Origin of the sequence: Streptococcus sp. oral taxon 431, assembly GCF_023110115.1 — a bacterium.
In the GTDB taxonomy this organism is placed as follows: domain Bacteria; phylum Bacillota; class Bacilli; order Lactobacillales; family Streptococcaceae; genus Streptococcus.
Window position 1 is genome coordinate 230,687 of sequence record NZ_JALDVP010000002.1, and the last position, 57,671, is coordinate 288,357.

Consider the following 57,671-nt stretch of genomic DNA (forward strand, 5'->3'; position numbering starts at 1 on the left):
CAGAAAACCAGATTGATCCTCATCAACCTTACATCCTGACCGAAGAAAACTGGACTAGTATCCCAGCTATGATTGGAATTAGTCAAGATGACCTTGATGAGTTTTTCGGAAAATAAAGCACCAAAAAACCACCGAATCCGGTGGTTTTTTATCTTTTCAAATTATTTTACTGTTGCAGTGCTTGTAATCAATTCAACAGCTTTCTTGATTGTGATATCGTGTTTCAACATGTCAGCTGAAAGCAAGCTTTGAACTTGGGCAACTTCCATGTTGTAATCTGCAGCCAATTGCTCGATTTCTTTTTGAATTTCTTCTTCAGTAGCGTCAAACCCTTCAGCTTTCGCAACTGCCTCGATAACAAGGTTAGTCTTAGTGCGTGACTCAGCTTCTGCTTCGTATTGTTTGTGAAGGTCTTCTTGAGTAGTTCCAGTGATTTGGAAGTACATGTCAGGGTTGATACCTTGACGTTGCAAGTTTCCAAGGAACTCATTTACTGAGCGGTGAACTTCTTCGTGGATCATTTCTTCTGGAAGTTCTACGATTTCAGCGTTTTCAACTGCTTTATCGATTGCTGCACCTTCAACGGCATCATTGTAAGCTTCTTCTTTAGCAGCAGCTAATTCTTTGCGGTATTTTTCTTTCAATTCGTCAAGAGTTTCAACTTCTTCGTCGATATCTTTTGCAAGTTCATCGTCAAGAGCTGGAACTTCTTTAGCTTTAACTTCGTGGATAGTTGTTACGAATTTAGCTTCTTTACCTGCAAGGTCTTCTGCTTGGTAGTCTTCTGGGAATGTTACGATAACATCAACAGTTTCACCAGCTGAATGTCCAACTAATTGGTCTTCGAAACCAGGGATGAATTGACCTGAACCAAGTCCAAGTGAGAAGTTTTCACCTTTTCCACCGTCAAATTCAACACCGTCGATAGAACCAACAAAGTCGATAACAACAGTATCGCCGTTTTCAGCAGCACCTTCTTTGATCACCAATTCAGCCAAGTTGTTGCGTTCACGTTCGATACGCTCTTCAACATCAGCGTCAGTTACTTCTTTATCTACATCAACTGATACTTCAAGGTTTTTGTATTCACCCAATTTAACTTCAGGTTTTGTAACAACTTCTGCAGTGATAACCCAGTCTTGACCTTTTTCCATAGAAGTTACGTCAATTTTTGGTTGAGCAACTACTTCAAGACCAGCTTCTTTAACAGCTGCTTCATAAGCGTCTGGTAAAAGAGCGTTCATTGCATCTTGGTAAAGTGCTTCTTCACCAAATTTTTGGTCGAAGATAGGACGTGGAAGGTGACCTTTACGGAAACCTGGAACGTTAAGAGTTTTCTTTACTGAGTTAAATACACGGTCCAATTCTGGTTTGATTTGGTCTTGAGAGATAGTGAAAGTCAAGACACCACGGTTTGTTTCTTTGTTTTCAAATGATACAGACATTCTGTCATTTCTCCTTAAAATTTTTAATACAGTCCATTATACCACATAGTAGCGAACTTTTTCAAGTAATGGATGCGCTTTTCGTCCATGCTTCAGTTACATCCTATGTCCCCTAAAATTCATCAGAACCCACCAGATGATGTTGAAAAGCATAAACCGCCGCCTGGGTGCGATCGCTGACCTCAAGCTTGGCAAGGATGTTGGACACATGGGTCTTGACCGTCTTGAGAGAGATGAAGAGTTCATCTGCAATGCGTTGATTTTCGTAGCCCTTGGCAATCAGTTGAAGCACATCTCGCTCCCGCGCAGTTAATTCTTCGTGAAGTTCCATATGATTGCGGTGGTATTCTACTTTCTTACTCACCTCTTGTTCGATCGCTAGCTCTCCAGCTGCCACCTTTTGAACAGCATGGAACAATTCATCGGCACTTGATGTCTTGAGCATATAACCCCTAGCCCCAGCATTTAAGACTGGCATGATTTTTTCATTGTCTAGATAAGAAGTCACAATCAAAATTTTAGCCTCCGGCCATTCTTTGAGAATAGCTAGAGTTGCATCAATTCCGTTGACTTCAGGCATAACAATATCCATGACGATCACATCGGGACGAAGCTCCAAGGCCATGGAAATCCCTTCGGCTCCATTAGTTGCTTCTCCGACAACTTCTACATCATCTTGTAGTTCAAAATAACTTTTTAAACCAAGACGCACCATTTGGTGGTCATCTACTAATAATAGTTTCATTTTATTTCCTTTTGTTCGTCAATCAAGCAAGGGGATCCGAATATCCACTGCCAAACCCTGCTTGGGTGCTGTTAATAGTTGTATGCTCCCTGCCATATCTTCCACTCGTTCTTTGATATTTCGCAGACCATAGCTCAGTTCGTCACTATCATCTAGCTGAAAACCACGACCGTTGTCAACTACCTTTAACTGCAATTCAGTTTCCGTTTGATAAAGATAAACATCTAGACAAGAAGCTTGGGCATGACGGAGAGTGTTACTAATCAATTCTTGGACGATACGAAAGATATGCTCCTCAATCTTTTTAGGCAGTTCGTCTACCTGATATTTAAAACTGACTTTGAGTTCACTTTTTTCTTCCAATTCTTTGAGAAGCAACTGTATCCCCTCAACCAGACTCTTTTGTTCCAGTTCTATCGGTCGCAAATGCAAGAGTAGAATACGCAAATCTCTCTGGGCTGTCTCCAAAATAGCTGTTACACTCTGGAGTTGTGTCTGCATCTTCTCTTTGTCTAATCTGGAAGCTTGTTGACTGAGTCCTGATAAAATCATATGGGCAGCAAAAATTTCTTGGCTAACCGTATCATGCAAGTCACGCGCGATTCGCTTGCGCTCCTTTTCAATAATCACCTCTTCCTTGATCAAGGCTTGATTGTCCGCTTTTTGAATGGCTTCTGTCAATAAACCAAGCTTGCCTGATAAGTTTTTAAAACTTGCGTCTAAATCAGCATCTCCAAGGCTTTTAATATCTTTACCAGCTAGCAGACGATTAAGATTTGCTTGGATTCTTCTTCTTGAAATTTCGTCAACCATTGTCCAAAACAAGACCAATAAAAAGGCTAGAGCAAGACTAAACATCAAAGCTAGAAATAAGACTTTTTCTGTTTTTTCTAAATCTTGAAAGAGAGAAGTCCATTCCAAATCTAAGACCTTAAAAATGCTTCGAAATAGAAAAGCAACAAAGAGAAATGAGGTGAGTCCAATTAAAATATAGGGTTGCTTTTTCATCCTCTCACCACCTCAACATCTCCAACCATAGTTGTCAAAAGAATCTTAACGCTCTTTGGACTCTTGAGATAATCTCTGGTTTCTTGGTGAAATTGCTCATTACGCAAAGCACGTTTAGGCTGGTCAAAAAAGGTTAAATCTCCGTACAGAGAATTAACACTAAGGCTGACTTCAACATCCACTGATACGATAATTCTAGTCGTACCGACCAGTTTTCTCAAGATGATGACATTATCATGATTGCTCAAAATCACGTGCTCTAGATGAATGGTATCCTTCCCCATAAGGCGAAAGAGATTGATATCATCAAAACGACAAGTCTGATAACTTGAAAAATGGTGGAGATTTCCAAACCAGCGATTTTTCTCCCTCTTTACCGTCACTACTTCCTCAAAAACCAGATTGGTATCTTCTCTTTCCTGGTTCATCATAGGGTAAAGCAGGAACAGGCTGTATATCAAGGCCACAAAGATGGCTAAAATGACAAAGGGATTGAGCATGATGATAAAGAAAAATAGGATGCTCACCGCTACTAAAATAAAATTATTTCCCTGTTTTCCAGTATAGTATCGAATCAGCAGTAAAAACAAGAGCAAAATCAGTAGAAAACGGGAAAAATGCTCTGATACCATCATAATCAGAGCTCCTGTCAATAAACAAGCTTCAATAAATAGAAAAATTTGAAATTTTCGCATGTATCCGTCCTCTCTATTTAATTGTATCACAAATCCCAAAAGTCACATCAGTCTGAGGAATGATAAAGAGACCGGGACTAAAATCCCGATCTCCTTACATTTGGTCTTTTGCTTCTTTTAATTTTCCATATAAGAGATAGTCGACCTCTTGCAAATCCTCAATCTTTGCACAATTAAGGGCACACATAATCAAGCGTAGGTCTTCCTTCCAACTTTCAACAATGGAAATAACAACATCAACAGAGTAATTTTCAACCAGCTCTAACATAGTACGTGATAGACCAACTGCTTTGGCTCCAAACACCAAACATTTGATGATATCTAGTGGATTGCGAACTCCTCCACTCACCAAAAGTTCCATCTTGTCTTTCCAGTCTTGGGCATTCAGAAGAGCTTGCATAGTTGATTGACCCCAGTCATTTAGGTAATCACGCTGTCCACCGCGACGGTTTTCGATATAGGCAAAACTCGTTCCCCCACGACCAGACAAATCAACGGTTCGTATTCCCATCTCATAAGCCTTAGCAATGGTTTTCACATCCATGCCAAAGCCGACTTCTTTTAAAACAAGAGGCACAGAGATTTGCTCAGCATAATCTTTCAGATTATGCTGCCATAATCTAAATTGACGTTCACCCTCTGGCATAAGTAATTCCTGCATGACATTAACATGAACTTGTAAGAGGAGAGGATTCATCTCTTTCACTGTTTGTAATCCTAGTTCTACAGGTTTGTCTAAGCCAATATTGGTTCCAAGAAGGAGGTCAGGGTAACTAGTTTTGACTGAAAAAGAATCATCTGAAGGATCCTTAAGTGCAGCGCTGTAGGAACCCGTTACAAATAAAATCCCACAGGTTTCAGCCACCTGGGCCAACTTTTGATTGATTTCTTTACCCTTTTCACTCCCACCTGTCATGGCATTGATATAAAAAGGAAAGTCCCATTTTCGCCCTGCAAATTCTGTTGAAAGGTCAATTTCATCTAAGTCATATAAGGGTAGCGAGGAGTGGATCAACTCCACTTCATCAAAACTATTATAAGTACTGTTTTGTTCAAGGGCATAGCGGATGTGTTCATCCTTCCGATTTGTCGTCATGTCCCATCCTTTCTTGATACAAGAGCTCAATTCCTAGATCAGCCCAGCGTTTTTTCAGTAATGTGGTCGAATCTTGGTCAAAGCTAAGTGCAATCCCACAGTCTCCACCACCAGCACCACTACTCTTAGCAACGGCTTTCAAGTCTCGGCTGGCATTTTTTAGTTGTCTGAGCGAAGGTGTGTAAATATCTGAACTCAAGCCTTCTAAAAGTTGGCTGGCTTGTTCCAGTAAGTCAATAATGGTTTCTTCTTGACCTACCTCCAAAGCCTTCACCAAGTTAGCTACTGTTTTTTTTGAAGCCTGTAAAAAGCTAGCGTTCATATTATCCTTGATTTGCTTGACCATGTGACTAGATACAGCCACTTCCTTGGTCCAACCAACCAGAAAATCAAATTTCAAAGCTGGTTCAACACTCCTAATAGAAAAGCCCCAGTCACGTGCTAATACAGCTTGCAGTTCTTCCTTTTCTAGCCATTGTGCCACTTTCTTGCGGTCAAATGACTGATAGAGAACGAGGTTTTCTGATACGATACAGGCAATGTCCCCCATGGAGCCATTGTCCCCACGTTTAAGAAGTACAGCACTCGCCAATTTAAACAAGAGTTCTCTTTCACATGGTCTTTCATAGAAAGCAAGCATGGCCTTTATAACCAAGACAACGACGCTACCACTAGAACCCAGGCCGAATTTCTTTCCCTCACGCTCCATTTTCCCACGAATGTCTAAAGAAAAAGGCTGCAGTTCAACTCCTTGGGCAGTTAGATACTCCTCCACCAAGGCAACTGTTTCTTGAATCAAGGCATAAGAAGAATCTGGTCGCATGTCCACACTATAGGTAAACATATCTGAGTAAAGACGATAATCATCAGAGGCTTTAATCTCAGCCGTCATATAGATGGGAATAGCCTTTATTAGCGCTAATTGACCTGGTTCTAAAATGGCATACTCACCAGCCCAATAGAGCTTCCCACAAGTTTTAACAATCGTCATCTTGGCTCAAGTCCTTTGTCTTTGATACGATCAAGCGATAGCGTTGACCTAAAAGTTCTGATAAATGTTCCAAGTCCTCTTCCAAGCAAAGAACCTTGACATTAGGGCCCGCATCCATGGTAAAGTAGCAAGATTCTCCTTGTTCTCTAAGCTGACGAACAAAATCCATAGCCTCATAACTAGCATCTGTCAGATAAGAGAAGGATGGAGTTGCAGTTTTTGTCGTAGCATGCATAGCCAACGCGTTCTTCTCTGTCAATTCTCCAACTTTCTTAAAGTCATTTTCCTTGAGGTAGACTAACATATCCTTGTAATCTTGTTCAGATTGACGAATCCACTCATCAAAAGTCGTAGAAGTTTCGACACAGAGCTTCATCCCATCTCGACTGGAAATTGGTTTTTTCTGGTCTTCCAAGACCAACATAATCATAGCGAGTTTCAAGTCAGTCTCAACTGGATAGATCTCTCCACTATCCTTGTCCCAGGCTGCCAAGGGGCCATAAAAACTACGAGATGAAGAACCCGATGCAAACTTAGCTTCCAAGGCCAATTCTCTGCGATTCAGCCCAAGTTGGAAATATGCGTTACAAGCTTTGACCAAGGCAGATAAACCACTGGAACTTGAAGAAAGGCCTGCTGCTGTTGGCATATTGTTCTTGGTATCGATACGAACAAACCCTGCTCCTTCAGGACGGTAGCGGTCAATGATTTTACTCATCTTGGCATGCTCAGCTTCGTTTTGCAAGTGACCATTGATGTAAAAGGCATCCGCCTTTGCATCTACTGGTAAAGGAGAAAGTGTCGTCTCCGTATACATATTTTCTAAAGTCAGAGAGATACTGCTAGTCGCAGGAACCATCTCTTTTTCTGCTTTCTTTCCCCAATATTTAATAATAGCAATATTGGCATAGGAACGTACTGTTACAGGCTTTCGATCCATGTCTGAACAGCTCCTTTCTCTTCTAATCTTTCAGCTAAATCTTGAGCTTGGTGATAGTCAGCTACTAAGGCTATAATACAGCCACCTAAACCACCACCACTCATCTTAGCACCTAAAGCACCGTGTTCAAGAGCAGTTTCCACCAAGGCATCAGCCTCAAGGCTACTAACTCCTATTTCTTTTAGATTTTCATGTGCTTTTGTTAAAATGTCTCCCAGCATCACGGCATCTCTTGCCTTTATTGCTTCTTCTGCTTGCTGGGTCAACTCTCCAAGTGCATACAAGAAAGGTAAAGCTTCCTTACCCTTGCTCTCTACAACTTGAATAGCTTCACGAGTGTGTCCATAGACTCCTGTGTCTGCAATGACCAGATAAGCCGACAAGTCCATAGCTAATTCTTCAAAACCAACATTCTTGATAAAACGAATAGGCTGGTCACTAAGACAGGTCTTAGCATCCAATCCACTAGGATTCATATGGGCAATCATCTCAGCGCGATTGACCAGAATTTCTAACACATCATGTGGAAGTTCTGCTTCAAAATAATCAAATACCGCGCGAATAGCCGCAATGCTAATGGCTGCCGAAGAACCCATTCCACGTTTTTCTGGAATAGCAGAGTCAATTTGGCAACGGATGTAAGCATCTGTGATATTCAGATACTCGAGGGAAGCATAAACTGCCATGGACAAGGTGTCCTCTTCAAAAAGACGCCATGGTGTCGCTGCTGGAACAACCCGACAAGTCACTTCAACCTCTAAAAGAGGCAAAGAGATGGCTGGATAGCCGTAAACGACTGCATGCTCTCCTATTAAAATAATTTTACTATGTGCCTGACCGACACCAACTTCTTTTGTCATTTAATCCTACTATCAGACAAAAAGCGTCTGTTTCTAGATAAAATTTTAGAACTTTATTCCTTTCTATTTTATTATATTTTCACAAAAAAAGCGATTGTTTCCTTCACAATCGCTTGTTTTCATTACTGTACCCATTCACCATTATAGTTGACGTAGTAGCCATCTACTTTTGTATTCACAGCTAAGGCACCTGAACTATAGGCATAGTACCATCTACCATTAACTTGGAACCAGCCTGTCTTCATATCGCCATTGCTTGCATTGAGATAGTACCAAGTTGAGCCATCTTGAAGCCAACCTGTTGCCATAGCTCCTGATGAACGGAGGTAATACCAAGTATTATCGACATAAATCCAGCCAGTTTTCATATCACCATTTTGAGAATCTAGGTAATACCAAGTTGAACCATCTAGATACCAACCTGTCGCCATTGCTCCTGATGAACGGAGATAGTACCACTTGTTACCAAGATATTGCCAACCAGTTTGCATTGCAGCAGTTGTTGGATCGAGGTAGTACCAAGCTGAACCATCATTTATCCAACCTGCACGTCTTTCACCACCAATAAAGTTTTCTCCATTAATTTCAGTTTTAGCTAGATAATACCAATTAGACTGATCATAAAGCCAACCTGTCTCTAAAGAATGATTCTGATTAAAGTAATAGTTCGTGTAATAACGCTTCTCTTCTTTGTCTTCACGTTTTTCCCCGTACTTTCTTCCAACACTGTCTTTAGTTTTAATCTCTAATGCTTTCCAACCAACAAACTCTTGTAGCACTCCATTCTGATCGAAGTAGTACCACTCTGACTTTGGAAAACCTTCTAATCTCACACCATTAGGGTAAGGACCAATTGTACTACCTTTAGATGGAAACGGGATATATTGCCAGCCGACAACCATTTCTCCTGATATATGATCAAAATAATAGTACTTCCCATCTATCACTCGCCAGGCCTTTTCTTTGATATCACCCTTCTTGTAGTAGGTTCTACCATTTTCTTGGACAAATTGCCAGCCTTCTGAATCAGCATCATCCGCAAATACTGTACTTGTTGCTAACAGACCAAAAAAGAATACTGCAAGTCCAGCTTGCATCATTTTTTTCAAAAATTTCATTCTTGTTTCCTCCAAAATGATTGTAGCAAAAATCAAATCATATGTCAACATTTCAACGACTTTAAAAAAAGCAGTTACAAAACTGCAACTGCTTTTCTATTCTTGCATGGTGTAACCAACACCACGCACGGTTTTAATGTAGCTCTTTTGACCTTTCACGTCAAGTTTGCTACGTAGATAACGGATATAAACGTCCACTATATTAGTTTCGGTCGCACTTTCATACTTCCAAACACTTTCCAGCAATTGCTCACGAGTTAAAACCTTCTTACTTCCCATAAGGGTAGCTAAGAGGTCATATTCACGACGTGTCAGAGCAATCATCTCCTCGCCACGATAGACGGTATGATGTTCTACATCCATACGCAGATTGCGATAAGCTGTCGGAACTTTCATCTGACTACAGTGTTGGTCGATGAAATCTCGACCTCGGAAGATAGCTGAAATACGACTGACCAAATCATCGATAATGATTGGTTTATAGATGTATGAAACAGCGAAACGCTGGATTGTTTCAAGTTGGTCTTGCAATTCTTCTCGATGGTCCAAGACCATGATCACCGCAGCTGGCTTGGTTCGACTCAACTTATCTGCAAAATCCTGGGCTGTCATATCCCCTAGATGAGCATTCAGTAAAATCAAGTCATAGTCTGTCTGAAGAGCCATGGAGAGGGCTTTTTGTCCCTCTTCTACCTGATCAACTCGGTATTGCTCTTTTTGGAGTTCCAGACTTAAAAAATGAGCTAGATTTCTTTCTTTCTCAAGTAATAAAATCCGTTTCCCCATGGCTGACCTACTTATTTTTCGTCATACCAAGAGTAGTGGAATGTTCCTTCTTTGTCTTTACGTTGGTATGTGTGGGCACCAAAGTAGTCACGTTGTGCTTGGATCAAGTTTGCTGGAAGGTCAGCTGAACGGTAGCTATCAAAGTAAGTGATGGCTGCTGAGAAGGTTGGTACTGGTACACCAGCTTGAACAGCAAGAGCTACGATATCACGAACTGATTGTTGGTACTTAGCTGTTACATCCAAGAAGTACTCATCCAAAAGAAGGTTAGCCAGATCTGCATCACGGTTGTATGCATCTGTAATCTTTTGCAAGAAACGAGAACGGATGATACATCCATCGCGCCAGATAGATGCGATATCTGCAAATGGCAAGTTCCAGTTATTTTCTTTAGAAGCTACACGCAATTGCGCAAAACCTTGTGCGTAAGAAATGATTTTTGAGAAGTAAAGGGCTTGACGGATCTTTTCAATCAACTCAGCCTTGTCTCCTTCAAATTTGAAAGCAGCTGGTTTTGGAAGTACCTTGCTAGCGTGTACACGTTCTTCTTTATAAGTTGAAATGTAGCGCGCAAATACTGACTCAGTAATCAGTGACAATGGCACACCAAGGTCAAGAGCTGATTGGCTAGTCCATTTACCAGTTCCTTTGTTTCCTGCAGCATCCAAGATGTAGTCTACGATTGGACCATCTTGACCTTCATCATCTTTGCGTCCAAGGATATCAGCCGTGATTTCGATCAAGTAGCTGTCCAATTCGCCCTTGTTCCACTCAGTAAAGATTTCAGCCATATCCTGAGCTGAAAGGCCAAGCAAGTGTTGCATCAAGTCATAGCTTTCTGCAATCAATTGCATATCACCGTACTCGATACCATTGTGGACCATTTTCACATAGTGACCAGCTCCATCAGGGCCGATGTAAGTCACACATGGTTTACCATCTTCTGGTGCTTTTGCAGAGATCTCTTCAAGAACATCTGCTACCAATTCATAAGCTTCTTTTTGTCCACCAGGCATGATAGAAGGACCTTCAAGGGCACCTTTTTCACCACCAGAAACACCTGTACCAATGAAGTTGATACCAGAGTTCGCCAATTCTTCGTTACGACGGATAGTATCTTTATAGAAAGTATTTCCTCCGTCAATCAAGATGTCGCCTTTATCCAAGTGTGGAAGAAGGGCTTGGATGGTTGCGTCTGTACCAGGTCCTGCTTGAACCATGAGCATGATACGACGTGGTTTTTCAATTGAGTTTACGAAGCTTTCGATATCATAGCTTGGCACAAAGTTCTTTTCAGGATGGCAAGCAACAACATCTTCTGTTTTTTCTTTACTACGGTTATAGATAGCAACTGTGTATCCACGAGATTCAATATTAAGGGCAAGGTTACGACCCATTACGGCCATACCAACAACACCAAAGTTTGCTTTTGTCATGTGACACTCCTCTTATTTAATATGTTTTATTTTATCACGTTTATCTGTGAAAAGAAAGAATTTTATAACAATTTGACTAGTAGTCTAAATCATCCGCATGGCCAGAACCATTCCCAACAAAGTATCCTGTCTTACAGTTTAGAGTGAAGAGATAAGTTCCATCTGGTTTGTAAAGATTGTAATATCCATTGCCATTCACAATATTTACACGTTCCAAGATATATTGGTTTCCAGTGATATATCCACGCGCACGGGATGTCTCAAGGATCTGTTCAAGAACACCATCTGCGAAGGTCCAGGCAGGATTACTACTATCGTTTACAGCAGATTGATTATACGGTACTCGGCTAGCGCTTCTTTGCAAATTAACACCTTCGCTTGACAAGCCACTATTAGTAGATGCCGCAGTATCACTTGTTGAAGTAGATGGACTGCTTTCTGTTGTTGGGCTTGACGCTTCCTGGCTCGCTGCTGTTGTCGAGGCTGTTGTTGAGGCCGTTGTTGTACTTGCTAGTTGGCTCTTCCCAAGGCTGATTGCTTTATCAAGCAGTTTATCAATTTCTGTATTACCAGTCTTGATTTCCGTGAATTTAGCATCCGCTTTGATTTTTGCATTTGTATCCAAGACACCATCTGTAATAGCTGGAGTTTCAAATTGAGAGTTCACTTCTTGGATAGCCTTTATTTGGGTTTCTAGACTATCATATTTTGATTTGGCTAGAGTATGTTCTCTCGCTCCTTCAAGTTTATCTAGAAGTTCCTTCAATTGATTCAGTTGACTAAACTGGCTATTTTTAAGAGCCGTTTTGTTTTCATCAGTATAAAACGTGTCGTAGAGCGTATTAAATTGTTCATAGACTGACTGATTACTTACCAAACCTGAATCCGCCGCCTTCGTTTGAAGCTCTTGAGAAGAACGCGTAATCTGACGATAAACGTAATAGCCACCTCCAAAAATCAAGAGGAATAGCAAAATAATGGCTGACAAAATTGCCCATTTCTTTTTATTTTGTGGTTCATCATCTGCTTGAGCAGAACGAGACAAGGGTTGAAGTTGATCTTCATTTTCCTCATAAACCACTGCAACTTCGGAGTTATCAACCTCAGCCATTTCCACAGCTTCCAATTCATCCTTAAAAGGTTGCTCGAGAACTCTGGTTTCTTCTTCTTCGGCTTCTTGGGCAACGATTTCAGTTGTATCTGTGGCTACTGCAAGAGCAATTGCTTCCTCTTCCGGACTTAACACATTTTCTTGTTCAGCAGTTTCTCTCACTTCTTGGATCATATCATCCAAGCTTTGAGTAGACTCCTCTTTTTTCGTTTGTAAATTTTCAAATTTGTCTGCTTCGATTTCTTCACGGTGTTGCTTGATATATTTATCTAAGATGGTATCATCTGGAGTCACACCTGCTTCAACTTCTTCGTTCTTACGAATAGCCTGACCAACCGTTAAATCTTTAGCCTCTTCAAATTCAAACTTAGATTCTTGCTCACCCTTGTGATGGCGATTGCGTCTTTTCTTACTCATTTGCATTCCTTTCTACTTTGACATCTTGTCTTTTCACTCGTTGACCAAAATATTGATATAAATCAACTTTCAAAGTACCGTTATAGAGTTTCCGTTTTTTATCTGCCTGACTACCATATTTACTTTCAAAAGCTTCATCACTGGTCAGGATAAATTTACTCCAGGTTTTAAGTGGAGCAAATACCTCTCCCATCTCAGCATAGAGCTTTGTTACTCCAGCGTCATCGGATAAGCGTTCCCCATATGGTGGATTCGAAATAATAACCCCATTAATCTTATCTGTTCGCAAATCCTGCACGCGCATCTGCTTAAAATGTATATCCTTAGAAACCCCTGCAGCCTGAGCATTTTCCTTAGCAATTTCCACCATGCGGCCATCGATATCACAGCCCATGATGTCTAGCTCAATCTCACGATTAATCTTCTTGCTAGCTTCCGTACGAATCTCCTGAATCAAACGATCACTAACCCAATTCCATTCTTCGAAAGCAAAGGAACGGCGTAAGCCTGGCGCCATATTACGAGCAATCATAGCTGCCTCAATACAGAAGGTTCCTGAACCACAGGTTGGATCAATCAAAGGTTTATCTGGATACCAGTTTGATAATTGCAGAATTGCTGCTGCCATATTCTCTTTAATAGGAGCACCACCTTTTTCAGTACGATAACCTCGTTTGAAAAGACTAGAGCCACTTGTGTCAATCATGATAGTCGCAACATCTTTAAGAATTGAAACCTCTATTTTAAACTCTGGACCATTTTCCATCAAGGGAACGCCTTCTGGTCGAGCATAATGTTTCTGCAATTTCTTGACAACTGCCTTTTTAGAAATAGCTTGAACACTAGGTTCATTATGAAGTTTTGATTTGACACACTTAGCCTTTGAAATTGGAAAACGCGCTCCAAGTGGTAAATAATTTTCCCAATCTAAGGCAAAAACTCCTTGAAAAAGTTCTTCAAATGTTTTTGCAGGAAAAGTCCCAACAACAATCTTAATCCTATCTGCAGCTCGTAGCCACAAATTAGTTTCAATAATTGTCTTTACATCTCCTTCAAAGCGAACGCGACCATTCTCAACTTGACAGTCATAGCCAAGTGCACGCACTTCCCGACCTACAACAGCCTCTAAGCCTGCTGCAGCAGTCGCGATTAAATTAAATGTTTGTTTCATGTCAGTCTTTAAAGACCTTTCTCTTGTTCACCTTTAAAAAATGAGGTTGAGAAAATTTCTCAGCCCCAACCTATATGCAATTTTCTATAAGCCATGTTTTGTTCCAGAAGTGACTAGGACCACTTCTTTCGATAATCATCTGTCTACCACTAACAGCTAAAAGCTGCTAGCAGTCAGAGTACTACGTTCGTTTCCGCGCACTCCATGCCCCGACCAAAATTTGGGTTGCTAGCTTGAGGGGTTTACCGCGTTCCACTCTCTCTGTTTCCAGAGAGACTTCGTCACTGTGGCACTTTCAGAGCTACTAAAACATATCCGAAAACTTAGTCTATTCACTCGCCGTAACGATTTCTCGTCCCTAGGCTTATGGTTTCGCCTAGCACAAACACTACAGGCATCACAGCCTGTGCTAGCATGGACTTTCCTCATGAAAAGATAAACTCTCCACGCGATTATCCAAAAATTGCACAACTGTATGATTCTTAGAAATCAGAATTTTCTACGATTTGTTTTCCAAATACTTCTTTTTCAAGACGATTCAAGCGTTTCAAGATATCAAAGTTAGTCATAGAAGTCGTACTTCCAAGCTCAGCAGGCTCAGACGTTACAGATACAGGTTCCACTTGAGGTTTGTTCGCCAATTGTTCTTTCAATTCTGCGACTTCCAAGCGCAATGATTTAACCAACGCTGCATAAGTTTCATAATCCTTGATAACGTCATCTAAGAATTCATCTACCTCTGCTTTACTGTATCCACGTACTTCTCTTCCGAAATCCTGCTCAAAAATATCCTTTGCTGTAAAAATAATACTTGCCATGTCTCTCTCCATTCTCAGTTACTAGTATTATTATATAAAAAAAGGCAAACAAAAAGCAAGGTCAAAGCCTCAATTTTCGGAAAAATTTTCGGCTATTTCGTTTAAATCCTCAAATGTTAATCTTTTTGTAATATAGTTGTCTTTCTTTTTCATCAGTTCGTAAAAAAATCTCAGTTTTGTTTCGTTTTCTTGATCATAAAAAAGATAGGCTCCATCTGTATTTTCAAGTAAAAAAATCTGGTAATCTCTCAATTGGCTTTTCTGCTCATAGGATGGATAGGCATACTTGATAAAATCGACCTGTTTAAAATCACTCAATTTGATCTGATTTGCTTCATTCCAATTCGAGCCATGTGTTTCAAAATCAAAAATAGTCGCTAGTTGGAATCCATAGTCATCTTTCATTTCCTTGGCGACTTCTAAAACCCAATGTTCAAAACCAAGAGAACCTGTAAATACTAGCCATTGCAACCCTTCCTCAACCATTCTTTCCAAATCTCTACGAATAGCTTTTTTGATAATTTTTAAGCGAATGTCCTTTTCATTAAACACTCCCAAATCAAAAGCTGAGTATCCCAAAACCAAGGCTGTATGCATTTTTTCACCCTTTCTGAAAACCTTTGTGGTATAATAGAGTGATGTTATTGTACCAATAAGGAGGACTATGGTCAACTATCCACATAAACTTTCATCTAAACCAAGCAAAACTTCTCTACCTCAAACTAAAAATTTCGCAAATCGAGGTATGAGCTTTGAAAAGATGATTAATGCTACCAATGACTACTATCTATCACATGGAATAGCAGTCATTCACAAAAAGCCAACCCCAGTTCAGATTGTTCGGGTCGACTACCCTCAACGGAGTCGCGCTAAAATTGTTGAAGCCTATTTCAGACAAGCTTCAACTACTGACTACTCGGGTGTTTATGAAGGATTTTACATTGATTTCGAAGCAAAGGAAACCAGACAAAAAAATGCGTTTCCGATGAAGAACTTCCATTCTCATCAGATACAGCATATGGAACAGGTTCTTGAACAAAAGGGAATTTGCTTCGTCCTAATCCATTTTTCTTCTTATCAGGAAACATATTTATTACCGGCGATTGACCTTATCCGTTTTTATCAACAGGATATGGGGAAAAAATCAATGCCGCTTGATTATATTCGAGAGCATGGTTATGTGATTGAACAACAAGCCTTCCCTCAAATACCTTATCTCGATATCGTCAAACAACATTTACTAGGTGGTAAAACAATATGAACAAACAACTTATCTGGCGCATTGCTAAATATCTAGGAATTGGATTTTTAGCAGCCTTTATTGCTGCAATATTGATTGGTGGAAGTGTCTTCTTCTACTATGTATCTAAAGCACCAGAACTTTCTGAAAGCAAACTTGTCGCAACAACTTCAAGTAAAATTTACGACAGTAAAAACGAATTGATTGCTGACTTAGGAGCAGAGCGCCGTGTCAATGCTCAAAGCAATGAAATTCCTATTGAACTGGTTAATGCAATTGTCTCTATCGAGGATCACCGTTTTTTTAACCATAGAGGAATCGATAGCATTCGAATAGCTGGAGCTTTCCTGCGAAACTTAACTAGTAGAGGTGGCCTCCAAGGTGGTTCAACCTTGACGCAACAGTTGATTAAGCTAACATATTTCTCAACTTCTTCATCAGACCAAACAATCGCACGTAAGGCCCAAGAAGCTTGGCTAGCTATTCAGTTAGAAAGAACTGCGACAAAACAGGAAATTTTGACATATTACATCAATAAGGTATACATGTCAAATGGTAACTATGGTATGCAAACTGCAGCTCAAAGTTACTATGGTAAAGATTTAAAAGACCTATCAATTCCACAACTTGCTCTTCTAGCCGGAATGCCACAGGCACCTAACCAATACGATCCTTATTCTCATCCAGAAGAAGCAACAGAACGTCGTAATCTAGTCCTATCAGAGATGCAAAAGCAAGGTTATTTAACAGCTGAACAATATGAAACGGCTATAAATACACCTGTCACTGATGGTTTACAAAGTCTGAAAGGAAGCAACTCCTATCCTCCATACTTAGACAATTACCTCAAAGAAGTGATTGAACAAGTTGAAACAGAGACAGGCTACAACCTTTTAACTACTGGAATGGATGTCTACACTAACGTAGACCAAGACGTTCAAAAGCGTCTTTGGGATATATACAACACAGATGAGTATGTTTATTATCCGGATGATGAACTTCAAGCAGCTTCTACTATCGTAGACGTTACAAATGGTAAAGTTATTGCTCAGTTAGGTTCAAGACACCAGTCGAGCAATGTATCCTTCGGACTCAATCAGGCCGTTGAAACAAATCGTGACTGGGGTTCTACTATGAAACCAATCACAGATTATGCACCTGCACTTGAATACGGAATTTACGACTCTACCGCAGCAATCATAAAAGATGCCCCTTATAACTATCCTGGAACAGATATTCCTGTTTATAACTGGGATAAAGCATACTATGGAAATATCACACTACAATATGCAATCCAACAATCGCGTAACGTACCTGCCGTTGAAACACTTGAAAAGGTTGGTTTAGACAAAGCCAAGACTTTCTTGAATGGTTTAGGTATTGACTACCCGGATATGCACTATGCCAACGCTATTTCAAGTAACACGACTGAGTCAAACAAAAAGTACGGAGCAAGTAGTGAGAAAATGGCTGCTGCTTACGCTGCTTTTGCTAACGGTGGTATCTACCATAAACCAATGTATATCAACAAGATTGTCTTTAGTGACGGTAGTTCAAAAGAGTACTCTGATCCTGGCTCACGTGCCATGAAGGAGACTACTGCCTATATGATGACAGAAATGATGAAAACCGTATTAACCTACGGAACTGGTCGTGGTGCCTATATGTCTTGGTTACCTCAAGCAGGTAAGACGGGTACATCTAACTATACAGATGATGAAATTGAAAATTACATTAAGAGATACGATTATGTTGCACCTGATGAAATGTTTGTAGGATATACCCGCAAATATTCAATGGCTGTTTGGACAGGTTATTCAAATCGCCTCACTCCAATCGAAGGAGATGGATTTAGAGTAGCGGCCAACATCTACCGATCAATGATGGAGTACCTTTCCGAGGATGATCACCCAGGTGATTGGACAATGCCTGAGGGCTTGTATCGTAATGGTGAGTATGTCTTCAAAGTCGGCGCTCGTAGTAACTGGATCCCTCAAACAACCCAACAAGCTACTACAGAAGCTCCTACTACAACAACCGAAAATCAAACTACAGTAGCTGAAACTACTAGCCCAAATAATGGACAAAACCAAACTGTTCCAAATACAAATCAAAACTCTCAACAAAATCAAAATCCTCAAGGACAACAATAATCTTAAAAGACCTAGGAAACATCTTCCTAGGTCTTTTATTAATGAAAAAGTGGAGTTAATTACTAACTCCACCTTCTTTTATTTTACATGGTTTGCAAGATCTTCTTGCGCTTTTTTATTAGATTCTTCTTTTTCCTTCTTCCATTTATCTTGAGCTTTTTGATATTCATCAGCAGTTACTGGTTTATCTTGAAGTTCAAGGTACTTGTACAAGAGGGCTTCGCTTGTTCCTTTGTTACCTGAGTAAGCAAATGGAAGCGTGAATGGTACCATCTTAGACAACATTGGACGTCCAGTTTGAGAAGCAGTTGGAATAATCAAAGCGCTATCTGTCAACCAAGCTTGAGCTGCAGCATATTTGTCATAACGTTTTGAAACGTCAGTGTTTTCATTTCCGGCTTCAACAACCATTTTTTCGTAATCTTCCAAACCAACTTGTTTGGCAGCAGCGTTGTTTGTACCTGCATCAAATCCTAGGTAAGTCTTAGTATTTTCACCGACTGATGGTTTAATGATATCAAGGTAAGTAGATGGGTCTGCAAAGTCTGGAGTCCAACCAACGTTATCTGAAAGATCCCAATCTTCTCCAGCAGCTGACTCAGCAAAGTAGGTAACATTGAGAACTTCATCTTTTTGAAGTTGTTGGATATCAATGACCACATTGTCAGTTCCTAAAGTTGTTTCAAGTGATTGTTTCAATGATTGAACACGTTGTACTTTTGTAGTACTTGTTTGGTCTACCGGCATATCCAGGTGGATTGGGAATTGAACACCTTCTGCTTGGAGAGCTGTCTTAGCTTTAGCAAATTCTGCTTTTGCTTTTTCTGGACTGTAAAGACCGTCTTGAGCATCGTCTAGGTTAACATCTTTCCACTCGTCACCATAAGTCACCAATTTTTCCTTAACTAACTCACCAAAGTTTTTACCATCTGCTTGAACAAATGTTGGTGGTACGAACAAGTTACGAAGAAGTTTTGTTGCTCCACTTTCTCCATTGATTTGAGAAGTATAAGCTGTTCTATCAATACCGAAGGCAATCGCTTGACGGAAGTCTTTGTTAAGGAGAGCTTTCTTAGTTGAAGTTTTTTGCTCATCTGTAGTCTTAGAAGTATATTTATAAGACTGACGATCAATATTGGTACCAATTAAGTAAGTTGAAGAATCTTGTGGTGTATAAACGATATTGTCTTTAAACTCTTTTTCAGTTTCAGGATAACTTGCACTTGTTGGGAATAGACGAGCCGTTGAGAAACCACCAGCCTTAAAGGTTTCTGCAGGTTTGTTTGTATCTTGACCATCCCAGAATGATAGTTTTACTTTATCAATATGAACATTGTCCTTATCCCAATAATTTGGATTCTTTTCAAATTCTACTGAAGATTTAGCTACCAATGATTTCAACAAGTAAGGACCGTTATAAAGGATACTACTTGGATCTGTTGCTTTGGCAAAGTCACTTCCTTTTGAAGTAAGGAATTCTTCATTGACCGGTGCAAGAACACCCATAGTTGTTTTAGAGTTCCAGAAGCTTTCAGGTTTGTTCAAAGTATATTGAACAGTCTGATCATCAATTGCTTTAATTCCAACTTCTGAGAAGTCTTTAACTTCACCTTTCACATATGCATCCAGACCCTTAATAGAATCTTGAACGAGATAAAGTGCTTCTGACTTGTTGTCAGCTGCATATTTAAGACCCGTTACAAAGTCTTGAGCTTTCACAGCTGCGTACTCTTCACCTTCAGAAGTATACCATTTAGCATCTTTACGGATTGTATAAGTGTATGTCAAACCATCTTGAGATACAGACCAATCTTCTGCAATTGATGGCACAAAGTTTCCGTAGCGGTCATTTTCCATCAAACCGTCAATGACGTTACTAGTGATATTAGAAGTTGCTGCTTTACCAGTTGTCAAATAGTTGAGGTTGTCTGGGTCGGTTTCATACGTGTAAGAAAAAGTTTTCTCACCTTTTGCGCTCGAACCTGAACAAGCCGCCAAAACACCTGACGCTAACAGAGTCACTCCTGCTAGGGCCATTACTTTTGAAAATTTCATAATAAACTCCTTTATGACTTTTTATACATTATAATCCCTTTTTAGCTAAGTGTCAATACAATTTTCAGAATTTTTCAAATTGATTTGAAAATATTTTCTTCCTCTATTTCTAATTTGAAAATCTTTTTAGGAAAATTTCAATCATTGACATTTATCAACTATATCTTTATGATATAATGAAAGAAGAAAGTTGAAAGGAAATACCATGTCAAAAGAAGTTATTGTTGAAAGTTTTGAACTAGATCATACGATTGTAAAAGCTCCTTATGTCCGCTTGATTGGAGAAGAGACTGGACCGAAAGGAGATATCATTTCTAACTTTGATATCCGCTTGGTTCAACCAAATGAGGACTCTATCCCTACTGCTGGACTTCATACTATTGAGCACCTCTTGGCTAAGCTAATCCGTACTCGCATCGACGGTATGATCGATTGTTCACCATTTGGTTGTCGTACAGGGTTCCATATGATTATGTGGGGACGTCATTCTAGCGCTGAAATCGCAGCTGTCATCAAGGATTCATTGAAGGAAATCGCTGAAACAACAACTTGGGAAGATGTCCCAGGAACAACTATTGAATCTTGCGGAAACTACAAGGATCACAGCCTCTTTTCTGCTAAGGAATGGGCAAAATTGATTCTCCAACAAGGAATCTCAGACGATGCCTTTGAACGTCATGTCATCTAATAATAAAAAAAGAAACCAGCTTTTGAACTGGTTCCTTTTTTTATTTTCTAAATCTTGATTTAGGCTTTTTCACGAATGACCAAAACACCATCTTCCATATCAGCTTCTAGGTGTTTAGCATCAAGGTTATCCAAGTGGAAGTCTGTGACTTTGTCACGGATTTGTTGTTCAACCACACGTCGGAGTGGACGAACACCCATGACTTCATCGTAGCCTTCTTCAGTCATGTATTCTTTAGCAGCTTCGCTCACTACCAAGTCAATGTCTTTCTTAGAAAGCGTCTTGTTAACTTCAACCAACATAAGGTCTACAATCTTAGAAAGATCTTCTTTGCTCAAGTGTGAGAATTCGATGACAGCATTGAAACGGTTCAAGAATTCTGGACGGAAGTAAGGTTTCAAACGATCCATAAGTTCTGGTTTATCAGCATCTTCTGTCAAGTTAGCTTCGTAACCAAAGCCTGCGTTTGAAGTTGCGATAATCACCGTATTCTTGAAGTTGACAGTGTTACCTTGACCATCTGTCAAACGACCATCGTCCAAAACTTGGAGAAGAAGAGTGATGACTTGAGGGTCAGCCTTTTCAATCTCATCCAAAAGTACGATTGAGTATGGATTGCGGCGAACACGTTCTGTCAAGGTATTGTTGTTGTCATCGTATCCAACATAACCTGCAGTTGTACCAATCAATTTAGATACGGCTGTACGGTCGCTATATTCTGACATATCTAAACGGATGATGGCATCTTTAGTACCGAACATATCAAGAGCTAATTGTTTAGCCAACTCAGTTTTACCAACACCAGTAGGTCCTACAAAGAGGAAGCTACCGATTGGACGGTTACCTTCATCAAAACCAGCACGGTTACGACGGATCGCTTTTGCTACTGCCTCAACAGCCTTGTCTTGACCGATAACTTTGGTTTGCAAACGATGACCCATATCTTTCAATCGTTCGATATCGGTTGCACCCATTTGTGATACTGGGATTCCAGTCATCCGTTCGACAGACTCAGCTACATCATTTACAGTAGCTGTAACCTTGTGATCTTCTGTATGATTAGCAATTTGCTTTTCAAGCTCTTCGATACGGACTTTTGCATTTAGAGCTGCTTCGTAATCTTCTTTAGCAGCTGCAGCTTCTTGTTTAGCTTTTTCTTCTTCAATTTCATGTTCAACTGCATGCACATCTGTTACCGGATGTTGAGCCGCCAAGTGAGCAGCTGTTACATCGACCAAGTCAATAGCCTTATCAGGCAAGCTACGTTGTGGAATATATTGAACAGAGTAATCAACGGCAGCTTTCAAGACTTCATCTGGCAAAATAACATTGTGGTGTTGTTGATAAAGATCTCGAATACCTTGAAGAATCTTGAAGGTATCTTCAGCAGATGGAGCATTAACCTTCACTTCGTTGAAACGACGAGCAAGGGCTGCGTTTTTCAAGATGGTATTACGGTATTCATCTTGAGTAGTTGCACCAATCACTGTCAATTCACCACGTGAAAGAGCTGGTTTCAAGATATCAGCAAGACCTTTAGACCCTTGACCATCACCTGTGCTACCAGCACCAAGGATTTGGTGAATTTCGTCGAAGAAAAGGATAATATTTCCAGCTTCTTTGACTTCGTTTACCAAGTTTTGAATGTTTTCTTCAAAGCTACCACGGTATTGAGTACCAGCTTCAAGTCCAGAAATATCAATAGAAATAATCTCTTTGTTCTTGATTGCTGCTGGAACATCACCATTTACAATTGCTTGTGCAAGCCCTTCAACTACAGCCGTTTTACCGACACCAGCATCACCGACGAGAACTGGATTATTCTTTGTGCGACGAGAAAGAATTTCAGAAGTTTCTTGGATTTCTTTATTACGTCCAATCACTGGGTCCAACTTCCCTTCACGAGCTTCTGCTGTTAAGTTACGTCCAAGTTTTGCAAGAATCCCATCTTGTTTCATACCTTTACCTTGAACGTACTGAGCTTGTTCACTTCCTTCGCTTGGAAGTTGACCGGTTTGACGGTAAATAGCGAATTCTTCAGGTGTTACTTCACGGCCGTTAATCAAGTAACGACGATTTTCTGAACTGTATCCACGCATACCGCCCATCAATTGGTTAAATAAATCATCCATGTTGTTAAAGTTATTAAAGTTGTTATTCATATTTCATACCTCGTTTGTTTTCAAATTTATTTAGTCAAAATAATTTGACTTTCTCTGACCTTTGTTTCAAAAAATTTAGACTAGCTATTTGCTACTCTACGTATAATTTCAGGTTTTTCTTTATCCAATACAGGTTTTTCGATTGGACTTCTAAAAATACTAATGTTAACCATAGGTTGTACCTCTTTTCTAGGTTTTACCCATACTTTGATCTTAAGATACTATATACAATCACCTTAAAATCAAGGTTTTCTAAGGACTTTCATTATCCTTATGTTCTTAGTATATCACTTTGGTCAGTTTTAGTCAATATATTTGACCAAATTTGACTAATTTTTTTTAAAAAATTTTTATAACAAAAAACCAGTCAGAATGACTGGTTTTTGATTTACTATTTATAAATCTTAGCTCAATGCATCATCCATTGAAAGAACTTCGTGGAAGACACGTTGTGTCAATTCAGTTTTTTGTTCTGGAGTGAGGTATTTAGTGTTTACACAGTATCCAGAGATACGTACGATTACGTCTTCACCTGACATGATCTTTTCGTAAACATCGTTCAAGTCCATAACGTTCAAGTTAACGTGTTGTCCACCGTTTTCGAAGTAACCATCAAGGATTGTTACCAAGTTATCAACTTGTTCGTCACGAGTTTTACCAAGAGCACGTGGTGAAACTTGAGTTGTCAATGAGATACCATCAGCTGCATAACCAAAGTCAAGGCTAGCAAGTGAGTTCAAGTTTTGCAACCATCCACCTTTAGCTTTGTTAGATGGGTTAGCACCTGGTGAGAAGAATTCAAGTTTAGACAAGTTCACAGAACCATCTTCGTTGAGGTATACACCTTTGTGGACTGGTGAGTTACCAGTTTGTTTAGAGTAAGCAACGTTAGATGTGATTGTCAAAAGTGATACAGTAGCTTCTGCGTCTTTGTAAAGTTTGTGGCTACGTAGACGAGTTGTGTAAGCTTCGATCAACCATTCTGCCAATTCGTTTGAACGTGGGTCATCTTCACCCCAACGTGGGTATTCACCGATTGTTTCGTAATCGTAGATGTAGCCATTTTCGTCACGGATTGGTTTAACTGTAGCGTACTTGATAGCTGACAATGTATCAACAGTGTTAGCAAATCCACAGATACCGAATCCCATGTTAGCACGTTGTTTAGTTGGCAAGAAGGCCATTTGAACAGCTTCGTAGTTGTACTTATCAGTCATGTAGTGGATGATGTTCAAAGCATCTACGTAAGTGTCAGTCAACCAGTCAAGAGATTTTTCAAAGTTTGCTTTAACTGATTCGAATTCAAGAACTTCGTCACGGATTGGTTCAATGTCAAATACTTTATAGTCTTTATGAACATCGTCGTAACCACCGTTCAAACCAGTAAGAAGAGCTTTAAGAACGTTAACGCGAGCACCGAAGTACTGGATGTTGTGACGTTGTTCTTCGTTTTCTGGGTCAAGTGGAGACACACAACATGAGATACAGCTCATTTCACCGTATCCATCTTTAGCCATTGTTGTAACACCTTCGTATTGGATTGAAGAGTGTTTGTGGCTCATGTGCATACAGTAGCGACGGAAGTTGTATGGCAATTTGTCAGTCCAAAGAACTGTCAAGTTTGGTTCTGGAGAGTTACCGATGTTGTCAAGAGTGTTCAAGAAACGGTAATCCATTTTAGTAACACGGTGACGACCGTCGTTACCCATACCAGCCATAGAAGTTGTGATGAAGGTTGGGTCACCTGAGTACAATTGGTCATAAGCTTTTGTACGAGCAAATTTAACTGTACGAAGTTTCATAACGAAATCATCAATAAATTCTTGGATTTCTGATTCAGTAAATGTACCACGAGCAAGGTCACGTTCTGCGTAGATATCCAATACGATTGGCACACGTCCTAGAGATGTAGCAGCACCGTTGATAACACGGCAGACAGCCATGAAGGCAATGTTTACCCATTGGATAGCTTCTTTAACGTTCATCGCTGGTTTGCGAACGTCAACTCCGTAAAGATCACCCAAGCGTACAACTTGTTGCAATGCTTGATACTGAAGGTTGATTTCTTCACGAAGACGGATTGTTTCTTCATCGATTTCTTCGATTGAGTTCCAATCGTTTACTTTTTCTTGCATCAAGTAGTCTGCACCGTAAAGAGCAAGACGCGCATAAACACCGATGATACGTCCACGTGAGTATGCATCTGGAAGACCAGTTACAGTGTGAGCGTGGCGAGCACGACGGATGTTTGAAGTGTAAGCACGGAAGATACCGTCGTTAACAGTTGTTACATATTTTGTGAAAATTTCGTGAACAGCTGGGTCTGGCTCGTATCCATTTTCTTTCAAAGTAGTTTCAGCCATACGGATACCACCTTTTGGCATGAAGTTCAATTTGAAGAGTTCGTCATTTTGGATACCAAAGATAACTTCGTTTTCTTTGTCGATGAATCCTGCAGGGATGTCAGCGATAGACGTTGGACGAGTGTCCATTGGGAAACGAGTTTCTTCGTAGTGTGCTTTAGTTTCTTCTACGATTTTTTTGATGTGAAGTGAACGCTCTGTTGGTCCTGCAAGGAAGCTTTCGTCTCCATCATAAGGTGTGTAGTTAGCTTGTACAAAGCGTGATACACTTGCTTTTTCTTTCCAGTCAACACCTTTAAAGCCTTCCCAGGCTTTGTCAAAAATGTCCTGTGCTTCAACAACTGTCTTAACAACCATGTTAATGTCCTCTTTTATCTTTCTAGTAACAGTAATCTGTTACATTCATGTATTCAGTATAACACACAGTAAACGATTTCAACAAGTGAAATTACTATTTTTCAACACTTTCTTTTATAATACAGTTGTTATTTTAGTACAAACTGTAGTATATTTTTGAAAAATAATTAGCTATTTCCTATTTTTTCAGAAAAAAGGTATAATAAGGCTAGAAAAACTACCAAAGAAAGGCCATTTCATGCTGATATTTCCACTGATGAATGATTTATCCCGTAAAATTATCCATATTGACATGGATGCCTTTTTTGCTGCTGTAGAAATTCGTGACAATCCTAAACTTAAAGGCAAACCCGTTATTATTGGTAGCGACCCTAGGAAAACAGGTGGTCGGGGTGTTGTTTCAACCTGTAGTTATGAAGCCAGAGAATTCGGCATTCACTCAGCCATGAGTTCAAAAGAGGCTTATGAACGCTGTCCTCAAGCTATTTTTATTTCTGGGAACTACGAAAAATATACTACTGTTGGCCAACAGATTCGAGCTATTTTTAAACGATATACGGATAAAATTGAACCTATGAGTATCGATGAAGCTTATCTAGATGTAACTGAAAACAAGCTTGGTATCAAATCTGCTGTTAAAATTGCTCGTTTAATTCAGCAGGATATCTGGAATGAATTACAATTAACAGCTTCTGCTGGTGTATCATACAATAAATTTTTAGCTAAAATGGCAAGTGACTATCAAAAGCCTCGTGGTTTGACAGTCATTCTTCCTGATGAAGCTGAAGATTTTCTCAAACAAATGGATATCGCTAAATTCCACGGTGTGGGCAAGAAAACAGTTGAAAAACTCCATCAAATGGGTGTATATACAGGTACTGACCTTTTAGAGGTTTCTGAAATCACTCTCATTGATCGTTTCGGAAGACTCGGTTTTGATCTATATCGTAAAGCTCGAGGTATAGATAACTCTCCTGTCAAATCAAATCGTATCCGTAAGTCTATTGGTAAAGAAAAAACTTACAGTAAGATTCTAAGTCTAGATGAAGATATTAAAAAAGAGCTAACTCTCCTTTCGGAAAAAGTTGCTCTTAGTCTTCAAAAATATGAAAAAAGTGGTAAGATCGTCATTTTGAAAATCCGCTATGCTGACTTTTCTACTTTGACAAAACGAAAAACACTGAATCAACAAACACAAGACTCTGAAGAAATTGCTCAAAGCATTATCCAACTCTATGAAACACTGAGTGATAAAGACAAGGGAGTCCGTTTATTAGGAGTCACTGTGACTGGATTTTAAAAACCTTGAAGGAATCTACCCTCAAGGTTTTTTCTTATACAAATAATCGAACAAAGCTATAAAGTAGTAACACACTACCGAGTACAATACGGTATTTACCAAACACTGTAAAGTCGTGTTTTTTGACATAGCTGGTCAAGAAACGAATGGCAACCATGCTGACTGCAAAAGCCACTACCATGGCTACCAAGAGCAAGAAGAATTGGCCAAAACTCAAGACTTCTCCCGCCTTGATGAATTTAAAAATCTTCAAAGCGCTGGCTCCAAACATAACTGGAATTCCAAGATAGAAGGTAAATTCTGTTACCACTGAACGACTAGTCCCATTCAACAAACCACCTACGATAGTTGCTCCGGAACGGCTAGTCCCTGGTAGAAGGGCCAAGACTTGGAAAAGACCGATATACAATGCTGTTTTGTAAGGTAATTTGTCTAACTCAGTAACTGTTGGCTCAATCGCTTGCGCTTTGTTACGTTTTTCAAGATAGATAAAGGCAACCCCATAAACAATCAACATGATGGCTACTGAAACCATATTATGGAAGTGAGTATCAAACCAATCATCAAACTTAAAGACTAGGAGAAGAGGTAGGGTCGCAACAAAAACTTTGGACCATAATTGCCAGGTTCTACGAACTTGAACTTTATCCTTACCTGGTTTGAAGGGATTAAGCTTGTTAAAGTAGATAACCATAACGGCTAAGATTGCACCCAGCTGAATGACTACGTTAAACATAGACATGAAGGCTTCATTTTGATCTTTATACTGGATAAACTCTTCTGCTAAAATCAAGTGACCAGTACTTGAAATCGGCAACCATTCCGTAATTCCTTCAACAATACCAAAAAAGATTGATTTTAAAATTTCAAAAAAATACATAGATTACTCCTTTTACTATCCTCCATTATATCATACTTTTAAAGCATGTGTTGAGTTTTCTTTAGAAAGCACCAACACTTCCACCACCGCCACCGCCTGAGAAACCACCACCAGAGCTACCGCTTCCGGATGATACAGAAAAGGTACTTGCTGTATTTGCGACTGAGGTATATAGATTGATTTGAGTAGCAGATGTGTGAAATTGTTTATCCCACCCACAAGATACATAAAGATTCATAGCAACATTTTCAAGTTGAATATTGTGTAGCTTCATGATTTTATTTACCTTCTTAGCGTATCCATAGAGAGTTGCATAGACCAAAAGGCGATTCCAAACAACAATACTCTCAAGTTCAGCCTTATCAAGATGAGCAATATCCCGAAGCATATTTTCAAAACTTGTCCAGAGATAAACAACTTCTGCCCCTTCTTCATTTAAGACTCCATCACGAGAAGGTCCTCGAGTTACTAAATGAATCAAACCGCTCGCTAGTAAACCGATTAAACCTAAGGAAAGTAAAGGAAGCGAGAAATAGCCATGTGTTCGAAAGCTATAGTAGAAAATGATAAGTCCGACAACACCTGTTACAGCCGAGCAGACTTTCATTTTTTTCACAAGATTATTTTCTTTTTCCGTTAAAGGTCGATAATAACTTGGAATTCGTAAAATTTTCACCTTGTCTCGAACACAACTTTGCATGCGTTCAAGTCGTCTCTCAAAGGAACGCTTGAGGTGCATGCCGAATTCTCGAATATGCTTCTCATCAGCTTCCTTAGCTCCATGGAACAGACCTGAAGAAACTTGATACTCTGGAAATAGGTCAGAAAGAGCCAATTCTTTATTTGTAGAAAGAGTCATCCGCAGGCACTCCTTCTCAAAATTAGACAAACCTTTTTCACTGTTAATTTTTATCCAAGGCTCTTCTTCACCTTGAAAAATAGATAAATGCCCTCGATCGACTAAATCTAACAAGGTTGCTTGAATGAGTTGTTCAAAGGTGAACTTACCAAACTTCTGCTTATTTAGAGGGCTAACTTCCTCTAAGGATGTTGAATAGATTGCTTCTGCCAAAACCATTGGAGGTAGATCCATTGGGGGTTCGTAGAGACGATGATTCTTTGGATATACCTTTTTAAGAGTCGTATGCTGACGAAATTCTCTATAATAGTAGAACGTTACTAGTAAGAGAGTCATAAAGAAGATTGGAAAAATCCATTTTATCATGACCTTGGCGTGCACTTTATCGGCTTTTATCTCTATCTCAACTCTTTTGAAGTTACTTAAATCATCTTCATTCAACCCTTGACTTGGAGCACTCGAGAAAGCTTCTCTCGGCCAATAGGCATGTAGTTCAACTTGACGTTTTTTAGGAAGATCCTTCATCTTCACCCAGTAGATATCATTGACTTTTTCGACACTTCCCTCATTGAGGAGTTCACCAGTATGGAAAAAGAGTTTCTCTGCCGGACTATCTGAAGTTACTCGAAATTCCAGATCTTTGATATCCCCTGAACTATCTGTCAATGGTTGCCAATTCAGCTCAGCAATATCCTGATATAAGAAAAGAAGATTTTTAAGTTGCCAAGTAACAGTCACACGAACAGTATCTCCTGCATTTCCCGGATTAAAAATGGTGACCTTGTAGCCATCCTCTTCTTCCTTAGTATATGAGAGGACGTCTTGAACAATCTGGCCATTTTTGGATACTAAAACAGTTGGATCATCATCAATTTCAAATCCCTTCGGCATTTTCCCTGCTTTTCCGAGTCCAATCAATTGACCATTAAAATCATCTTTAAAGTGGTAGGTGATTGTTTCTTTGAAAACCGCTGTATTATCTGCATGAATATTCAAATCACCCTTATAGGATAGAATATCGAAGTCTACTGCAAAAACTAGACGAGGCACAAATAGCAAACAGGTAAATACCAGAACAAGAAGCCATCTCTTTTTCATTTTACACTCCCTTTCATGTTTTTTCACTATTATATCATTTTTTAGAAGTTAAGGTTTACTTGTATTGAAAATCTTACCATTTTTAGATACAATAGAGGGAGCCATTTTTAGACTAGAAATAGGAGAAAACATGAAAAAAATATGCTTATCTATCCTTGCTAGCTTAGCCCTTACTCTAGGACTAGTTAGCCAGGTCCAAGCCGATGAATATTTACGCATCGGAATGGAGGCAGCTTACGCACCATTTAACTGGACTCAAGATGACGACAGTAACGGCGCTGTCAAGATTGATGGAACAAACCAATATGCTAACGGTTACGATGTTCAAATTGCAAAAAAAATTGCTAAGGACCTAGGTAAAGAACCACTCATTGTAAAAACAAAATGGGAGGGACTTGTTCCAGCTCTGACCTCTGGCAAGATCGATATGATTATTGCAGGTATGAGTCCAACCGCTGAACGTAAGCAAGAAATTGCCTTCTCAAGCAGTTACTATACCAGCGAACCAGTACTTTTAGTCAAAAAAGATTCTGCCTATGCAAACGCCAAAACACTAGATGATTTTAAAGATGCAAAAATCACTTCTCAACAAGGGGTTTACCTTTACGACTTGATTTCTCAAATTCCAGGCGCTAAAAAAGAAACTGCCATGGGTGATTTCGCTCAAATGCGTCAAGCTCTTGAAGCTGGTGTCATTGACGCTTATGTTTCTGAACGACCAGAAGCCCTAACTGCTGAATCAGCAAATGCAAAGTTCAAAATGATTCAGCCTGAACCTGGTTTTAAAACCGGGGAGGAAGATACCTCTATCGCTATCGGTCTTCGTAAGGATGACGAACGTATCAGCCAAATCAATGCTAGCATTGAAACCATCTCTAAAGATGAACAAGTTGCCCTAATGGATCGTATGATTAAAGAGCAACCTGTAGAAGCTACAACTACTGAAGAAAACAGCAGTAATTTCTTTAGCCAAGTTGCTAAAATTCTAACCGAAAACTGGCAACAACTCTTGCGTGGTGCTGGAATCACACTTTTAATTTCAATTATCGGTACCATCGTTGGTCTCGTTATTGGTCTTGCTATCGGTGTTTTCCGTACTGCGCCTCAATCTGAAAATCAATTTTTCTACGTCATTCAAAATATAGTTGGTTGGATTCTTAATATCTATATTGAAATTTTCCGTGGAACTCCTATGATTGTACAATCTATGGTTATCTACTATGGAACTGCCCAGGCTTTCGGAATCAACCTAGACCGTACTCTGGCTGCTATCTTTATCGTTTCTATCAATACCGGTGCCTACATGACAGAAATCGTTCGTGGTGGTATCCTAGCTGTTGACAAGGGACAATTTGAAGCAGCTACTGCACTTGGTATGACTCATAATCAAACCATGCGTAAGATTGTTTTACCTCAGGTAGTTCGAAATATCCTACCTGCTACTGGTAATGAGTTCGTCATCAACATCAAGGATACTTCTGTATTGAATGTTATCTCTGTTGTAGAACTTTACTTCTCAGGAAATACAGTAGCAACACAGACTTACCAGTACTTCCAAACCTTTACTATTATCGCAGTTATCTACTTTGTCCTCACCTTTACAGTAACACGTATCCTACGCTACATCGAAAAACGGATGGATATGGATACTTACACTACAGGTGCTAACCAAATGCAAACGGAGGATTTGAAATAATGAATCAACCCATTCTTGAAATCAAACACCTCAAGAAATCCTATGGACAAAACGAGGTTCTAAAAGATATCTCTCTCACTATCCATAAAGGAGAAGTTATTTCAATTATCGGTAGTTCTGGTAGTGGTAAATCAACCTTCCTACGTTCTATCAACTTACTTGAAACACCCACTGAAGGTAAAATCCTTTATCACGGTGAAAATGTCCTCGAAAAAGGATATAACCTCACACACTATCGAGAAAAACTAGGAATGGTCTTCCAGTCCTTCAACCTTTTTGAAAATCTAAACGTGCTTGAAAATACAATCGTTGCCCAAACAACTGTACTCAAACGTGATCGCTCAGAAGCAGAGAAAGTTGCTAAAGAGAACCTTGAAAAAGTTGGCATGGGAGAACGTTACTGGCAAGCCAAACCTAAACAACTTTCTGGTGGGCAAAAGCAGCGTGTCGCTATTGCTCGTGCACTTTCCATGAATCCTGATGCCATTCTCTTTGATGAGCCTACATCAGCCCTTGACCCTGAAATGGTTGGTGAGGTTCTCAAAATCATGCAAGATTTAGCTCAAGAAGGCTTGACCATGATCGTCGTAACCCACGAAATGGAATTTGCTCGCGATGTATCACACCGTGTCATCTTTATGGATAAGGGTGTCATTGCAGAAGAAGGCAAACCAGAAGATCTATTTACTAATCCCAAAGAAGAACGTACAAGAGAATTTTTACAACGCTATCTTCGATAAGAAAAAAGACTGCCATGGCAGTCTTTTTTTATATTCCAAAAAATTAAAAGGCAGATTCTTTTCGAATCTGCCTATATCCAAAGACTAATCTTCAAATTTTTCATGATTTTTATTGTAGAAATCAATTAAGCCGAGGGCTGTTTCAAAGGAAATGTTTTTAACTTTTGCACGTCCTTGAGCCAAAGCAATGATAGACATCTCACGCGCATTCGTTTCCTTAGAAATACGATACCCTGTGATTTTCTTATCACGAACCCAGCTAACAACTGCTTCTACTTTTTCAAAGTTAGACTTAGCCATGTTATTCTCCTATTTTTTTCTTTACGCAACTTCATTCTATATGTTTTCATAGTATTTGTCAATTAAAACACATATATTAATAAAGTTATTGCGTTAAGATTATAATTATTTAGCTTTCAAAGCTGATAATATATGGGTTCGAATATCTTCAACTCCATTAGGATTTGCTGGCAAGAATATTGTATTATTTCCTTGTTTATCTGCAAAATTATTCAATGTATCCAAATACTGATTGGTTAATAGGATTGACATAATTTGTTCTTCAGTTAATTCGACATTGGCTCCTTTTAACTCTTTTATAGAATCAGCAAGTCCATCAACAATTGCTTTCCGCTGCTCTGCGATCCCCACACCATGGAGGCGATCTTTTTCTGCCTCTGCTTCTGCCGCTGTAACGATCTTAATTTTATCTGCTTCAGCCAATTCTTGAGCTGCCACTCTCTTACGTTGGGCAGCATTAATTTCGTTCATTGATTGTTTGACTTCTGCATCCGGCTCAACTTTGGTAATGAGCGTCTTAACGATAATATACCCATACGTTGACATTTCTTCCGCTACTTGCTTTTGAACTTCTAATGCAATTTCATCTTTTTTCTCAAACAATTCATCCAAAGTTAACTTAGGAACAGATGAGCGCAATGCATCTTCAATATAAGATTTGATTTGAGCTTCAGGTCTCATCAATTTATAGTAAGCGTCTGTAACGTTTAACTCATTTACACGATACTGAGTTGCGACATTCATAGTCACAAAAACGTTATCTTGGGTTTTGGTTTCAACCACGATCTCACTTTGTAAAAGGCGTAGCTGCACACGAGCTGCAATTTTGTCAATGCCAAATGGTGCCCGTAGATGAATACCACTATTACTTAACTTTTGATACTTACCAAATCGTTCGATAATTGCAACAGACTGTTGACGAACGACATAAACAGAGCTCACTAACATAGCTCCTACAATAAGCATTAGAATCACTAGAACAAGTAAAACTTGTAAAACCATGGGAATCTCCCCCTTTCTTCACTTACATTATAGCACTCGTATATAGGTTAGGCAAATGATATGATAAAAATTTTATAGGATATTAAACAAGCATATTATATAGAGTTTCATTCCCATTCAAGTTAATATAAGACGGATCAAATTTCTCCATTCGGTGAATCAAGCCCGCATAATCATGCTTGTTAGCAAGAGCAATCCCGATTAAGACTGGTCCTGTTCCCTTGCTAGCACGTTTAATATACTCAAAACGAGTGATGTCGTCATTCGGTCCTAAAATATCATTTACAAACTCGCGAAGTGCACCTGGACGTTGTGGGAAGTTCACCACAAAGTAATGCTTGATTCCATCGTAAATCAAGGCACGCTCTTCCATCTCTGGCATACGGTTGATATCGTTATTTCCTCCAGAGATGATACAACAAATAGTCTTTCCTTTTATATAGTCTGACAGTACTTCCAAGGCCGCCACACTAGCAGCACCTGCAGGCTCAGCTACAATCCCCTGTTTAGAGTAAAGATCTATCAAGGTCTCAGAGATTAAACCTTCATCCACTCCGATAAGCGTTTCAACATTTTTACGGGTTGCTTCATAGGTCAATTGTCCAACCTTCTGCACAGCAATCCCATCTGCAAACTTATCAATTTCTTTAAGTTTAACCGGACCTCCAGCCTCAAATGCTGCCTTCATGGAACGAGCTCCGTTGGCTTCTACACCCAGAACTTCAATAGCCGGATTCGTTTCCTTTATATAAGTAGAAACTCCTGCAATGAGTCCTCCACCTCCTACAGGCACCAAGACAGTATCAAAATCAATGGATTCTTTTCGCGCTTCTTCTAAAATTTCATAAGCTACTGTTCCCTGACCAGCTTGAACATAGGGATCATCAAAGGGATCAATAAACGTACGATTTTCAACAACTGTATAGTCTTGAGCTGCCTTGGCCGAAGCATCAAAGGTATCTCCTACCAATTTGATAGTTACAAAATCTCCACCAAAGAAACGAACCTGACCAATTTTCTGTTGAGGCGTTGTAATTGGCATAAAGATTGTTGCAGGAATTTTCATCTCGTTACAAGTGTAGGCAACACCTTGAGCGTGATTTCCCGCTGATGCGCACACTACACCACGTTCACGTTCTTCCTTAGTCAATTGTGAGATGGCATAATAAGCTCCACGAATTTTAAAAGAGCGGACTCGTTGAGCATTTTCTTTTTTGAGATAAATTTTAGCTCCGTATTTTTCGGATAAATAATGATCGTAGTCAAGTGGTGTATTGGCTACGACACCACTCAGAACCTTGTGGGCCTTCACCACATCTTTTGCACTAAGCATAATCTTCTCCTTGATTCTTTTTCAAGATAAAAAGCGGGTTAGGTTCCCCCCAACTCGCCTTCTATTTTTATTCTCAAAAATTAGTTGTAGATTTTGAATGCGTCATCGTCGTTTTTACCAACAAATGGCATTGCTTTACGCAATTCTGCACCAACCTTTTCAATTTCAAGGTTAGCTGCTTGTTCACGGTAAGCAGTCAATTTTGGACGTCCAGCTTTGTAGTCGTTGACAAAGTCGTTGGCAAATGTACCATTTTGGATATCAGCAAGAACTGCTTTCATATTTTCTTTCACTTGTTCAGTGATGACACGTGGGCCTGAAACGTAGTCACCGTATTCAGCTGTGTTAGAAATTGATTGACGCATTTTCTTGAATCCACCCTCGTAGATCAAGTCAACGATGAGTTTCATTTCGTGAAGCACTTCGAAGTAAGCCAATTCTGGAGCATATCCAGCTTCAGTCAAGACTTCAAAACCAGCTTCGATAAGGGCAGTCAAACCACCACAAAGAACTGCTTGTTCACCAAACAAATCTTCTTCAGTTTCTTCTTTGTATGTTGTTTCAAGAAGACCTACACGTGCTGCTCCAACACCTTTACACCAGTCCATAGCGATGTTTTTCGCATTTCCTGTAGCATCTTGGTATACAGCGTAAAGTGCTGGAACACCAAATCCTTCTTCGTAAGTACGACGTACCAAGTGTCCTGGTCCTTTAGGAGCACACATGAAGACATCTACATCTGCAGGAACTTTGATGAATTCGAAGTGGATATTGAAACCATGGGCAAATCCAACTGCATTCCCAGCTTCCAAGTTTGGAGCAATTTCTGCTTCGTACAATTCTTGTTGGATTTCGTCTGGTGCCAAAATCATGATAACATCAGCCAATTTAGTTGCTTCTGCTACTGTATAAGTATCAAAACCATCTTCTTTTGCCTTATCAAAAGATTTACCTGGACGAACACCGATGATCACATCGTGACCTGAATCACGCAAGTTTTGAGCGTGAGCATGACCTTGTGAACCATAACCGATAACAGCGATTTTTTTACCATCAAGTGCTGCTACTTTTACATCTTTTTCGTATTCCATTTGAACTGCCATAGTTTTTCTCTCTTTTCTATATTTATTGCCTGATAGGCTAGATTAACAAATTTAGGTTGGATTTTTAATCGCGGGTAAATCCAGTTGCACCCGTCCGAGCGATATTCTTGATACCGTATGGTCGAATAACCCGAATCAAAGCTTCACTCTTTTCCGCATTTCCAGTCATCTGAACAGTAATGGAGCTCGGAGCCACATCAACAACAGTTGCACGGAAAGGCTGGATAATAGCTAAAATTTCTGCTCGCTTCTCCGCAGGCGCTGAGACCTTTATCAAGATCACTTCGCGCTCGAGGTGCGGTTTATCTGTGATATCGCGGACACGAATCACGTCGACCTGACGGTTGAGTTGTTTGATGATTTGCTCCACCTCATCATTCGATGCAACATCAATGATAATGGTAATCCGTGACACATTAGGATTTTCTGTCGCCCCTACCGAGATACTCTCAATATTGACTTGGCGTCTAGACAAGACACCGGTAAAGCGATTGAGAACTCCTGACCGGTTTTGAAGTTTGGCTGTTAACATTCTACGCATTAAACTTCACCCCCAACATCTCATGATTACTCTTACCAGCTGGTACCATCGGTAAAACATGCTCTTTACGAGAAATATCTACCTCGATAAACATTGGTACATCTTCCAAGATGACTTCTAAATCCTTCTCTAAGGTTTCAGGATTATCAAATTTATAATTCTTAATTCCATAGGCTTGAGCCATCAATTGGAAATCAGGAAGGCTATCAAAAACTGACTCAGATGTTCGTCCATCATAGAAAGCTTCTTGCCATTGACGAACCATACCCAGCGAGTGATTGTTAAGCATGATGACCTTAATTGGAATCTTATAGATATTTAAGATTGCCAATTCCTGATTGGTCATTTGGAAACCACCATCACCGACAAAGAGCACGACCTCCTTATCTGGATTAGCAATTTTTGCTCCAATAGCTGCAGGAACTCCAAATCCCATGGTTCCTAGTCCACCCGATGTTACCAGTTGACGCTCGTTTTGGTATGGATAGTACTGAGCTGTCCACATTTGGTGTTGTCCGACGTCAGTTACAACAATAGCATCACCCTTAGTCAATTCGCCTATACGTTCAATAACCGCTTGTGGTTGGACGACACGTTCCTTCTTATCATAAGAACGAACACGATTCTTATCTTTGGTAACTTTTTCAATCCATTTTTCAGTATTGTTACGAACGATTGGCTCCGCCAGCAACTGTTGCAAGGCCTTTTTCGCATCTCCAACAACTGGGATATCAACAGCGATAATCTTACCAATCTCTGCTGGATCGATATCAATATGCGCTACTTTTGCATTCTTTGCAAATGTCTTAGGATTACCAGTCAAACGGTCATCAAAACGACACCCAATCGAAATCATAAAATCAGCTTCTGTCATAGCAATATTAGCTGCAAAGGAACCATGCATCCCACCCATTCCCAAAAACAGTGGATGGCTAGTTGCAATTGTTCCCTGTCCCAAAAGACTGGTCACAACCGGAATTTGATAACGCTCTGCAAATTCATTTAACTCCGCAGCAGCCTCTGCATAGCTAATACCACCACCAGCTAACAAAACTGGCTTCTTAGCCTTAGAGAGTTGCTTCAAGATCTTCTTGATTTGCATCTCATTTGGCTCTAAAGTTGGTTGATAACTTGGTAAATCTATCTCTGAAGAATAGACAAAGTCCGTTTCAAGAGCAGAAACATCTTTTGGCAAGTCAATAACAACTGGCCCTGGGCGACCCGTAGTCGCAATGTGTACAGCCTCTGTAATCACACGTGGAATATCTGCTGTCTCACGAACCTGATAGTTGTACTTGGTAATCGGCATGGTAATTCCGACAATATCTGCTTCTTGGAAAGCATCCTTACCGATTCCCGCTCTTGCCACCTGACCTGTGAAGACCAAAAGGGGAACACTGTCACTCATGGCATCTGCAATACCAGTAATAGCATTCGTAGCTCCTGGTCCACTTGTGACGACTGCGACACCAAGTTTCCCTGTTGACTTAGCATAACCTTCTGCTTCATGAAGACAACCTTGTTCATGGCGACCTAGAATATGGCGAATGCCTTTAAAATTATAAATAGCATCATATAAAGGCAATACCGCCCCGCCTGGATAACCAAAAATCGTATCGATTCCTAGGTCACGGAGCGTTTCCAAAACGAGTTCTGAACCTGACTTTGGTGAGTCTAAAATGATTTTCTCCATCGTTCCCCTTTCTCTTCTCAATAAAATGACTTGTTTCTATAATACCATTTTTTCAAAAATTTTCAAGACAAAAGAAACAATTTTCTGAATTTTCTATCTAGATACTTTATAATATCAAATAGATTAGAAAGTTTATACGTATTTTTACCTTTTAATAGAAAAAAGGTTGAGACAAAATGTCCCAACCTTTCGATTATTTACTGATTAAAGTGAGTTAACGTCAACCTTGATACCAACACCTTGAGTAGTTGTGATTGTCAAACTTGTTACGTAAGTTCCTTTTGCTGTAGCTGGTTTAGCTTTTTGAATTGTTTCGTTGAATGCTTTGAAGTTTTCAACTAACTTGTCAGCTTCAAATGAAACTTTACCGATGATAGCTTGTACGATACCTGCACGGTCAGCACGGTAAGTGATTTTACCACCTTTAGACTCTTCAACTGCTTTAGCAACATCCATTGTTACAGTACCAGTTTTAGGGTTTGGCATCAAGTTACGTGGTCCAAGGACACGTCCAAGACGTCCAACAAGAGCCATCATATCAGGTGTAGCGATAACTACGTCGAAGTCCAACCAACCGTCGTTGATTTTAGCAACAAGGTCGTCTTCACCAACGAAGTCTGCACCAGCAGCTTTAGCTTCTTCAGCTTTTGCACCACGTGCAAATACAAGAACGCGAGCTGTTTTACCAGTACCGTTTGGCAATACCATTGCTCCACGGATTTGTTGGTCAGCTTTTTTCACGTCGATGTTCAAGTTGTATGCAACTTCTACAGTTGCGTCAAATTTTGCAAAGTTAGTTTCTTTTGCAAGAGCTACAGCTTCTTCTACGCTGTATGCTTTTGTGCTGTCGATTTTCTCAAGAGCAGCACGAAGTTGTTTGCTTTTTTTAGCCATTTTCTATTCTCCTTGTAAGTGGTTCAATCGATTTTCATCTCCCACGTCACTTCTCGAAATGATGAAGTCTTGCGGGTTATATAGGGAAGTTATTGATTAGTCAACAACAGTGAATCCCATAGAACGAGCAGTACCTTCGATCATACGCATTGCAGACTCAATGTTTGCAGCGTTCAAATCTGGCATCTTAGTTTCTGCAATTTCTTGTACTTGTGCACGAGTAACTGTAGCAACTTTAGTTTTGTTAGGTGTACCTGATCCTTTTTCAACACCTGCAGCTTTTTTCAAAAGAACAGCAGCTGGTGGTGTTTTAGTAACGAAAGTAAATGATTTATCTTCGTATACTGAGATAACAACTGGAATGATCATACCAGCTTGATCAGCTGTACGAGCGTTGAACTCTTTTGTGAATCCCATGATGTTGATACCAGCTTGACCAAGAGCAGGTCCAACCGGTGGAGCTGGTGTAGCTTTACCAGCAGGGATTTGCAATTTTACAAGTTTTTCGACTTTTTTAGCCATTTTTAAATCCTCCTTTGTGGTTTTGGCGGTAATTTAGAGATTTTTACCTCCCACAAGTATGTTTTACACATACCCTACTATTATACACTAATCTATCTCAAATGCAAGAGAAAAATTCTATTTTTAGAGAAATTTTATTACTGAATTTGGCTATTATTTCTTTCGTGAAAGAGTTCTGAACTACAAACAAAAAACCGCTCTGTTTTGAGCGATTATAAGAAATAATAAAGTTTAGTAGGAATCCAGTTTTAAGAGCAGGCTTGTCCCTTTTTCAGTACTTCCACTTTCCACAAATCCAAGGGACTCAAAACATCTTCTAGAAATCCGATTAAAAGTGTAGATTTCCTGAACTTTCAACTGTTTCCACCCCTTTTGCTGGGATAGATCAATTAAAGCCCTTAAAACCTTGCGTCCAATACCTTGATGCTGATAAGCTGGATTGCCAATCACAATAGGAAGATTCTCCTGAGATAAGGCTACATCACCAATTGGAAGCCACTCTCCCTTTTCTCGAAACTCAATCCAGAACAAATCCCCGTGTTCCTCTAAATAGGAATACATGGCATTTAATTTTTCCAAACTATAGGGAATTCTAATGCCATCTACCAGTTCCACCAAATCCACATCTTGATACCAGGATAAAGCTGCATCACGATGATCTGCTAAAAAATAGGGAACTAGACGTAGGGAATCATCTATCTGAATAATCTTTGGCATCTTTTTTTACTCCTAACAACTGCTTCGCTGCCTGATTAAAACCATCACACCAGTTGTACCATTTTGCTTCATACTCATCTTGGGATAAGGTACGATTTTTTAAATCCAGAATAGAATAAATCTTTCTTTCCTCGCAAGCTTGCATATAGAGATGATATAGTTCATCACCACCATCTTTATCCCACTCAGCAGAAATCGTATCCTGACCTAGCAACAATGCCTGATAAGCTCTGTGATGCCCGTCTGTAATTAGCAAGCAATCTCCAAATGCAAGAACACTGATTGGATTTATATTTTGCCTCTCTACCGACTGATAAAGCATCTGGATATCTTGCAACTTCTTTTCTGATAAGTATAGTTGAGTCGGATGAAGATCTGTAATATTGACTTTCATTTCTTTCTCCTCAAGAAGAGTTAATATCTACTTTTGTTTGCCTGTAAAGCGCCATTGAAAGCGAAGTTTGTCATAAAATGGAAATTCAATGAATAGAATTCCAAGACCCAGACAGAGACTGGCAAGAACATCTGATGGGTAATGAACTCCCAGATAGACTCTGGAAATGATTACACTTACTAGATAGATTCCCAGTAAAATCTGGAGAATGAGCTTTACAGTCCTATCTTTCACTCTCTGTCCCACAATGATAATTAGAGAACCGATTAAAACAGTTACTGCTAGTGAATGACCACTAGGGAAAGAAAATCCTTTTTCTTCAACCAAGTGTAAAATTTCAGGTCGCGGACGTTGATAGAGGTGTTTTAAGGACACAATTAAAATTCCAGCCAAACTAAGATTGCCAGCTACTAAAAGGCTTTCTGACTTCCATTTTTTCAGATAAAAAATAACAGTCAATAAAATTGCCCAAGAAATAACGATTGGTAAGTCAATCAGACGAGTAAGCCCTCGAAAGATAGTTGTCAATATAGCTGGTAAATCTCCACGGATTGCTGTCTGGATAGACGAATCAAATGGTATCAATTGTTCTGGATAAAACTTAACGACATAACCCAGAATTACAAATAGTAAAAGGGCAAAAGAGCCCTTTGTTAAATATGTTTGTTTATCTTTCATAGTATTTCAAAGTTGGTTTCAAGAGGACAAATAATAACCAGAATGAGATGGCAAAGATGACTCCTTCAATCAAATTAAATGGTAAGACCATTGTCATCAAGTAATTACTAAGTCCTAGAATATTCTCTATATCAAAGTTAGCAAATTTTGCGTACAAAGGTACAGCATAAACGTAGTTTAGAACTAACATGGCTAAAGTAAGACCAATCGTCCCTGCTAATGAAGCTAGGACAAAACGTATGGCTGTACGCTCTTTTTTCCAAATCAGACCAAAAGCAAGAACAAAGACTCCTAAGGCTACGATATTCATCGGCAAACCAATGTAGGTACTAACTCCTTGGTTGTTCAGAAGGATTTTCAACAAAGACCGAAGGAATAGTACTCCTAAAGTCGCTGGTAAATCCAAGACTACCAAACCTACAAGAACTGGTAAGATACTGAACTCAATCCTTAAAAAGGGTGCCGCCGGTAGAAGCGGAAAGTCAAGGTACATCAACACAAATGAAAGTGCTGATAAAATTGCAATGGTCGAAAGTCGACGTGTGTTTGTCATAACAGGTTCCTCCAATTTTCTATAAAATCAGAAGAAGTTGGAAAGTTTCTCTCTATCTACTCTCTTAACTATCTCAAAAAACAACCTAAGCTTACAAAGAAACTGGTTTTATTTCTATTATAATGAAGCAGAATAGACAAAGCTATCCTTTCGTCTTCTCCCATCCAGACTATACTGTCGGTTGTGGAATCTCACCACATCAGCTTGCGCTCGCGGACTTATTTGGCTAAGATATTTTAGATTTATCTAGACGTCGCAGTCGAAGATAATACTTAAAGTATATCGAGACAAGACAACGAAGAGAAATCTAAAATAGCTAGTCAAATTTACCGCCGGTCGGGAATCACACCCTGCCCTGAAGACCCTCTAATGATAACAAAAAAAGCTTGCAAGCGCAAGCATTTTATCTCTTATCAGTGTTTATTTCAACTTATCCGTTTCGTAAGTATGAACCAGTTCGAGACCCGCAAAATTTTGTTGACGAAGGGCCTCATAGACAATCATACATACCGTATTGGATACATTGAGACTACGGACATGTTCATCATTCATAGGAATTCTGAGAGCTTTTTCAGGATGTTCCCGCATAAATTCCTCAGGCAAACCTTTATCTTCACGTCCAAAAAGAAAATAATGGTTTCCTTCTATCGTGAATTCAGCATCTGAATAGACCTTTTCTGCAAACTTGGAAATCAAGTAGAGTTGACCATCCATTTTTTTCATAAATTCATCTAAACTATCATAAAAATAGATCTCAAGTTTGTCCCAATAATCTAGCCCGGCTCGCTTCATTTTACGATCATCAATCGGAAAGCCCATCGGTTTGATAATATGAAGGGGCGCATTCGTCGCCGCACAGGTTCGTGCAATATTCCCCGTATTTTGTGGAATTTGTGGTTCAAACAATACAATATGATTGGCCATGCCTTGCTTCCTCTCACTAGTGCAAAAAAATAGCCACACTGCCCGGAGTCAAGCTCAGCAAACAGCGTGGTTAAGGCGTCGTTAACTTACCTCACAACAGGTTTGAAGTAAATCAGCGAAACTACTTTTTTAGTATAACACTTTCAGCCTGATTGTCAATAGAAATGACTTGATTTTTTTCATTTTTTTTACAAGCATATTTACAAAAGTTAAAATTTTAACTTTTAGCAAGCAATATCATAGAATTTACATAGATTAAGAATTTTCGGAACAAGTATTTTCATAAACATATGATGTTTAAAGCAAAATATTTGTTCGAATTCCCCTAATCCCTTTATTAAAGAAGGAAGCAGTCGGTTGTTAAGTGCATTTTTTTCTAAAAAAAGGTATGATAGAGACATATTGAAAAAGTAGGTTAACTAACTATGAAGATTATTCTTGTCGGAGGGGGAAAAGTAGGTTCTGCCCTCTGTCGTTCACTGGTTGCTGACAACCATGATGTTGTCTTAATTGAACAGAACGAAACAGTTCTAAAATACTTGACTAGCCGTTTTGATATTATGGGAATCGCAGGTAACGGAGCTGACTTTGCTATGTTAGAAGCAGCCAATGTTCAAGATTGTGATATTTTCATTGCCATGACTCAATACGACGAGGTCAACATGGTTTCGGCTGTTTTAGCCAAAAAAATGGGAGCAAAGGAAACCATTGTTCGTGTACGAAATCCTGAATATTCCAACCCTTACTTTAAAGAAAAAAATATTCTTGGATTTTCACTCATTGTAAACCCTGAACTCCTAGCAGCTCGTGCTATCGCTAATATTATAGACTTCCCCAATGCTCTTTCTGTTGAGCGTTTTGCAGGTGGATTAGTCAGCTTAATGGAATTCAAGGTACGAAATTTCAGTAATATTTGTCAGATGTCTATTGCTGATTTCCGTAAAAAGTTTGGTAATGTTATTGTCTGTGCTATCGAACGCGACCACAAACTCATGATTCCTAGTGGAGATATGATTTTAGAAGATAAAGACCGTATCTTTGTGACAGGACATCGTGTCGATATGATGCTCTTCCACAACTATATTAAGTCCAGAGTTGTTAAGAGTTTACTCATCATAGGAGCTGGGAAAATTGCTTACTATCTCTTAGGTATGTTAAAAGACAGTCGTATCGATACCAAGGTTATTGAGGTCAATCCTGAAAGAGCTGCCTTTTTCAGCGAAAAATTCCCTAAACTCTATATAGTCCAAGGTGATGGAACAACTAAGGACACCCTCTTAGAAGAAAGTGCACAAAACTATGATGCTGTTGCCACTTTGACAGGAGTCGACGAGGAAAATATCATTACCTCTATGTTTTTGGATAACATAGGTGTTCAGAAAAATATTACCAAAGTAAACCGCACTAGCTTATTAGAAATTATCCACGCAACAGATTTCTCAAGTATCATCACCCCTAAAACAATCGCTGTTGATACCATTATGCACTTTATCCATGGTCGTGTAAATGCGCAATATTCTGACCTTCAAGCTATGCATCATCTAGCAAATGGGCAGGTAGAAACTCTTCAATTCCTGATCAAGGAAGCCAATAAAATGACTGGCAAGCCTTTATCTCAATTGAAGCTCAAAAAGGATATCTTGATTGCTGCTATTATCCGCAATGGAAAAACGATTTTCCCAACAGGAGAAGATACCCTCCAGGTCGGTGATAAGCTAGTGGTTATCACTTTGCTTTCAAATATCACCAAGATTTACGATTTGTTAGAGAGGTAAGCTATGAATAGAAGTATGGTACGCTTTCTTCTTGCAAAGCTACTCTTGATTGAAGCTGGGCTACTTTTAGTTCCGGTTGGTATTGCTCTTTACTATCGAGAATCTAATCAAGTTTTTACAGCTCTTTTCTCTACCATTGGAATTCTTATTGTCCTAGGTCTTCTCGGAATCATCAGTAAACCTAAAAAACAACGTATCTATGCCAAAGAAGGAGTCTTGATCGTTGCTCTTTGTTGGATTCTCTGGTCTTTCTTTGGCTCCCTTCCCTTTGTCTTTTCAGGTCAAATCCCCAATTTTATCGATGCCTTCTTCGAAACTAGTTCCGGCTTCACTACTACGGGAGCAACTATCTTAAATGACGTTTCTGTCTTAAGCCGTTCTCTTCTATTTTGGCGGAGCTTTACCCACCTCATTGGAGGGATGGGGGTGCTAGTTTTTGCCCTAGCTATTATGGACAATGCAAAAAACAGCCACTTAGAGGTTATGAAGGCCGAGGTCCCTGGACCAGTATTTGGTAAGGTTGTGTCTAAGCTAAAAAATACAGCACAAATCCTCTACATCCTGTATCTGGCAATGTTCGCCCTCTTTGTAGTGATTTATTATCTTGCCGGTATGCCACTCTACGATAGTTTTGTCATCGCTATGGGAACTGCTGGGACTGGTGGTTTCACTGTTTACAATGATGGAATCGCCCACTATAATAGTTCTCTTATTACCTATCTGACGAGTGTTGGGGTCTTGATGTTTGGTGTCAATTTCAACCTCTACTACTATCTCATGCTTCGTCGAGTCAAGGAATTCTTTTTCGATGAGGAGCTTCGTGCTTATCTCTTGATTGTCGTCGTTTCTACCGGCTTAATTACTCTCAATACACTCCACCTTTATAGTGGCGTTTCACAAAGTTTTGAGATGGCCTTCTTCCAAGTCTCTAATATCATCACGACAACTGGTTTCGGTTACGGAAACATAACCAATTGGCCTTTGTTTTCTCAGTATATCCTACTGATGTTGATGGCCATTGGTGGTTCTGCTGGATCTACTGCTGGTGGTCTCAAAGTGATGCGTGGAGTTATTCTAGCTAAAATTGCTAAAAATCAATTTTTGTCTACCATATCCCCTCACCGTGTTTTAACTCTCCATGTTAATCAAACGGTAGTCGACAAGGACACCCAACACAAGATTCTCAAGTACTTTGTAGTTTACGTCATGATTCTACTCAACTTAATTTTCATTATCAGTTTAGATGCTGACAATTTAATGATTGTTACGAGTGCCGTTTTCAGTTGCTTTAACAATATCGGCCCAATTCTCGGAACAACTGCAAGTTTCTCCATTTTTAGTCCATTTTCAAAACTCCTCCTATCCTTTGCAATGATTGCAGGACGTCTTGAAATTTATCCAATCATCCTACTCTTTATGAAGCGAACCTGGTCTAAGCGTTAGCAATGTTATTATCAAAAATCACATCCTTCAAAAAATGAGGGATGTTTTTTTCTGTTGATAAGATTTTTAAAAGACAGTTGAGAGTCAAAAAATAACACTTGGGAAAAAGATGATTTTTCATGAATCATTTTAGTTATAATTTTTAAAAAACGTGGGGGGTTTATATGGAAAAAATGAACAAATCAATCCAACTTCTTTTATTGATTTCCTTGGTCTACTTAGGCTGCTGTAGTTGCTTAGTTTGGCCTGGTATTTCTTTAACACTCAAACAATCCTGCTTTTACTTTTTACTCCTCTTAATGTTATTAGCAGGTATCTGTACATTTATCCACTATCTTTCAGGACATGATCATGTGAATAGTCAGCTACACAATCGTAGTCGATCCTTCTTTTTATTGTATAGCAGCATGGTTATCATTAACGTTGTTGGAGTATGTTTTATTTTATTTGAAAGCATAAGCACTGACACTCTACTACAAAAAGAAATCGTTGACTTGTTACTCATCTCTTTCTTTTTCCTTTTCGGACTTGATATTGCTACCTTTCTACCGTTAAACAAATGGAGAAAATTACCAACTCATAAAAAGACAGGCCGGCTAACAACCCTTATCTTTCTTAGTTTATTTTTTCTGCACAATCCTTTAACCATACTTTCTGTCAGTTTTTATATCCTTTTGGGAGTCAGCTTTCTAAACTTTTTATTTCCTAAAACCTTAAGACAAGATTTATCCTTCTATAGTCATTTAATTCGAAACATCTTACTTGTTTTATCTACGCTTATGTTCTGGTAATTAATAGAATTCCTATCCAAAGTATGCTATAATGAAATAAATTTTTTAGGAGATATATGAATGAATTTTTTTAAAGATTATCGTAAACGATTGATTTGGCTAGGAATCTTTCTTGTGGCAATGGCCCTATCGCAAGTTCCTATCGTGACTTTAATGCTACTTCAAAAAACGCAACTTGGATCTATCTGGTCATCTCTAATAGTGGGGCTTGTCTCTACCGCTATTGTTACACTCTTTTTATATGGTGCTCACAAAAGTAAGTTATTAAATCTAAAATCAAAACTCTTTACTATTAATGACGCCCCTCGAATTGCTCTTAGTTATGTAGCCATTGTCACAGGAAATCTGATTGGTGCGATTTGGTTACAACTTCTGAAGCAAACAACTACTTCGAATCAAGAGGCTATCAATAGCATCATGTCAGAAAGCTCTCTAATTTCCAGCATTTTCGTGGTTGCAATAGTGGCACCTATTTGTGAGGAAATTATCTGTAGAGGTATCATCCCTACTAAACTCTTCGAAGGATACGAGAAAATTGGATATATTTTCGGTTGGTTTCTCTTCACTATAGCCCATATCCCAAATAATCTTCCTTCTTTCTTGATCTATGGCTGGATGTCTGCAGTCCTAACTTGGACTGCTTATCGCACCAAACGACTAGAGATGTCTATCTTACTGCACCTAGTGAATAATGGAGTCAGCATTCTATTGCTTATCCTCCTTACATTCCTTATCAAGGTTGTTGGTATAGATGTTATTCACTAACTGAAGGTGTACCACTACTAAAAAAAGACTAGGAATTCAATAGTTTCCTAGTCTTTTTGTTTATTCTTTGAGTGATTCCAAACTAAGTTAATGAGGCAGGTAGCTAGACTACTTTCTAACTATTACGACACGAAGAGGCGAAAATGATTATTTTTCGCCGATGAGTTAGTGAGGCAGTTAGACAAGTCTTATAGGACTTGCCGTAGTCTACTTAGATTGTTTTGCAATCAAGTAGACTTACTGAATCACATCTTTTCTTCCAACTCCACATCTGGATACTTGTCCGCAAACCAGCGGAGGGCAAAGTCATTTTCGAAAAGGAAGACAGGTTGGTCAAAGCGGTCTTTGGCCAAGATGTTTCGACTTGAAGACATACGTTCATCTAAATCTTCTGGTTTAATCCAACGAACTGTCTTTTTACCCATTGGAGTCATGACAACTTCAGCGTTATACTCGCCTTCCATACGGTGCTTGAACACTTCGAACTGGAGTTGTCCAACAGCACCCAACATGTACTCGCCTGTTTGGTAATTCTTATAAAGCTGGATGGCTCCTTCTTGTACCAACTGTTCCATTCCCTTGTGGAATGATTTCTGTTTCATAACGTTCTTAGGTGAAACCTTCATGAAAATCTCAGGCGTGAAGGTTGGTAGTGGTTCAAACTCAAACTTGTTTTTCCCAACAGTCAGAGTATCTCCAACCTGGTAGGTCCCTGTATCATAAACTCCGATGATATCTCCTGCTACGGCATTGGTCACATTTTCACGACTTTCCGCCATAAATTGGGTGACATTAGAAAGTTTAGCTCCCTTACCAGTACGAGGCAAATTGACACTCATACCACGCTCAAATTCACCCGATACAATACGGACAAAGGCAATGCGGTCACGATGTCGAGGGTCCATGTTGGCTTGAATTTTAAAGACAAAACCTGAGAAATCCTTATCATAAGGATCAACAATTTCTCCGTCTGTTTTCTTGTGTCCATGAGGTTCTGGAGCAAACTTGAGGAAAGTTTCAAGGAAGGTCTGCACCCCAAAATTAGTCAAGGCCGAGCCAAAGAAGACTGGTGTCAAATCACCTGCAAGAATGGCTTCCTCTGAGAATTCATTTCCTGCTTCATTCAAGAGTTCGATATCCTCTTTCACTTGTTCGTAGAATGGGTTGCTGGCAAAGAGTTTATCGCCATCTTCTAGGCTGGCAAAACGTTCATCCCCTTTGTAGAGTTCCAAACGTTGGTTATAGAGATTGTAGAGCCCCTCAAAGGCTTTCCCCATACCGATTGGCCAGTTCATTGGATAACTTGCAATACCCAAGACTTCTTCCAATTCTTGCAAGAGATCTAGTGGTTCACGACCGTCACGGTCTAGCTTGTTCATAAAGGTAAAAACTGGGATCCCGCGGTGTTTGACAACCTCAAACAATTTCTTGGTTTGGGCCTCGATACCCTTGGCAGAGTCCACTACCATGACCGCAGCATCCACCGCCATCAAGGTACGATAGGTATCTTCTGAAAAGTCCTCGTGTCCTGGAGTGTCTAGGATGTTTACCCGTTTCCCATCGTAGTCAAACTGCATGACAGATGAGGTTACCGAAATCCCACGTTGTTTCTCGATATCCATCCAGTCTGACTTAGCAAAGTTTCCTGTTTTCTTCCCTTTTACAGTACCTGCCTCACGAATCTCTCCCCCAAAATAGAGCAATTGCTCAGTAATGGTTGTTTTCCCCGCGTCCGGGTGAGAGATGATGGCAAAGGTACGGCGTTTCTTAATTTCTTCTTGAATACTCATAAGTTCTCTTTCTTTCTACTTTTTTAATGATTTCAATTTATAATCACTCTTTATTACATCGGACCCTAACATTCCTTTCAACACTCCATTATATCGGATTTTAGAGAGTTTTTCAATTGCTTACACAAGAAAAAGCAGGTCAAGATACTAGACCTGCTCTTCAGATTCTTTTGTTCAATATTTATTTTGTATCGCTGGTTACAATCTCTTCAAAATTTTATTTTTTCTAGAGCAATTTTCTTTTGCCAGCGTTTCTTAAACAAGATATCAAAGAGAACTAAAGCCGAAGAAAGAATGATTGAAACCAGAAGATACTTTATCCATATAGGAGCATCTGGAATAAAAGGCGTGGTATTCAAAAGCCCATAGTTTCCACCTGTCACTTGATTGACTCCAACTAGAAAAAGATTAAGAACAAAAGTGTAAGCGATGATTCGATACTTTTTCAGCAAGGTCTTATCGTAGTGATTCATGAGATAGACCAGGGAATTGACTAAGAGGGCATAATGACCAATGAGAAAAGAAAAACTGGTAATATGCGGAAAATCATAGGGGTCAAAAACAGGATAGCCTAAAGCAAATACTGCTCCACTGGCTCCCATAAGGGCAAAATACTGCTTGGTTTTCCATTTGTCAGGTAAGAATACTACAGCGAACATGGCCAAACGGCAATGGTACAGAGGCAGGCTGTTCGAAATTGGAATGCTAAAACCTATATACCAGGTATAAAGAGCTAGCAGTTGCGCTATTTGAATCCACTTAAACAATCGAACAAATTTGGGATTTTTGTAGTAAGTAAGAGAAGCATAAATAGAGAAAGCAAGAAGTCCTATCATAACTCCATACCAAAAAATCGGAATAGGCGGTGGCGTCGTTTGGGTTCTTGTAAAAAAATGATGCATAAAGTCTCCTTAAGGTAACGAATTCAGTTGTATATTAACTATTCTTATGTTTATATTTAACGAGTTGATTGATAAGGATGAGAATACCTGTCATCAAACTGGTCACTATCAAATAGTTAAGCAAACTACCATGATCCCCAATCACAGGTGGCTTGCTCATAAAGCCATAATTTCCTCCTGTCAAGAGGTTGGCAAAAAAGATAATGGCATTAACCCCAAAAGTCATCTGGCATATTTTCCAAGTATCCCCTTTTTCAACTTTATAATATCTAACAAGATAAATCAAGCAGTTAGCCAAGAGGGCCCAGTGTCCGAAAACATTGTTCACAGACGAAACATGAGGGAAAGGAAAAGGATAAAAGACTGGATAAACCAAGGCCATGATAGAACCAAAAACTCCCACTAAGGCAAAATATTGCTTGAAAAAGGTCTTATTAGGGGCAAAAAGAATCATCCACATAGCCATGCGACTATGGTAAAAAGGGAGAGCCTCAGATAGGGGCAGACGTGCAGCAATATACCAAGCGTTGATAATGAGCAACTGAATCAATTGTCCCCAATACCAAAAGTTTCTGTAACCTTTAGATGATGCGAAACGAATCGATAAAACAGCTATGATTACCAAAGAAGTAGGTAATAAAAAGTACCAGGCTCCCAAATGAGGAGGAACTGTCTTTTTACTAGTAAAAAGTAACTCCCAAAGCGTCATATGTCATCCTTAACGTGTTCTAGTTGAGTCAATTCCACATCCTTTTTACCAACTAAAAACGACTGTTATTCTTTCTTCTAATTTCAACCATTATATCGAAATAAAAAGTATTTTTCAATTTCTGTTTCTTTTTAGCTTGGCTTGCCTTATTTATAGGAAAATATGGTAAAATAGAACAGATAAAGAATCATCATTTCACGAAAGGATATCCGATGAAAATTACGCAAGAAGAGGTAACTCACGTTGCCAATCTTTCAAAATTAAAATTCTCAGAAGAAGAAACTGCTTCATTTGCGACAACACTCTCAAAAATTGTTGATATGGTCGAATTGCTCAGTGAAGTCGACACTACTGGTGTTGCACCTACTACAACGATGGCTGACCGTAAAACTGTTCTCCGACCTGATGTGGCCGAAGAAGGAACAGACCGTGACCGCTTGTTTAAAAATGTACCTGAAAAAGATAACTACTATATCAAGGTGCCAGCTATCCTAGATGATGGAGGAGATGCCTAATGACTTTTAATCATAAAACCATTGAAGAGTTGCACAATCTCCTTGTTTCTAAGGAAATTTCAGCAACTGAACTAACTCAAGCAACGCTTGAAGATATCAAATCTCGTGAGACAGCTATCAATGCTTTCGTCACTATCGCTGAGGACCAAGCTCTTGCTCAAGCCAAGGCCATTGACCAAGCTGGTATTGATGCTGACAATGTTCTTTCAGGAATTCCACTTGCGGTTAAGGATAATATCTCTACAGACGGCATCCTAACAACTGCAGCCTCAAAAATGCTCTATAACTACGAGCCAATCTTTGATGCGACAGCTGTTGCCAATGCAAAAGCTAAGGGCATGATTGTTGTTGGGAAAACTAACATGGACGAATTTGCCATGGGTGGATCAGGTGAGACTTCTTACTACGGTGCTACCAAAAATGCTTGGGACCACAGCAAGGTTCCTGGTGGATCATCAAGTGGTTCTGCTGCCGCTGTAGCTTCTGGACAAGTCCGTTTATCACTTGGTTCCGATACTGGTGGTTCTATCCGCCAACCTGCTGCCTTTAACGGGATTGTTGGTCTCAAGCCAACCTACGGAACAGTTTCACGTTTCGGTCTCATTGCTTTTGGTAGCTCATTAGACCAAATTGGTCCTTTTGCACCAACTGTTAAGGAAAACGCCCACTTGCTCAATGCTATTGCTAGCGAAGATGCCAAAGACTCTACTTCTGCCCCTGTTCGCATTGCTGACTTTACTTCAAAAATCGGTCAAGACATAAAGGGCATGAAAATCGCTTTGCCTAAAGAATACCTTGATGAAGGAATTGACCCCGAAGTCAAAGAAACCATCCTTAACGCCGCTAAGCACTTTGAAAAGCTAGGTGCTATCGTCGAAGAAGTTAGCCTTCCACACTCTAAATACGGAGTTGCCGTTTACTACATCATCGCTTCTTCAGAAGCTTCATCAAACTTGCAACGTTTTGATGGTATTCGCTATGGTTTCCGTGCTGAAGACGCTAAGAACTTGGATGATATCTATGTAAACAGCCGCAGTCAAGGTTTCGGTGAAGAAGTTAAACGTCGTATCATGCTTGGTACTTTCAGTCTTTCATCAGGTTACTACGATGCCTACTACAAGAAGGCCGGACAAGTTCGTACCCTCATCATCCAAGATTTCGAAAACGTCTTTGAGGATTATGACTTGATTTTGGGACCAACTGCTCCTAGCGTTGCCTACGACTTGGATTCGCTCAACCATGATCCAGTTGCTATGTACTTGGCTGACCTTTTGACTATCCCTGTCAACTTGGCTGGTCTGCCAGGAATTTCTATTCCTGCTGGATTTGTTCAAGGTCTACCAGTAGGACTCCAATTGATTGGTCCTAAATATTCAGAAAAGACTATTTACCAAGCTGCTGCTGCTTTTGAAGCAACAACAGATTACCACAAACAACAACCCGTGATTTTTGGAGGTGATAACTAATGAACTTTGAAACAGTCATTGGACTTGAAGTCCACGTAGAGCTCAACACCAATTCAAAAATCTTCTCACCTACTTCTGCCCACTTTGGAAATGACCAAAATGCCAACACCAACGTGATTGACTGGTCTTTCCCAGGTGTTCTCCCAGTTCTCAATAAAGGTGTTGTTGATGCCGGTATCAAGGCCGCTCTTGCCCTCAATATGGACATCCACAAGAAAATGCACTTTGACCGTAAGAACTACTTCTATCCAGATAATCCTAAAGCCTATCAAATTTCTCAATTTGATGAGCCAATCGGTTACAATGGTTGGATTGAAGTAGAACTTGAGGATGGTACAACTAAGAAAATCGGTATCGAACGTGCCCACTTGGAAGAAGATGCCGGTAAGAACACCCACGGAACAGATGGTTTCTCTTATGTTGACCTCAACCGTCAAGGGGTGCCATTGATTGAGATTGTATCTGAAGCCGACATGCGCTCACCAGAAGAAGCCTACGCTTATCTAACAGCCCTGAAGGAAGTTATCCAATATGCTGGTATTTCCGACGTTAAGATGGAAGAAGGTTCCATGCGTGTAGATGCTAACATTTCCCTTCGTCCTTATGGTCAAGAGAAATTTGGTACCAAGACTGAGTTGAAAAACTTGAACTCCTTCTCAAATGTCCGCAAGGGTCTTGAGTACGAAGTGCAACGTCAGGCTGAAATTCTTCGCTCAGGTGGTCAAATTCGCCAAGAAACACGTCGTTACGATGAAGCGAACAAGGCAACTATCCTCATGCGTGTTAAAGAAGGTGCTGCAGACTATCGCTACTTCCCAGAACCAGACCTACCACTCTTTGAAATCTCAGATGAGTGGATCGAGGAAATGCGCACTGAATTGCCAGAGTTTCCAAAAGAGCGCCGTGCTCGCTATGTCTCTCAACTCGGATTATCAGACTACGATGCTAGTCAGTTGACTGCCAATAAAGTCACTTCTGACTTCTTTGAAAAAGCTGTCGCCCTCGGTGGTGATGCCAAACAAGTTTCTAACTGGCTCCAAGGTGAAGTGGCACAATTCTTGAATGCTGAAGGCAAGACACTAGAACAAATCGCATTGACACCTGAAAACTTGGTGGAAATGATTGCCATCATCGAAGACGGCACTATTTCATCTAAGATTGCCAAGAAAGTATTCGTTCACCTTGCTAAAAACGGTGGCGGTGCTCGTGAATACGTGGAAAAAGCTGGTTTGGTTCAAATCTCAGATCCTGAAGTCTTGATTCCAATTATCCACCAAGTCTTTGCGGATAATGAAGCAGCTGTTGCCGACTTCAAGTCAGGAAAACGTAACGCTGATAAAGCCTTCACCGGCTTCCTCATGAAGGCAACCAAAGGACAAGCCAACCCACAAGTTGCCCTTAAACTGCTTGCCCAAGAATTGGCTAAGTTGAAAAATGATTAATCAATAAATCTAAATATAACTGTCACAAGCTGATATAAAATTCTAGCTTGCTGCCTTGCACTCTGTACTCACATAGTTAGGAGACATATGAAAAAGTTATATACTCTTATCGCTACCTTCTTGCTTCTTCTATTTGTGACACCTCTACAATCAATCGATGCGGGTGTTGGACATTCTCGAAGTGGTAGCTCTAGCCGTAGCAGTTCACGAAGTAGTAGTTCTAGTCGCAGTAGTTCACGAAGTAGTAGTTCTAGTCGTTCAAGTGGTAGTTCTTCTTCTAGAAGCAGCTATCGTTCTGGCGGTAGTTACTCAAGTTCAGGTGGATCTTTAGGTACCGGGATGACTATTCTTATCATGTTTGGTGTCGGGGCTTTCCTACTCTTCATGCTCATCAAGTACCTTAACGATCAGAACACTCCATCTGAAACACCGTATAGAAGACATACTACTAACTACGAACCAGAGCCAATTAGCCATCGTAGAGTTGAAAATAATAACCAAGCTATCGACCGACTCAGATACTACGATCCAAACTTTGATGCGGATGCTTTCACTACATGGGTTAGAGAAGTCTACATCCAGTTACAATCAGCTTGGACTAAAAAAGATTGGAATTTGGTGCGCTCACTTGAAAGTGCTAGCCTCTATACTCAACACAGTGCTCAACTGGAAGAACATATTCAGGCACAAACAACAAATGTCTTGGAACGAGTTTATGTTGATAATGTACGAATCAAAGATTTCAAGAGTAATCCAGATGGAAATGATACTTTAGTGGTTATCCTTTCATCTACTTTGAGAGACTATGTCATCGACGACAAGACTCGTAAGGTTATCGAAGGAGATCCTAAACAAGATCTATTTACAGTTTATCAAATGAACTTCATCCGCAAACATGGTAGCCAAACTGAAAACAATGTTCAAGATGAAGCTGTTAGCGACCACTGTCCAAACTGTGGTGCTCCACTTAAAATCTCAGCTATTAGCCAATGTGAATACTGCGGAGCTGAGCTCACACGTAGTCCAAATCAATGGGTTCTTGATACCTATGAAGTTGTGGATGAAGACGAACTTTATAATTAGGAGGAAATTATGGGATTTATCCGTGCTGCCCTTTCAGCTGGGCTAAATAGTTTTAATGATAGCAAATTCAAGGAAGCCGTTGTACTTCCAGACCAAGTCTCTGCAGACGTCATGGCCATCAAGGGACAATTGCTTACAAAAGATCCTGACGGTGGTTCAAGACAAAGCAATCAAAATACAGGACTATTAACAGACGGTTCTGTTGTCATTGTCCCTCAAGGATATGTTGCTGTTCTTGTCAATAATGGTACCTTCCTAGGGGATGTACTTGAAGCTGGAAGCCATGAATGGCGTGCAGGTGATAACGCTTGGCTCCTTGAAAAAGGTGGAATCAAGGGTACTTGGGAAAACTTCAAAAACCGCTTCTCTTTTGGTGGACAAGTTATTACTCGACAAGAAATCATCTTTATCCGTATGCAACCAATCGCAGGGAATAAATTTGGTACCCAAAATGCTGTAGAGTATTTCAGTGAACGTTACCAACAAATGCTCAATATCCGTTTTTACGGTTTGTTTGACATCAAAGTTGCGGATCCAGTTCTTTTCTATGTTAGCTCTATCAGTCAACAAATTGAGGAACATAAACCATTTACACTCCAAGATATTGCTCAAGGAACACTTCGACAAAATATCTCTCCTAAAATCGCAATTGCTATCGCTAAGTATACCAATGAAAACAGAGTTGATATCTATAGCCTCAATGCCAACCAAGATACTTTCAATGAACTTGCTAAACAAGAAGTCAACAAGGTATGGACAGGACTTTACGGTATTGAAGCAACCAATATCCTTCTTGAGGATTTGAGCTACGACCAAGAAAGCATGGAGATTGTACGTAAACTTGACAGCGAACTCGTTGCTATGAAATACAATACCATCGAGATTGAAGAACGTCGTGCTCGTAACGAAGCTCTTATTGCTGCAGCTAATAACGAAGGTAATGGCAATGGTATGAATATGTTTATGGGTATGAATCTCGGTCAAACTCTCGGTGGTCAACTCACCCAACAAGCTCAACCTGTTAGCCCAAATCAAACCGTTCCTCCAGTACAACCCGCTGATCCAAACCAAGCTTTTACTCCGGTACAAACGGCAAGTCCTGAGCAAGTTGCTAGCCCAGTAGAGACTGTTAGCCCTGAACAAACCGCTAACTCAGTAGAAACTACTACTCAAGAAGTAACAACTTCTGCAGAAGAATCTACTAGTCCTGAGCAAACTACCAACTCTAAACAAACCGCTAATAAAAACTTCTACATCGAAGTCGATGGCAAGTACGTATTGGTAACCAAAGACGAAGAAGGAAACATTGTTCCTGTCAACTAATCTCACTTTCCTGATATTTGAGAAATCTTACGACTTATGATACAATAAAGAGTAAATTATTTTATTAAAGAGGTAAAAACATGATCGAAGCAAGTAAATTAAAGGCTGGTATGACCTTTGAAACAGCTGACGGAAAATTGATCCGCGTTTTGGAAGCTAGCCACCACAAACCAGGTAAAGGAAACACTATCATGCGTATGAAATTGCGTGATGTCCGTACTGGTTCAACATTTGAAACTAGCTACCGTCCAGAGGAAAAATTTGAACAAGCGATTATCGAAACTGTTCCAGCACAATACTTGTACAAAATGGACGATACAGCTTATTTCATGAACACTGAAACTTACGACCAATACGAAATTCCTGTTGTAAATGTTGAAAATGAATTGCTTTACATCCTTGAAAATTCTGAAGTTAAAATTCAATTTTACGGAACTGAAGTAATCGGTGTAACAGTACCTACAACTGTTGAATTGACAGTTGCTGAAACTCAACCATCTATTAAAGGTGCAACTGTTACCGGTTCTGGTAAACCAGCTACAATGGAAACTGGACTTGTCGTTAACGTTCCAGACTTCATCGAAGCAGGACAAAAACTCGTTATCAACACTGCAGAAGGAACTTACGTTTCTCGTGCCTAATCTCTAGAAAGAGGTCATTCTATGGGAATTGAAGAACAATTAGGCGAAATCGTTATCGCCCCACGTGTACTTGAAAAAATCATTGCAATCGCTACAGCTAAAGTTGATGGTGTCCACTCTTTTTCAAATAAATCAGTATCTGAC

The 57,671-nt window shown here is 39.7% G+C and carries 53 protein-coding genes, 1 other RNA gene and 1 riboswitch (2 of these 55 running past the window's edge); of the genes, 17 read left to right on the top strand and 37 right to left on the bottom strand.

What is annotated here, in order from left to right:
* Positions 1–116 carry the final stretch of an ATP-dependent RecD-like DNA helicase gene (locus M1F91_RS03985; protein WP_247912736.1) on the top strand. Its footprint begins 2,251 nt before the window's first position, so 116 of the gene's 2,367 nt are visible here — the last part of the coding sequence; the start codon falls outside the window, past its left edge; it ends in the stop codon at positions 114–116.
* A gap of 45 nt (positions 117–161) precedes the next feature.
* On the opposite strand, the gene tig is transcribed toward M1F91_RS03985, so the two are convergent.
* The 16 genes from tig to M1F91_RS04065 form a co-directional block, all read right to left on the bottom strand.
* The gene (gene tig, locus M1F91_RS03990; protein WP_247912737.1) at positions 162–1,445 is read right to left on the bottom strand and encodes a trigger factor; all 1,284 of its coding nucleotides are present in this window, start codon (positions 1,443–1,445) and stop codon (positions 162–164) included.
* A 112-nt stretch (positions 1,446–1,557) separates the two neighbouring features.
* Positions 1,558–2,190 (bottom strand): response regulator transcription factor, encoded by a 633-nt coding sequence (locus M1F91_RS03995; protein ID WP_006147986.1) that lies wholly within the window; start codon positions 2,188–2,190, stop codon positions 1,558–1,560.
* Between the two features lie 18 nt (positions 2,191–2,208).
* Entirely contained in the window at positions 2,209–3,198 is a 990-nt protein-coding gene (locus M1F91_RS04000) for a sensor histidine kinase (protein ID WP_247912738.1), read from the bottom strand.
* Positions 3,195–3,893, bottom strand: coding sequence for a cell wall-active antibiotics response protein LiaF (liaF, locus tag M1F91_RS04005; RefSeq protein WP_247912739.1), 699 nt, complete (start codon positions 3,891–3,893; stop codon positions 3,195–3,197). Before liaF ends, M1F91_RS04000 begins: the two co-directional genes overlap by 4 nt.
* Before the next feature lie 94 nt (positions 3,894–3,987).
* Positions 3,988–4,989 (bottom strand): type 2 isopentenyl-diphosphate Delta-isomerase, encoded by a 1,002-nt coding sequence (gene fni, locus M1F91_RS04010; RefSeq protein ID WP_247912740.1) that lies wholly within the window; start codon positions 4,987–4,989, stop codon positions 3,988–3,990.
* Positions 4,967–5,980, bottom strand: coding sequence for a phosphomevalonate kinase (locus tag M1F91_RS04015; RefSeq protein ID WP_247912741.1), 1,014 nt, complete (start codon positions 5,978–5,980; stop codon positions 4,967–4,969). The genes fni and M1F91_RS04015 overlap by 23 nt, the downstream gene beginning before the upstream one ends.
* Positions 5,967–6,920: a diphosphomevalonate decarboxylase gene (gene mvaD, locus M1F91_RS04020; protein WP_247912742.1), complete on the bottom strand. Its 954-nt coding sequence runs from the start codon at positions 6,918–6,920 to the stop codon at positions 5,967–5,969. Before mvaD ends, M1F91_RS04015 begins: the two co-directional genes overlap by 14 nt.
* Positions 6,902–7,780: a mevalonate kinase gene (gene mvk / locus M1F91_RS04025; protein WP_247912743.1), complete on the bottom strand. Its 879-nt coding sequence runs from the start codon at positions 7,778–7,780 to the stop codon at positions 6,902–6,904. Before mvk ends, mvaD begins: the two co-directional genes overlap by 19 nt.
* 122 nt (positions 7,781–7,902) lie before the next feature.
* Entirely contained in the window at positions 7,903–8,898 is a 996-nt protein-coding gene (gene cbpJ / locus M1F91_RS04030; protein ID WP_247912744.1) for an N-acetylmuramoyl-L-alanine amidase family protein, read from the bottom strand.
* 96 nt (positions 8,899–8,994) lie between these two features.
* Positions 8,995–9,684 carry a response regulator transcription factor gene (locus M1F91_RS04035; protein ID WP_049510160.1) on the bottom strand — a complete coding sequence of 230 codons (690 nt, stop codon included), beginning with the start codon at positions 9,682–9,684 and terminating at the stop codon, positions 8,995–8,997.
* Positions 9,685–9,695: 11 nt separating this feature from the next.
* Complete coding sequence (gene gndA / locus M1F91_RS04040) at positions 9,696–11,120, bottom strand: NADP-dependent phosphogluconate dehydrogenase (protein ID WP_006151777.1); 1,425 nt, start codon at positions 11,118–11,120, stop codon at positions 9,696–9,698.
* Positions 11,121–11,196: 76 nt separating this feature from the next.
* Complete coding sequence (locus tag M1F91_RS04045; protein WP_247912745.1) at positions 11,197–12,648, bottom strand: cell division site-positioning protein MapZ family protein; 1,452 nt, start codon at positions 12,646–12,648, stop codon at positions 11,197–11,199.
* A complete protein-coding gene (locus M1F91_RS04050; protein WP_247912746.1) occupies positions 12,641–13,819 on the bottom strand; it encodes a class I SAM-dependent RNA methyltransferase in 1,179 nt (392 codons plus the stop codon). Before M1F91_RS04050 ends, M1F91_RS04045 begins: the two co-directional genes overlap by 8 nt.
* Positions 13,820–13,901: 82 nt before the next feature.
* Positions 13,902–14,283: RNase P RNA component class B (rnpB, locus tag M1F91_RS04055), an RNA gene on the bottom strand.
* 18 nt (positions 14,284–14,301) lie between these two features.
* Complete coding sequence (gene gpsB / locus M1F91_RS04060) at positions 14,302–14,637, bottom strand: cell division regulator GpsB (protein ID WP_006152068.1); 336 nt, start codon at positions 14,635–14,637, stop codon at positions 14,302–14,304.
* A 69-nt stretch (positions 14,638–14,706) separates the two neighbouring features.
* Positions 14,707–15,234, bottom strand: coding sequence for a DUF1273 domain-containing protein (locus M1F91_RS04065; RefSeq protein WP_247912747.1), 528 nt, complete (start codon positions 15,232–15,234; stop codon positions 14,707–14,709).
* A 67-nt stretch (positions 15,235–15,301) separates the two neighbouring features.
* On the opposite strand from M1F91_RS04065, the gene recU reads away from it, so the two are divergent.
* Complete coding sequence (gene recU, locus M1F91_RS04070) at positions 15,302–15,898, top strand: Holliday junction resolvase RecU (protein WP_006150093.1); 597 nt, start codon at positions 15,302–15,304, stop codon at positions 15,896–15,898.
* Positions 15,895–18,030 (top strand): penicillin-binding protein PBP1A, encoded by a 2,136-nt coding sequence (pbp1a, locus tag M1F91_RS04075; protein WP_247912748.1) that lies wholly within the window; start codon positions 15,895–15,897, stop codon positions 18,028–18,030. The genes recU and pbp1a overlap by 4 nt, the downstream gene beginning before the upstream one ends.
* A 78-nt stretch (positions 18,031–18,108) precedes the next feature.
* Here pbp1a and M1F91_RS04080 read toward each other — a convergent pair whose 3' ends face one another.
* Positions 18,109–20,085 carry a peptide ABC transporter substrate-binding protein gene (locus tag M1F91_RS04080; protein WP_247912749.1) on the bottom strand — a complete coding sequence of 659 codons (1,977 nt, stop codon included), beginning with the start codon at positions 20,083–20,085 and terminating at the stop codon, positions 18,109–18,111.
* Positions 20,086–20,290: 205 nt separating this feature from the next.
* Between M1F91_RS04080 and M1F91_RS04085 the strand changes: the two genes are divergently transcribed.
* Positions 20,291–20,773, top strand: coding sequence for an S-ribosylhomocysteine lyase (locus M1F91_RS04085; protein ID WP_004251981.1), 483 nt, complete (start codon positions 20,291–20,293; stop codon positions 20,771–20,773).
* Between the two features lie 59 nt (positions 20,774–20,832).
* Here M1F91_RS04085 and M1F91_RS04090 read toward each other — a convergent pair whose 3' ends face one another.
* Entirely contained in the window at positions 20,833–22,935 is a 2,103-nt protein-coding gene (locus M1F91_RS04090) for an ATP-dependent Clp protease ATP-binding subunit (protein ID WP_247912750.1), read from the bottom strand.
* A gap of 404 nt (positions 22,936–23,339) precedes the next feature.
* On the bottom strand, positions 23,340–25,655 hold the full coding sequence (gene pflB, locus M1F91_RS04095) for a formate C-acetyltransferase (protein WP_004251975.1): 2,316 nt from the start codon (positions 25,653–25,655) through the stop codon (positions 23,340–23,342).
* A gap of 238 nt (positions 25,656–25,893) precedes the next feature.
* On the opposite strand from pflB, the gene dinB reads away from it, so the two are divergent.
* Complete coding sequence (dinB, locus tag M1F91_RS04100; RefSeq protein WP_247912751.1) at positions 25,894–26,955, top strand: DNA polymerase IV; 1,062 nt, start codon at positions 25,894–25,896, stop codon at positions 26,953–26,955.
* Between the two features lie 34 nt (positions 26,956–26,989).
* Here dinB and M1F91_RS04105 read toward each other — a convergent pair whose 3' ends face one another.
* Together M1F91_RS04105 and M1F91_RS04110 are read right to left on the bottom strand one after the other, a co-directional pair.
* Entirely contained in the window at positions 26,990–27,835 is an 846-nt protein-coding gene (locus M1F91_RS04105) for an undecaprenyl-diphosphate phosphatase (RefSeq protein WP_247912752.1), read from the bottom strand.
* A gap of 61 nt (positions 27,836–27,896) precedes the next feature.
* Positions 27,897–29,792, bottom strand: coding sequence for a DUF2207 domain-containing protein (locus M1F91_RS04110; RefSeq protein ID WP_247912753.1), 1,896 nt, complete (start codon positions 29,790–29,792; stop codon positions 27,897–27,899).
* Between the two features lie 130 nt (positions 29,793–29,922).
* Here M1F91_RS04110 and M1F91_RS04115 point away from each other — a divergent pair, with 130 nt between their 5' ends.
* Both M1F91_RS04115 and M1F91_RS04120 read left to right on the top strand, forming a co-directional pair.
* Positions 29,923–31,488, top strand: a complete 1,566-nt coding sequence (locus M1F91_RS04115; protein ID WP_247912754.1) for an ABC transporter substrate-binding protein/permease — start codon at positions 29,923–29,925, stop codon at positions 31,486–31,488.
* Complete coding sequence (locus tag M1F91_RS04120) at positions 31,488–32,228, top strand: amino acid ABC transporter ATP-binding protein (protein ID WP_004251965.1); 741 nt, start codon at positions 31,488–31,490, stop codon at positions 32,226–32,228. The genes M1F91_RS04115 and M1F91_RS04120 overlap by 1 nt, the downstream gene beginning before the upstream one ends.
* A gap of 84 nt (positions 32,229–32,312) precedes the next feature.
* On the opposite strand, the gene M1F91_RS04125 is transcribed toward M1F91_RS04120, so the two are convergent.
* The 13 genes from M1F91_RS04125 to M1F91_RS04185 all read right to left on the bottom strand — a co-directional run bounded on the left by M1F91_RS04125 (position 32,313) and on the right by M1F91_RS04185 (position 42,882).
* The gene (locus tag M1F91_RS04125; protein ID WP_004251963.1) at positions 32,313–32,528 is read right to left on the bottom strand and encodes a hypothetical protein; all 216 of its coding nucleotides are present in this window, start codon (positions 32,526–32,528) and stop codon (positions 32,313–32,315) included.
* 105 nt (positions 32,529–32,633) lie between these two features.
* The gene (locus M1F91_RS04130) at positions 32,634–33,530 is read right to left on the bottom strand and encodes an SPFH domain-containing protein (protein WP_004251962.1); all 897 of its coding nucleotides are present in this window, start codon (positions 33,528–33,530) and stop codon (positions 32,634–32,636) included.
* A gap of 82 nt (positions 33,531–33,612) precedes the next feature.
* A complete protein-coding gene (gene ilvA / locus M1F91_RS04135; RefSeq protein WP_247912755.1) occupies positions 33,613–34,863 on the bottom strand; it encodes a threonine ammonia-lyase IlvA in 1,251 nt (416 codons plus the stop codon).
* Positions 34,864–34,943: 80 nt separating this feature from the next.
* A complete protein-coding gene (gene ilvC / locus M1F91_RS04140; RefSeq protein ID WP_006147961.1) occupies positions 34,944–35,966 on the bottom strand; it encodes a ketol-acid reductoisomerase in 1,023 nt (340 codons plus the stop codon).
* Positions 35,967–36,030: 64 nt separating this feature from the next.
* On the bottom strand, positions 36,031–36,507 hold the full coding sequence (ilvN, locus tag M1F91_RS04145) for an acetolactate synthase small subunit (RefSeq protein WP_223333610.1): 477 nt from the start codon (positions 36,505–36,507) through the stop codon (positions 36,031–36,033).
* Complete coding sequence (locus M1F91_RS04150; protein WP_006152123.1) at positions 36,500–38,200, bottom strand: acetolactate synthase large subunit; 1,701 nt, start codon at positions 38,198–38,200, stop codon at positions 36,500–36,502. The genes ilvN and M1F91_RS04150 overlap by 8 nt, the downstream gene beginning before the upstream one ends.
* Positions 38,201–38,404: 204 nt before the next feature.
* A complete protein-coding gene (rplA, locus tag M1F91_RS04155; RefSeq protein ID WP_001085672.1) occupies positions 38,405–39,094 on the bottom strand; it encodes a 50S ribosomal protein L1 in 690 nt (229 codons plus the stop codon).
* Between the two features lie 96 nt (positions 39,095–39,190).
* A complete protein-coding gene (rplK, locus tag M1F91_RS04160) occupies positions 39,191–39,616 on the bottom strand; it encodes a 50S ribosomal protein L11 (protein ID WP_001085808.1) in 426 nt (141 codons plus the stop codon).
* 231 nt (positions 39,617–39,847) lie between these two features.
* Positions 39,848–40,333, bottom strand: coding sequence for a GNAT family N-acetyltransferase (locus M1F91_RS04165; RefSeq protein WP_247912756.1), 486 nt, complete (start codon positions 40,331–40,333; stop codon positions 39,848–39,850).
* A complete protein-coding gene (locus tag M1F91_RS04170) occupies positions 40,308–40,727 on the bottom strand; it encodes a chromosome partitioning protein ParB (protein ID WP_247912757.1) in 420 nt (139 codons plus the stop codon). Before M1F91_RS04170 ends, M1F91_RS04165 begins: the two co-directional genes overlap by 26 nt.
* A 27-nt stretch (positions 40,728–40,754) precedes the next feature.
* Positions 40,755–41,405 (bottom strand): phosphatase PAP2 family protein, encoded by a 651-nt coding sequence (locus tag M1F91_RS04175; RefSeq protein WP_247912758.1) that lies wholly within the window; start codon positions 41,403–41,405, stop codon positions 40,755–40,757.
* Complete coding sequence (locus M1F91_RS04180; protein WP_247912759.1) at positions 41,395–41,958, bottom strand: ECF transporter S component; 564 nt, start codon at positions 41,956–41,958, stop codon at positions 41,395–41,397. The genes M1F91_RS04175 and M1F91_RS04180 overlap by 11 nt, the downstream gene beginning before the upstream one ends.
* 148 nt (positions 41,959–42,106) lie before the next feature.
* Positions 42,107–42,325, bottom strand: a riboswitch (FMN riboswitch).
* Positions 42,326–42,378: 53 nt separating this feature from the next.
* Positions 42,379–42,882, bottom strand: a complete 504-nt coding sequence (locus M1F91_RS04185; RefSeq protein WP_223333618.1) for a tRNA (cytidine(34)-2'-O)-methyltransferase — start codon at positions 42,880–42,882, stop codon at positions 42,379–42,381.
* Between the two features lie 425 nt (positions 42,883–43,307).
* On the opposite strand from M1F91_RS04185, the gene trkA reads away from it, so the two are divergent.
* The 3 genes from trkA to M1F91_RS04200 all read left to right on the top strand — a co-directional run bounded on the left by trkA (position 43,308) and on the right by M1F91_RS04200 (position 47,656).
* On the top strand, positions 43,308–44,657 hold the full coding sequence (trkA, locus tag M1F91_RS04190) for a Trk system potassium transporter TrkA (RefSeq protein WP_225750678.1): 1,350 nt from the start codon (positions 43,308–43,310) through the stop codon (positions 44,655–44,657).
* 3 nt (positions 44,658–44,660) lie between these two features.
* Positions 44,661–46,100 (top strand): TrkH family potassium uptake protein, encoded by a 1,440-nt coding sequence (locus M1F91_RS04195; RefSeq protein WP_247912760.1) that lies wholly within the window; start codon positions 44,661–44,663, stop codon positions 46,098–46,100.
* Positions 46,101–46,951: 851 nt separating this feature from the next.
* Positions 46,952–47,656 carry a type II CAAX endopeptidase family protein gene (locus M1F91_RS04200; protein ID WP_247912761.1) on the top strand — a complete coding sequence of 235 codons (705 nt, stop codon included), beginning with the start codon at positions 46,952–46,954 and terminating at the stop codon, positions 47,654–47,656.
* A 245-nt stretch (positions 47,657–47,901) separates the two neighbouring features.
* On the opposite strand, the gene M1F91_RS04205 is transcribed toward M1F91_RS04200, so the two are convergent.
* From M1F91_RS04205 to M1F91_RS04215, 3 genes are all read right to left on the bottom strand, one after another.
* A complete protein-coding gene (locus M1F91_RS04205) occupies positions 47,902–49,446 on the bottom strand; it encodes a peptide chain release factor 3 (protein WP_247912762.1) in 1,545 nt (514 codons plus the stop codon).
* A gap of 209 nt (positions 49,447–49,655) precedes the next feature.
* Positions 49,656–50,348: a TIGR02206 family membrane protein gene (locus tag M1F91_RS04210; RefSeq protein ID WP_247912763.1), complete on the bottom strand. Its 693-nt coding sequence runs from the start codon at positions 50,346–50,348 to the stop codon at positions 49,656–49,658.
* 34 nt (positions 50,349–50,382) lie between these two features.
* Entirely contained in the window at positions 50,383–51,057 is a 675-nt protein-coding gene (locus M1F91_RS04215) for a TIGR02206 family membrane protein (RefSeq protein ID WP_247912764.1), read from the bottom strand.
* A gap of 212 nt (positions 51,058–51,269) precedes the next feature.
* On the opposite strand from M1F91_RS04215, the gene gatC reads away from it, so the two are divergent.
* The 7 genes from gatC to M1F91_RS04250 all read left to right on the top strand — a co-directional run.
* Entirely contained in the window at positions 51,270–51,572 is a 303-nt protein-coding gene (gene gatC, locus M1F91_RS04220; RefSeq protein WP_247912765.1) for an Asp-tRNA(Asn)/Glu-tRNA(Gln) amidotransferase subunit GatC, read from the top strand.
* Complete coding sequence (gene gatA / locus M1F91_RS04225; RefSeq protein WP_247912766.1) at positions 51,572–53,038, top strand: Asp-tRNA(Asn)/Glu-tRNA(Gln) amidotransferase subunit GatA; 1,467 nt, start codon at positions 51,572–51,574, stop codon at positions 53,036–53,038. The genes gatC and gatA overlap by 1 nt, the downstream gene beginning before the upstream one ends.
* Complete coding sequence (gene gatB / locus M1F91_RS04230) at positions 53,038–54,480, top strand: Asp-tRNA(Asn)/Glu-tRNA(Gln) amidotransferase subunit GatB (protein ID WP_247912767.1); 1,443 nt, start codon at positions 53,038–53,040, stop codon at positions 54,478–54,480. The genes gatA and gatB overlap by 1 nt, the downstream gene beginning before the upstream one ends.
* Positions 54,481–54,567: 87 nt before the next feature.
* The gene (locus M1F91_RS04235; RefSeq protein WP_247912768.1) at positions 54,568–55,563 is read left to right on the top strand and encodes a zinc-ribbon domain-containing transport protein; all 996 of its coding nucleotides are present in this window, start codon (positions 54,568–54,570) and stop codon (positions 55,561–55,563) included.
* Between the two features lie 9 nt (positions 55,564–55,572).
* Positions 55,573–56,886 carry an SPFH domain-containing protein gene (locus M1F91_RS04240; RefSeq protein WP_247912769.1) on the top strand — a complete coding sequence of 438 codons (1,314 nt, stop codon included), beginning with the start codon at positions 55,573–55,575 and terminating at the stop codon, positions 56,884–56,886.
* An 80-nt stretch (positions 56,887–56,966) separates the two neighbouring features.
* A complete protein-coding gene (gene efp / locus M1F91_RS04245; RefSeq protein WP_004251910.1) occupies positions 56,967–57,527 on the top strand; it encodes an elongation factor P in 561 nt (186 codons plus the stop codon).
* Positions 57,528–57,548: 21 nt separating this feature from the next.
* A protein-coding gene (locus M1F91_RS04250) for an Asp23/Gls24 family envelope stress response protein (protein WP_247912770.1) crosses the window boundary here: on the top strand, positions 57,549–57,671 show its beginning. Its footprint extends 267 nt past the window's final position; the window shows 123 of its 390 coding nt (coding positions 1–123); its start codon is at positions 57,549–57,551; the stop codon falls past the right edge of the window.

Excerpts from the sequence above, each read along its gene's own strand:
- tig (WP_247912737.1), bottom strand. The coding sequence starts at position 1,445 with ATGTCTGTATCATTTGAAAACAAAGAAACAAACCGTGGTGTCTTGACT.
- M1F91_RS03995 (WP_006147986.1), bottom strand. The coding sequence starts at position 2,190 with ATGAAACTATTATTAGTAGATGACCACCAAATGGTGCGTCTTGGTTTA.
- M1F91_RS04000 (WP_247912738.1), bottom strand. The coding sequence starts at position 3,198 with ATGAAAAAGCAACCCTATATTTTAATTGGACTCACCTCATTTCTCTTT.
- liaF (WP_247912739.1), bottom strand. The coding sequence starts at position 3,893 with ATGCGAAAATTTCAAATTTTTCTATTTATTGAAGCTTGTTTATTGACA.
- fni (WP_247912740.1), bottom strand. The coding sequence starts at position 4,989 with ATGACGACAAATCGGAAGGATGAACACATCCGCTATGCCCTTGAACAA.
- M1F91_RS04015 (WP_247912741.1), bottom strand. The coding sequence starts at position 5,980 with ATGACGATTGTTAAAACTTGTGGGAAGCTCTATTGGGCTGGTGAGTAT.
- mvaD (WP_247912742.1), bottom strand. The coding sequence starts at position 6,920 with ATGGATCGAAAGCCTGTAACAGTACGTTCCTATGCCAATATTGCTATT.
- mvk (WP_247912743.1), bottom strand. The coding sequence starts at position 7,780 with ATGACAAAAGAAGTTGGTGTCGGTCAGGCACATAGTAAAATTATTTTA.
- cbpJ (WP_247912744.1), bottom strand. The coding sequence starts at position 8,898 with ATGAAATTTTTGAAAAAAATGATGCAAGCTGGACTTGCAGTATTCTTT.
- M1F91_RS04035 (WP_049510160.1), bottom strand. The coding sequence starts at position 9,684 with ATGGGGAAACGGATTTTATTACTTGAGAAAGAAAGAAATCTAGCTCAT.
- gndA (WP_006151777.1), bottom strand. The coding sequence starts at position 11,120 with ATGACAAAAGCAAACTTTGGTGTTGTTGGTATGGCCGTAATGGGTCGT.
- M1F91_RS04045 (WP_247912745.1), bottom strand. The coding sequence starts at position 12,648 with ATGAGTAAGAAAAGACGCAATCGCCATCACAAGGGTGAGCAAGAATCT.
- M1F91_RS04050 (WP_247912746.1), bottom strand. The coding sequence starts at position 13,819 with ATGAAACAAACATTTAATTTAATCGCGACTGCTGCAGCAGGCTTAGAG.
- gpsB (WP_006152068.1), bottom strand. The coding sequence starts at position 14,637 with ATGGCAAGTATTATTTTTACAGCAAAGGATATTTTTGAGCAGGATTTC.
- M1F91_RS04065 (WP_247912747.1), bottom strand. The coding sequence starts at position 15,234 with ATGCATACAGCCTTGGTTTTGGGATACTCAGCTTTTGATTTGGGAGTG.
- recU (WP_006150093.1), top strand. The coding sequence starts at position 15,302 with ATGGTCAACTATCCACATAAACTTTCATCTAAACCAAGCAAAACTTCT.
- pbp1a (WP_247912748.1), top strand. The coding sequence starts at position 15,895 with ATGAACAAACAACTTATCTGGCGCATTGCTAAATATCTAGGAATTGGA.
- M1F91_RS04080 (WP_247912749.1), bottom strand. The coding sequence starts at position 20,085 with ATGAAATTTTCAAAAGTAATGGCCCTAGCAGGAGTGACTCTGTTAGCG.
- M1F91_RS04085 (WP_004251981.1), top strand. The coding sequence starts at position 20,291 with ATGTCAAAAGAAGTTATTGTTGAAAGTTTTGAACTAGATCATACGATT.
- M1F91_RS04090 (WP_247912750.1), bottom strand. The coding sequence starts at position 22,935 with ATGAATAACAACTTTAATAACTTTAACAACATGGATGATTTATTTAAC.
- pflB (WP_004251975.1), bottom strand. The coding sequence starts at position 25,655 with ATGGTTGTTAAGACAGTTGTTGAAGCACAGGACATTTTTGACAAAGCC.
- dinB (WP_247912751.1), top strand. The coding sequence starts at position 25,894 with ATGCTGATATTTCCACTGATGAATGATTTATCCCGTAAAATTATCCAT.
- M1F91_RS04105 (WP_247912752.1), bottom strand. The coding sequence starts at position 27,835 with ATGTATTTTTTTGAAATTTTAAAATCAATCTTTTTTGGTATTGTTGAA.
- M1F91_RS04110 (WP_247912753.1), bottom strand. The coding sequence starts at position 29,792 with ATGAAAAAGAGATGGCTTCTTGTTCTGGTATTTACCTGTTTGCTATTT.
- M1F91_RS04115 (WP_247912754.1), top strand. The coding sequence starts at position 29,923 with ATGAAAAAAATATGCTTATCTATCCTTGCTAGCTTAGCCCTTACTCTA.
- M1F91_RS04120 (WP_004251965.1), top strand. The coding sequence starts at position 31,488 with ATGAATCAACCCATTCTTGAAATCAAACACCTCAAGAAATCCTATGGA.
- M1F91_RS04125 (WP_004251963.1), bottom strand. The coding sequence starts at position 32,528 with ATGGCTAAGTCTAACTTTGAAAAAGTAGAAGCAGTTGTTAGCTGGGTT.
- M1F91_RS04130 (WP_004251962.1), bottom strand. The coding sequence starts at position 33,530 with ATGGTTTTACAAGTTTTACTTGTTCTAGTGATTCTAATGCTTATTGTA.
- ilvA (WP_247912755.1), bottom strand. The coding sequence starts at position 34,863 with ATGCTTAGTGCAAAAGATGTGGTGAAGGCCCACAAGGTTCTGAGTGGT.
- ilvC (WP_006147961.1), bottom strand. The coding sequence starts at position 35,966 with ATGGCAGTTCAAATGGAATACGAAAAAGATGTAAAAGTAGCAGCACTT.
- ilvN (WP_223333610.1), bottom strand. The coding sequence starts at position 36,507 with ATGCGTAGAATGTTAACAGCCAAACTTCAAAACCGGTCAGGAGTTCTC.
- M1F91_RS04150 (WP_006152123.1), bottom strand. The coding sequence starts at position 38,200 with ATGGAGAAAATCATTTTAGACTCACCAAAGTCAGGTTCAGAACTCGTT.
- rplA (WP_001085672.1), bottom strand. The coding sequence starts at position 39,094 with ATGGCTAAAAAAAGCAAACAACTTCGTGCTGCTCTTGAGAAAATCGAC.
- rplK (WP_001085808.1), bottom strand. The coding sequence starts at position 39,616 with ATGGCTAAAAAAGTCGAAAAACTTGTAAAATTGCAAATCCCTGCTGGT.
- M1F91_RS04165 (WP_247912756.1), bottom strand. The coding sequence starts at position 40,333 with ATGCCAAAGATTATTCAGATAGATGATTCCCTACGTCTAGTTCCCTAT.
- M1F91_RS04170 (WP_247912757.1), bottom strand. The coding sequence starts at position 40,727 with ATGAAAGTCAATATTACAGATCTTCATCCGACTCAACTATACTTATCA.
- M1F91_RS04175 (WP_247912758.1), bottom strand. The coding sequence starts at position 41,405 with ATGAAAGATAAACAAACATATTTAACAAAGGGCTCTTTTGCCCTTTTA.
- M1F91_RS04180 (WP_247912759.1), bottom strand. The coding sequence starts at position 41,958 with ATGACAAACACACGTCGACTTTCGACCATTGCAATTTTATCAGCACTT.
- M1F91_RS04185 (WP_223333618.1), bottom strand. The coding sequence starts at position 42,882 with ATGGCCAATCATATTGTATTGTTTGAACCACAAATTCCACAAAATACG.
- trkA (WP_225750678.1), top strand. The coding sequence starts at position 43,308 with ATGAAGATTATTCTTGTCGGAGGGGGAAAAGTAGGTTCTGCCCTCTGT.
- M1F91_RS04195 (WP_247912760.1), top strand. The coding sequence starts at position 44,661 with ATGAATAGAAGTATGGTACGCTTTCTTCTTGCAAAGCTACTCTTGATT.
- M1F91_RS04200 (WP_247912761.1), top strand. The coding sequence starts at position 46,952 with ATGAATTTTTTTAAAGATTATCGTAAACGATTGATTTGGCTAGGAATC.
- M1F91_RS04205 (WP_247912762.1), bottom strand. The coding sequence starts at position 49,446 with ATGAGTATTCAAGAAGAAATTAAGAAACGCCGTACCTTTGCCATCATC.
- M1F91_RS04210 (WP_247912763.1), bottom strand. The coding sequence starts at position 50,348 with ATGCATCATTTTTTTACAAGAACCCAAACGACGCCACCGCCTATTCCG.
- M1F91_RS04215 (WP_247912764.1), bottom strand. The coding sequence starts at position 51,057 with ATGACGCTTTGGGAGTTACTTTTTACTAGTAAAAAGACAGTTCCTCCT.
- gatC (WP_247912765.1), top strand. The coding sequence starts at position 51,270 with ATGAAAATTACGCAAGAAGAGGTAACTCACGTTGCCAATCTTTCAAAA.
- gatA (WP_247912766.1), top strand. The coding sequence starts at position 51,572 with ATGACTTTTAATCATAAAACCATTGAAGAGTTGCACAATCTCCTTGTT.
- gatB (WP_247912767.1), top strand. The coding sequence starts at position 53,038 with ATGAACTTTGAAACAGTCATTGGACTTGAAGTCCACGTAGAGCTCAAC.
- M1F91_RS04235 (WP_247912768.1), top strand. The coding sequence starts at position 54,568 with ATGAAAAAGTTATATACTCTTATCGCTACCTTCTTGCTTCTTCTATTT.
- M1F91_RS04240 (WP_247912769.1), top strand. The coding sequence starts at position 55,573 with ATGGGATTTATCCGTGCTGCCCTTTCAGCTGGGCTAAATAGTTTTAAT.
- efp (WP_004251910.1), top strand. The coding sequence starts at position 56,967 with ATGATCGAAGCAAGTAAATTAAAGGCTGGTATGACCTTTGAAACAGCT.